The following is a 57,671-nucleotide window of genomic DNA, read 5'->3' as shown; positions in this document are numbered from 1 at the left end:
GCGGCAACCGACGCCATTTCGCTGAGTCGCTGCACTAACATTTCTCTTTGAAACAGTTCCTGACGACAGCGAGTACAGGTACTCAAATGGAAATTAAGCAAAGTGGTTTGATTCGCTGACAATTGACTATCAATATGATCATCAAGCAAAGCGATTGCGTCCACGCATTGCATCATGCGTCCCCCTTGACTTTCCTGCCGTTAATTTTCATTGCCACTGGTTTCCTTGCGAAGATTTTTACCTCTATGAACCACTACACCTTTCAATTTACCCAGTAACTTGTCCCTGCCTCGGTGCAACCGAGACTTCAATGTACCGATAGAAATGCCGGTTATTTTTTCAATTTCTGCAAACGTGTAGCCTTCCATATCGTGCAACACTAAAATGTTCCTTTGTTCCTTACTCAAAAAACTTAATGCCATGGTCACTTTCTTTTGTTCCTGATCCGCCTGAAGAGCATCCTCCGGGCCAATATCGTCACAAGCAATGGAATCTACCCAATACTCCGTTTTTTCCTGTTCCGTATAGCTGATCAATGTCACCGGTGAACGCTGATCTTTGCGCCACTGGTCCACAAAGGTTCGGTACAGTATTCGCGCCAGCCAGGCTCTCGGATTTTCCACATGACCGAATGTCATTTTCTTCATGTTCAAATTCACGAACACATCCTGCACCAGGTCCTCGGCGCCTTCCTTGGAACCGGTTAACCGCAAGGCCAATGAGTACATATCGTTGATGTATGTCTCAACCAGTTGTTCAAACGTTAATGCCATATTATTCTTTTATCTTTTCATTCAAACCCGCTCGGCACCATTCCCCACCGGACGGGAAAATCGTCAGGCTACATTATTGGCACGATCCCACCAACCGCACCATCAGTTGGAACACTGGGAGATCCGCCCACATTACCCAGATAATAAAATGGGTAGGCTTGAAGCGGAAACAGTATTCGCCCAAGAACAGTGGACAGCTCGCTCACTTCTGAAGCTTTCACACCGACATCGGATATACTGTATAAGAAGGTTTCGGCGCCGCTGGTCATAATCACAGACCGGCGTGCGGGCCCCCAATAATAGTATCTGTTGTCGTTGCAATAGATGCTATAGCCGGGTAACAAATTCACGTCAGGACCACAGTAATATTCTCTAACAAGGTCCGCGTGATCCACTTGACCCAATAGGGTAAATCCGTTTTGTGGTGATACGTTAAATGCCATTATTCCATTAAAAACCAATTGCGAATCCGAATAAGACACCGGTATTGCCAATAAATCCCGAGGTTTGTAGAAGTTGAAAGCCAAGTGGTTATATTGGGCTTCGCTCCATACCCAATTGGTATTTGATCCGGGAGTATATCTATGCAACAAGGCAGGATTGTCCATATCGGAAACATCAAACAATTGCAATTGCATTCCCGTGAGTCGAGTACCTTCTTGACCTCGCCCCGCGGTAATTAAATGATTTTCGTCGTAGGGATGGATGTAAGTACTCACACCGGGAATATGCAGCTCACCTCTTTTTTGCGGATTAGCCGGATCACTTAAGTCCAGGCTAAACAAGGGATCAATATTTCGGAAAGTCACTATGTAGCCTTTGTCGCCGATAAATCGGGAACTATGAATGGTCTCGCCCGGAGCCAATCCTCGCAACTCACCGTGTATGGTCATCGTTCCAGCCGTACCGGTGTTGGCTTGCGACAATACAAACACGTCATTTTGTTGCACTCGTTGCCATACACCGTCTTGTTGTATCCAATCATCCTCAGTTGTTGCAACTCTCAAATAGCCGTTGTGCTCACTGAAACTAAATTGGTTCAGGGTCACACCCGGCACCGTACCCATTGCGCTGAATTGGGGTTTTTGATCGGGCGATATACGAAACTTGTAGATAGCCGTTTGTGACTTAGTGTCATTGCCTTCCATCGGCCACCACCAGTTACGACTGCTGGCAGCCAGATACAAATGGTCGCTGCTGGCATAAGCTTGCCAGGAACTGTTTACGATGGCTGTGGCCCCTAAATTGCTGCCATCGGTATTGACACTGGCTACTATTTGTAAACCCAGGTTAGACTCCACACCAGGGTGTTGAATATCAGGACAGGACAAGAATGGGATTTCTTCGGTGATACCTGCCGCACTCACTCGGGTCGCTTTGGGAACTAACTCCGCGTCGCTCATATCTGCCACCAGAGTATCAATATGGGCAGCCAAATCCATTTTGGCTTGAACTACCTTTTCATTCGCTTCTATTTCCGCCACCGTTAAATTGGGATCACTGCATTGCAATTGTCTGACGTTATCCCAAAAGGCTTGCCGTAGCGTCCAGAAACCGGGGTCGTTATAAAGAGCTTGTGGACTGATGTATTCTCGCAAGACCAAATGTAGCCTTTCGTCAATGCGTCTCCCGGTTTGCAGATAGGCAGCAACATTAATGTGTTCGATCAATGTTGGGTTTTCCGGTGTACTGACATCGAAAAACAGAATTGCAGTCTCATCCGGTACCATGGGTTGACGAATGGCAATGCCATCCGACGGAGATGGGGTTCCGATATAAAATGGCTGATCATTCATCCCTAAAACGATCGCTCGTTGGTTGGCCTTATCCAGGAATAAATGGGTACCATGTAAACCCAGGTCTACTTCTTTTAAAGTGCTCAACTCAGTCGGCGGAAATCCTTTAGCCACCACCAAGTGTCTCCCGGTTAACATATACATAAAACCGTTAGCGTCTGCTTTTACTATATCACTTTCGTTAACGCCAACCTCCTGGTTATTGGTATCGGAAACACCGTCAGGTGCCCGATCCGCTAAGGTTCCTCCTGCAGTTCCTCCAGTAACGGGAGAAGCTTCAGGAGCCCCAATCATCGGGTTCGCGATCATGTCGTAACAGTAAGATAAATGTCGATAGATAGTGGTATTGCGTTTTAAAATGGAACGAGAAACATAGGATTTGAGCGAATCACAATTTTCAGGTTGCTGAAGAGCCAATATGGACATTGGCAATTTCGTCGGGTTTTTTGTACTTGTTTTAGAATCGTCACAGGACAACAGCAGCAATGCTGTGCCGGCCACAATACAAGCCGTGATACTGTTACGAATGGTTTTAGCTCTGGTTTGCCTGGTTTTTGCTCTAGGTATCATTGTGCCCCCCAATATTCCCATGTCCGGTCCCCTTGAATCAGTATATCAATAAGAACGAAAAATCCGTGAAAAAGGTTGCATCTTTTTTCAATTAGAGCCAAATTATATTTTCTATATATAACATAGACTTACATTTATTTCTCACAGCTGGATATAACTGTAATAGATCATTCAAACCCTCATCATACGGACTAACGATAAACCCTCAATACTTCCATAGCTGTGCCGATAGTGGTTAGTAATTCTTAATTTTGAGTGCCAAACCGGTCGATCATGAACAAACCTTTACTATTTTTAGTTCTATCGGGCTTGCTCAATACCAGTGCATTTGCTCAAACTTCACTGCAAAAACCACAGATTCTTTTAACGGACTCTACCCTAGCGAAAAACCAATGCATTGTGGAACAGGACTTTGCAGCCATTGGACCCGAAGATAAAGCTTTGTATGGATACAAAATTGTCATGGGTGACAAAACCCGGGGAGAGTGCGAACGGGCTTACGTGAACGCCGCTTTGTACCGTAAAGTTAATAATTCATACCAAAAACTGTGGGAACACGGCTATGTCGGACCGGCCCACTATGTATTCCTCAATCTCGTTGCCATACGTGATGACACGGTTCTGATCTATGATTACGCGGATGGTGGTAATGCCGGCCACTCCTACCAAGAAGCTTACGTCGTTTCAGATGCCGGTATGGTAGTGCGCATTGATGAAAGCGAAGTCAAGGTTTGGGTCAATTCACGTTTGCAAGACGGTCAACGGGTCATGTCCAACGGTGGCGGTATTTCCTACGACTCCGATGGCATCATTTTTAAAGCCAAGGTTTTCAACCAAGACGATAATATACGCCAACCAAGCGGTGGCGATTTGTTGGCGAGAATGCGCCTAGTAAAGTCCAGTTCCGGCTATCGTCTGGAGCTGCTCAATTCCTACAACACGGGCAAATCACAGGACTTGTATGAGCAAGGACTTAAGCAATATAAACGCAAACAATACCGAAAAGCCGTAAACTCGTTTAAGAAAGCCACCAAAGAAAATCCCAAGAACTGGAAAGCCTGGACCAATTTGGGAATGGCACTTCTCACACAAGGACAGTTTGTTAAAGCGGTGGACGCCTGCCGCAATGTTCTCAATAGTGATCGATCGGGCTCGGTGAACAAAGGTAACGCTGCGTACAATATGGGGCTGGCCTATGAAAAACTGGGCAATCTCACTGAGGCGTTATTCTATTATGAAATGTCGCATAATTTTGTCAAAAGCAAACACCGCAGTGCGTCCATTGAAAAAGTAAAAGCCAAACTCGCCAGCAGCCGCTGAACAACGGTTTCCATTCCCCCTTTGAGAGCACGCCTCCAAATGGAGGCTAAAAAGCCGTTCTGTCATATTTTGTCACAATCTATCGCCCTATTGTCACTAACGATTTCGTGTGTCTCTATATTTCCTGTGTTTAATTACTGTTAAGCAACCGCTCTTTCTATTCACAGTAAAACAGGAGACACCATCATGAAACTTAAACCTTCAAGCATTTTGAAAGCAAGCGCTTTTACCGTTCTACCCTTAGTGCTGGCCATTGGGTGTGCCGGAAATGGTTCCAAGACCTCACTTTCCATGAAATCGGAAAACATCACTGCTGTTGAAACTACCCAACATGAAGACCTGGTGAGCACCGAAACCTCCACCGTTAATGATTTCTCAGACACGGTTGCCATCCCCCAGGTCGAGGAAACCATTATCAACGATGCCATTGTCAGCGATACCATTGTCAGCGATACCATTGTTAGCGCCGAGGAAACCATCGCAGACATTAGCTCAGAAACAGCAGAGGAATCCGGCTTAATGGAAGTCAAGCTGTCACAGCCGGAACGGATCTTAACGGAGACACCGGAAAAATCTCGATTTCATTTTGACGCCAATCAAACCGAAATATCCGCTGATGATCTGGAAATATTACAGCAACACGCCACTTATCTGATGAACAACCCCGGCTTACACTTGGTTCTGGAGGCTCACTCCGATGCCCAAGGATCTGCCGCTTATAATTACAAGCTCAGCGAAAAACGCGCTGAGAAAGTTGTCAACATTCTGTTGCAATACGGTGTCAGCAGCGATTTGATTACCGTAAACAATTATGGCGAATCCTTTCCATTGCACGAGGAAAATAATTGGAAAGAAAACCGTCGGGTGGAATTTAAATACGAAGAAGCAACAGTACCGTCCGATTTAGTTGTCAGCTCCTATTAGTCTCTACCTAGTGTTCCGCCCACTCGCGGCGACCTGAGTTCCGCCCGCTGTTACAGCGGGCGGAAACGCTTTTTCTCTGCTAGTGCTTTTCCCCAACCTGTTTTCCTAATACCCGCAGTAGATGGAGCGAACAATGCCACCTGAATGTTGGGTGAATCAGCCTCTTTTCTCCCATCCATATATTGTTTATTTATCTTTTTTTAGGCAATCTTCTTTGAACGGATCGTCCGGCGGATAATCGGTGTGGCGTAAATGAAAAACAACATTCATGGACATGAATACTATGGAATGGACCGGGTAAATGTTTGTTACCCTGACGTTGTCGTGGATCAAGGCGTGGCCTACGCAGCCGATGACAAGGGTCGCTTGCTTTCTTTTGAATACGGAATCTACGGGCTGGACCTAAATACCCGGTTGATCCATGGTCGAGCTTTACAACGACTTGGGGAACAGTTCTTGATCGGTTCCATCGGCGGAAGAATCATGCTCAGTGAATAGATCTATTACACGCAATTGAAAATCTATTAGACCCCCGACCAATGCCTGGGGGTTTCTGTTTTCAACAAGACTATGGCAACATCACGTTTGACTCAGCCACCCGTGTTAATCCCAGTATTTCAAACCGGCGGTGTTGCTCCGCCCCATTCTGATCCACAATAGTCAGTCGGTATTTACCCGGTGTTAGATCTACGGCCATCTGGTGAAACACTTGGGTTTCTCCCAGGTATTCTTCGTTGAGATGCCAATACAAGGTGGCTTCGGAGTCTTTGTGCTTGGCTTCCAGCAGAGTTTTTTCCCGGCGTTCACCCAAATCCACGGGAATGTAGATTTGGGCTCCGACTTGCGGGGATAGAATTTCAAAAGTATTGAATCCCGCACTTACCTGGCGACAGTCGGCCCGAAAATCCGGCAACGGTTTGTAATCCAGATGATGATGTTTATAGTAAAAGGCCTGCACCGGGGGTAATACAAACCAGTTACGATGTTGCATGTTGGCGGTGCTTTCACAACGACTGTGAACCTGCCATTGACCCTGAGTATCCAAGTGCACTCGCTTAAAGCGACGGCTCACTTGTTGAAACGGTGCCTCCACCGGTGCCCATTGGGCTTCTGTCTGGCAATGCCCATTGGACAATAAGCCGTCTTTTTTACACACGCTCACTTGCTTAAGCAAAGCCTCGGGTTTGCTAAACCAGGGCGTTTGCGGCAGGCTGTTAAACACATCAAATAATAAAGGTGCTGCAGCGCTTAACCCGGTCAACCCGGCCTTGCCTTCCCCGTCCGCATTACCCACCCAAACCCCAACGGTGTAGCGTTGGTTACTGCCGATGGCCCAGGCGTCGCGTAAACCGTAGCTGGTTCCGGTTTTCCAGGCAATTTTTTGCGAACTGGAAAAACTGCGCCAATTGTTTTCCTCACCGGGTCGGTTCACATCGTTAAGAGCCTGCAGGGTCAGCCAGGCGGCACCGGCTTGAATTTCCCAAGGATATTGACCCTGTGTGTTTTGACTCTGTAATACTTTTGCTTGCAAATAGTTGCGATCGTAGTGGCGTTGGTCTTGTCGGGCTATATAAGCCATATTGGCGTACATCTGGGTCAGTTCCCATAAAGACCCCTCGGCACCACCCAGTATAAGGGTAAGCCCATAACCGTCCGGCGAGCGAAACAAAGTACTCATGCCCATGCGTTGTAAAAAATCATAAAACTTACCGATACCGTGACGTTGCAACATTAACACGGCGGGAATATTTAGGGAGCGCGCCAGCGCTTCTTTGGCAGGCACCGCACCGCGATAACTGCGATCATAGTTCTCCGGGCGATAGCCATTAAAACGAGCCGGCACATCGGGAACTAAGGATGTGGATACGATTTCACCGCTTTGCAGCATGCCGGCAAACAACAGCGGTTTTAGAATACTACCGGTGCTGCGAGGACGATGGATTAAGTCCACCGCATGACCTTTGTGTTTTCCGCTGGCGGGACTGTTACCGGCATAAGCCACCACTTCAAAGGAGCGGTTATCCAAAACCAGTACGGCCGCGTTGTGAATGCCCTGCGGCGCCAACCATAAAGCATGATTGGCAACCAAGTCGTTCAAGCGGTTTTGACGCGCATAATTGACGGTTGTTCGAAACTGCGATGTGTTGGGATAACGGGTTTTTAAGGTGGCCAATAGATGCGGTGCCAAACGTGGCAAAGGCCGGGGTTTTTGTACCAGGGGTTCCGCCTGTGCCAACTGCAATTGCATTGCGTCCAAAACGCCATTTTCCTGCAGTCGCTGTAATAAACGGTTGCGTTTTTGGGTTAGTTCATTGCGATTACGACCGGGATGCATGCTGGCGGGGTTGTTCGGTAAAACCGCTAACATGGCACTTTCTGCCCAACTCAGTTGTTGCGCACTGCGACCGAAATAACGCCAGGCCGCCGCTTCCAATCCCACAATATTACCCCCGAAGGGCGCGTTCGCCGCATACAGGGCCAATATCTCATCTTTATCGTATGACCACTCCAACCGCGAGGCCAGCAGCATTTCCTTGATTTTTTCCAGCAGAGTTCGACGCGGGTTCTTACGCGCCAACCGAATCACTTGCATGGTTAAGGTACTGGCACCACTGACTACCCTGCCCTTGTTGATGTTTTGACGCATAGCCCTACCCAAGGCCAACAGATCCACTCCCCAGTGGGAGTCAAAACGTTTGTCTTCAAAAGTTAACAACGCAGTCTTAAACTTTTGCGGCACCCGTTCCGTAGCCGGAAAACGCCATTGCTGATCTGCAGCGATGGAAGCCCCCAGCAGTTTACCTTCGCGGCTCAAGAGCACGGGAGAAACCGGGTCGTTAAACAGACCCGGCGGTAAACTCATACGCAAGCTGAACCCGTAAGCAAGCACGCACGACAACAGCGCGATTGCTGCCAAGGCAGGCAGTGTCAATACCGCTGTCGCTATGCGTACTTTAGGTAGTTTCAGCACCATGGCTTACTCTTATACTCTTTTGGCTCTTGCGCTTTTGCTTAGCGAACCACTTCCACCCACTGCCCCTTGCTGCGGGCTTGTTTCTTGGCGTCGTACATGTCTTCCACCAATATGCCCGGTAGATAGTATTTACCCGCATAAGCCGCATTAAACACAATGGTGAATACCTTTTCTTCATTGTTTTCCAGGTTGAAAAAGGTATAGACGCGATCATCACGAATATCGCGATAATCCATCGCGCTATTGAGCAGCACCGCGTCGTCTTCGCCGGCGGACATGCGTTCGTTTTTAATCTCCCAACCGGCCGGCAGAATATGTGACAAGGCCAGATTATCCAGCTTATGGCCGGCGGTATTGGTGACCCGCACTTCTATGCGCGCATCTGTTCCCTGTTTCAGTTGCTCTACGCTCAGAGCATCGCCGTTAGCATCGGTGTATTTTACCTGCAAAGCCAAACTGCGCTCATAGGCCTGTTCCGATCCGGCTTTGGGAATCCCGCTCATGTTCAGCGTCACAAACAAGGGGCGTTGATTGGGATTGCTTAAGCTCAGTTCCGTACCGGCGGTGGCGACATTATCCAAAGCGTGTTTAAGCACGGGCTTATTCCATTGCAGGCTTTGTTCTTGATCGCCCCAACGCTGGGTCAAACTCAAAACCTTGGAATCGGCATTGGCACCAGAACTGGCATCAGCATTAGCACCAACGTAGCGACCAATGGATGACAAAGCATAAGCGACAGATTGGGTGCTATACCAATGATCCGAGGCCAGGGATTTGGATATTTCCCGAATCAGTTGTAACGCCGCTTCATCCCGCTGCATCAACACCAAGGTATTCAAGGCCACGGCTTTGTCTCGCATGGCGGAACCAAAACTGTGATTGGGGTAGGAATAGTCGCTGAACTCCAAACCCAAGCGGTTAATGAGTTCCTCTGCCGCTTGCGGTTGTCCGGACAGCATATACGCCGCACCCAGATACCAGCGAGAAGTATCATTTAAACCGCTGTGTTCCCGCAACCGATTCATAGCGCCCAATTCAGCGCGATTGGCCAATGCCAGGGTATACAAACGATACGCTTGATCCAAAGCCGATTGATCATCACCGCTGGTCCAGCCCGCGGCACGTTGGGCCTGATTCGCGTACCATTTTTCCAACATGTCTCCGGGCATAAAGTAGCCGCGTTTTTCCGCTTCTACCAGAAAATGTCCGGCATAGCTGTTGGACCAGGAACTGTAACGCCCGCCTCCCGGCCAGTAATAAAAACTGCCGTCTGCGTGTTGAAACCGTTGAATCTTGTCGATCGCCACATGAATATGGTTGTCCACTCTATGTTTTTCCTGCTCATCCAGGCGCACAATGTCTTTTAAATACAATTGCGGAAACACGGAGGACGTGGTTTGCTCCAGGCACCCGAAAGGGTAGCGCAGCAAATACTTTAAGCGACTGTCCAGATTCATGGACGGCAGTGAGGACACGTCCATGGATATTTCATTGGTGTTTTCCAAACCAAAAGGCACCACTTTATGAGTCCAACTTTCACCGGGTTTTAATTCCTTATGTACATGCTGGGTGGTGGGTGGGTTGGGCGCTCTGACGCTGAGATGGATCTGCGCTTCCGCTTTGTGTTTGCCACTTTGAGCCAACACGCTGATTTTTCCCTTACCGATCTTGGCACCGGCGTGTAACCGCAGAAACCCGATTTGATCACCGGTTTTGTTGAAGGACAAAGAAATCTTGTCCTCACCGTTCACGGAAAAATAGTCGTCGGTTTTGATCTGCACTTGCACTTGTTTTACCTCAGGATCACTGACAAACACAGAAACCGGTAAGGTAAAGTCCTCTTCAGCACCAATCACCCGTGGCGCCGTGGGCAATACCATGACCGGTTGGCGTACATATACGGATTTATCCACCAAACCGTAGCTGCTGTCATGGGCCGCGACCACCATCAATCGCACCGCACCAATGTATCCCGGCAATTTGATGGCATGATTGGCACTTTCTTTGGCCTTAAGCTGAAAGGGACCAAAAAACTGCACCACCGGTGGGAAACGACGTTTTTCTTTGGCCTCTTTATCAGCACCGTCCTCACCGCCGCCCAGGGCCAGCAATCGTTCCAAATCACCGCCATAGGCGTTTAAGACCTGGTCATACAAATCCCAAGTGGTAATTCCCAAGGCTTCTTTTTTATAAAAATGTTGGTGTAAATCGGGCGTTTTAAACGCGGTTAAACCCAACAAGCCCTCATCCACCATGGCCAGAGTGTAAGTCATGGGTCGACCTTTGGCTTCTGAGACAGACACATCCACCTGGGCATGGGGCGCCCATTCATCGGCGGCTTGTAGTTGTGGCTCTAAGCGAGTCTGCGGATCATTCACTTGGATCGGCACAACACCATAAAGGCGTATGGGCCGGTCGTTGTTTTTGTCCTGGTGCGGCTGAATCAAAGTAACACTCACATAGACATTGGGCGCCATCGCGGCGGTCACCGGTACTTCAAAACGATTTTTGTCTTTAGACAATTGCAACCAACGCTGTTGCAAAATATGGCTTCCCGTTTCCAGACTCAATAAGGCTCGCCCTTGCGTCGCCGGCGGCAAGTTAATTACGGCGGTTTCCCCTACCTGGTATTGTTGCTTCTCTACCGACAGATTGAGCACACTGGCACCGGGACCGGATTGTTCCTGGGCGCGCCCGGCCCATCCCGGCCAGTCGATATAGACGATTTTACCGGTGCAGTGTTTGCCGCCGGCCTTGGAACGATCAGCGGAACGATTGCTGGTACCAGCGCTGTCGTCCTTGTTACAGGCTCGCACCAGGTAACGGCCCCAGTCCGGGTATTTGATGTTCAGAGTCCACTGACCTTTACCGTCTTTATCGGTGCTGATACTGCCCTGTTGCAGACGTTGATGTTGACTGGCGCTGGCATATTGGGCCAGAGAATCTGCACCTTTTTCCCACCACCAGCGCCAATGGATTTTGTACAAAGAGACTTCCACATCTTTTACCGCCACAGGGTTGCCTTTGGCATCCAGGGTGGCGATTTCCACCGCATGATCCACATCCGTTAACAGCATGCCGCGGCTGGGATCTCCTTTGGGCAGTTTGACACCCACGTACTGATTAAAGGGATGATACGTAAAACGACTGGAACTGGTACTAAAAGCCCCGCTCTCTTCAAATACGCGGGTGTTAAAATAGGCATTCAACATTCCCGGCGCATCACTGCGGGTTTTGAGTTCTTTGTTAAAATTTAAATAGCCTTCTTGATCCAACACCCCTTCCAAAAAGCTCAATGTGCCTTCATTGAACTCGCGTACCGGATCGTCAAAATTGAAGTCTTGAAATCGTCCGAATCGAGTGGTGGTGGGCGCAAACCGAACCTCTATGTCCGCTTTGAGTCCGGCGGCCGTGGCACCGTGCAGCCATTGCGCAAATAGCTTCCCTTCGATGGCCCCGTCATTGCCCACCAAGGTTTCGGAAGGCATTTGCAGCTCCATTTTCAAACGATTAGGAACCACCGTTTCAATTTTCAGTTTCTTGGTAAATATGCGACCGCCCAATTTGGCTTGGGCTGTCCAATTGCCCGTAGGTGCCTGCGTGTCGGTTGTAAAACTAAAGCGATAAAACTTGCCGACTGGCGAAGCATTATTCAATTGCTTTACCAATTGGCCCTTGGGGTTAATAAGACTCAGGGATACCGGATGCTTTTCCGGCAAGAGTTTTTGTTTGTCTTCCAGCACGAAAGTGAGATGGACCTCGTCCCCCGGACGCCACACACCGCGCTCCCCATAGATAAAACCCTTAACGCCTTGTTGCAGTTTGTGACCACCCACATCAAAATGACTCACGGGTAAAGCCGACCCGCTGCTTAATTTGAGATAACCCACTTGATCGCCTTTTAGGGCTTTGGCGTAAAAAGGCGTAGCGCTGTTTGTTTTATTATCTTTAACGATAGCAAAACCATTGTCATCGCTGCGTTGCGAACGGATCTTGTTATTTTGGAAGTTATACAGTTCGATATTAACGCCGGACAGGGGTTTTGCTGTACGTAAATCCGTAGTCGTCAGGTGCATAACGCCGGATTTATCCCGCTTGGCGATGATACCAATATTGGATGCCATAAAATTGCGAGTCGCACTCACATTGTTGGCTAATTGGTAATAGGCATCTTTACAGGGATTGTGTCGGTCGCGCCAATCGTTTTGGGTATTCTGGCCAAAATAGGTTTCGGCAAATTCCCAATTGCTGGACTCTGCAACATTTAAGTCCTCGTAGTTGGTAAAATCCGCTTCTTTACGCACTACCTGATTGCTGTCTTCCTCGGGACAACTGTAAAGCGAATTACCGCGATTGATGGATAAGGTCAAACGGAATAAACCACCCGGATGTTTTTTCAATAAATCCGTAGCATCCAGAGAATAACGGTTCCAACTTTCCGGTTTGGCATCGGTGAGCTTAATGGTCTTGCGCCAGATAAAGCGACCGACCCGCTCCAACTCGCTATTGCCATCCAACTGATTGGACTGCAAGAACTGGCCGATGTTTTGCTCATAGATACGAAACGCCGTAACCTGAACCGAATGCACGTTCATGGCTTCAAACGGAATGGCCAAAAACTTGTTTTCCGGCAAAATCACACCACGACCGGAAAACTTTACCTGCGGTTTTTGGCTGGTAAAGTTAAGACTGGTACGAAACACACTGCCCAGCTTGTCACCGTGTTCGTTTTGGATAGCGTCCCCCACTTCCAGTGCCACAGCCCCCATAAGGGTATTCCCTGGATATAGCGTGAGAACATTAGCCTGTACTTGGGTGGTAAACGGCCCCTCCAAGCGAATGTGGTCTTTAACATTTTGCCTGGGATTCAAACTGTCCGAAAACCGCACCTCAATTTTTTGACTGCTGCCGTACACCACCTTGGCAAAGGTCACTTTAAACACCCCCAAAGCCGGAACACTGATATTGCGCGAACCCGAGGTGGCAACGCCAATGGGGCCTCCTTCCCATTGCAGTTTTATTTCAGCGGGTTCCTTGGCACGCTCAACGGCTTCTAAGGTAAATTCGTGATGTTTCTGGTCTTCGTTGTGAACCCAGGTAATCGCTAAGGCTTGCTGATTAAAACGGGCCTGCAGCATTTTCTCCACAGCCGAATCCGAGACAATATCCGCCGTACTCAAACGCCCGCTGACCACCAAATGATTCTTTTTACCCGATTGAGCTTTTAAACCATCAATGTGGATTTCATAGTTTTGGCTGATGGTGGAAACGGCAAAAGTGTATTCTTTTAATTGCTTGGGAATACTATCCAAACCGTCGGTATTGACCGTTACGGTAAATCGTTTCCCCGACGGCAGAGCCGCATTGGGTTTTATCTCTATTTCGCGCGGATTGATAAAGCGCGCTTTGAACACTATGCCCGGCTCAATTCGAATTCGTTCTTTGACCGGGGTGTTGAGTTTATCTGCGGCGACCACATCATGAACAAAACGAATGCGAATGGGGTCTTTTACGGAAATTTGACTGCTGCTGCGAGCACTGACGTATTCGCTCCACACCGGGTCTTGGGTCACCGACTGGGTACTTGTGTCAGGCCCCAAGTAGCTCACCAAGGCAAACAAAGCAGCCAAAAGCCCAACAATGGGAATCAACATCAAATAGTTGGTTTTACCGGGTTTGGCAGCCGGACTGCCGGGTTGTTCTTTACCGGATTCGTTGCCGGGATCGTCAAAACTCATACTCTTTTCCTTTTTAGCAGGATTACGCAGGGGGCGTCGCTGTTTTAGTTTAACGCTTAATTTCTCTTTTTATTTCTCTTTCAATTTCTCTTAGGAAAGTCTATGCAACGATTGTGGCAACTTTGTGGTAAAAACTGATGAAATTGGACGAAATCTGTCAATATTCTGGCGCTGCGTGGTTAAGAATAGTACAAATACAGTGTGGCACTGTCGTCGCCCAACCACCCCAATGCAAGCCGGTCTAGAACAAAAACACCGGATTCTCAAAAGCTACTCGGACATAGCTTGTCCCGGCTACCGCGCGGTGCCTCCTGCCAGATCCCCTGCCCACACATCGACATAGAAGCGGATTAGTCTACTTTCTAAGTTGCGGTTATCTCAACATCCGGGTCGATCTATTTTGGTTTTTAACGGCACAGTAACCACCACCCGCCTCCTCTCTTTTTGCTTTACTCATTTAAGAAAGTAAAATAGTATTCAACAATCTTCATATAAAAATAATTAGAAACATTTCATTTCAGCCGACGCAGTCAAGTGCTCTGTATTGTCAATACGGGCACAAATAGCAATCAAGTTTCGGCGTGTCTTTCGTATCTAAATAACACGTCTTTTGTTTTAATTTTTAGGTTTGGCCTGTGACGGGTGGGTTGTCTTGCTCGTATGTGCCCAGGCTGTGTGAAAAGTGTTTTTACACAGCCTGTGCCTAAAGCCGACACTCAGGAATTGGTGTTGAGGTTGGAAACTTCGAACCATTGCAGACAGTCAGGTTGTAGTAATCCATTAGCAAACAAGGAACAAATTAGATGAAAATATTTCTTATTATTCTATCAGTTATCCTTGTTTGTGGTGTCTTCACGTACACTTTGTTCAACAGAGATTCTGATCGTGTAGTTTTAACTTTTGCTACGGCAATGCTGATAGGCACACTGGGCTTTATCACTAAAGAGTCAATTTCAAACAAACAAGAATCTTGGTCGAAATCTATACCCGTGGCAGTATTTTACGGGTTACCGAGCTATAGGCCATTAAATCTTAGACTTCCCTATTCATTTGACCTTAACGTCTGCACACAAAATATCGACCCTAACGACCTTCCGAAGAAAAGCAAAGAAATCATCGACATCAATTTTGGGAGTAATAAGTATTTTGATGCGATTCAGTATATAGTAATTAAATCAATCTTCGAAAGATTTCATAAAAGCTGGAATGTAATTGCAAAAAAAACTCGTGCTCCAAATGGAGTCACACTACGCTGGCAGAGAATAGAGGAGAAAAAAGGTAAAGTTATTAAAATAAAGGAAATTTACGATTCAATTCCGGATAATTATTTTGTAAAAAAGGGACTATATGAAGACATACCTAAGCCGTTCGGCGGCGAAGCAACTTTCCCACCTGATGTTGCCATATCTGTTGAATCAGAAGAAGGTAGCAATACTTTATCGATTCTCTTTGACACAAATTATGTAACTTTGCATATCAGAGTGTCGGAGTCGCAATCCAGTATCGGTATAGGTGAATATTCGAAGTTGTTTGGTATCACCCCAGCTACTGATAGGACAAATAAATCTGAAGGGGACAAATTTGGCAACTCACTTTTTTATATTGATGCGGAATACAAACAAAACCTTTGGCTGAATGGTCATCCAGAAATGGCGAAGCATCGTAACTGGGCTAATGCAATTGTTGAGCTTCTTGATGATAAATTTAACTACGAATCTATTAGAGAAGAGCACCTAAGGCAATTTCAGCTTTTTGGGGCTGACGCAATTCGGGAACTCTAGATATCTACGTTTTTGTGAGTGTCCGGTTATGGTCGAACGCATAAGTATATCTAGACTTACTAGCTATTTTTTGTAGACCGGAATTTCGGGCGGAGGAAGAATATATTGAAAAACGCGCGGTATCTAAAACTAACGTCATATGCCATGTTTTTGGTTGCCTTATTCGTTATTACCATACCTGCTGATGCGGGAGGTAACGGTAGTATTTCAAGCCTTAGACCGCATCCAAAATTTTTGAGTTTTCTAAAAAAACCACCCCTACGTGAGATAGAGGAAATAGAAGGGACTTGGATTCTGAAAAATATTGATGCGATAAAATTACGAGCTGATTTGGGCAACAACCCATTGGAAGGGTTTCCCCGGTGGAATCGACAATTACGATCCATAAAATATTCGATTAATAGCGTACAAATAAGATGCATGCGGTCGTCTAATAAATGTTATGAAGCGATTGCGTCTGTGAATACAGATGAAATTAAATATTCAAAAGCACCACCATTGTTGGATGCACGAGTTAACATTTGGGAAATACAGGATTATAGCGATAGCCAAATAATCGCAACATATGATGATGGGTGTTACGACTATACTGTCACAATTAGTATACACGAAGAGACAGCGCAGAAAGTTGGGATAGCACCGAAAAATAGTGCATGTCATCGTGGATTTACCAATAATACAGTTGTATATGAATTGGGTGGTGGAGAATCACCGATTAATTACATGTTTGATTCTTCCTCCACCTCTACACCAGGGCTTTGAGGTAAGCAACAAAGCACTCTCAATTGGAGTCCGCTACTGGCCGAATGTGTAGGTAGAATTATATGAACGAAATGGAAGGTGATTTACTAGAATTAGCTGCTGAGGGTGAATTTGATGTAATAGTCCACGTCTGCAATTGCCAATGCCAAATGGGTAAAGGGATCGCTTTGACAATTAAGAACAACTATCCTGAAGCCTATGCAGCTGACTGTAAAAACCGAAAAGGGATCTAGGGAAAAATTGGGTGACTATTCACATGCCACAGTAAAAGGGACCGGAGCAGAATTTACCATCGTGAATGCGTATACTCAGTTTCATTGGCGTGGTGTTGGAGTAAAAGCGGACTATGATGCGATTAGAAAAGTTATGAAAAAAGTAAAAGAAAATTTTTCAGGTAAAATAATTGGTTATCCGCTCATTGGGGCAGGCCTCGCAGGTGGCGACTGGGAAGTTATAAAGGATATCATTAATAAAGAATTAGATGGCGAAAACCATACATTGGTGAGGTTCAAACCGTAATCATACCTTATCCGACTCAATTGGTACCACTCCAGATAAGGCAGCTATAGTTTTAGTGAAATGTCCGCTATTGGCCGTTGTCGTCGGCATGACGATTGCAAAATATTCATGCTATCCTTTAGATCGGAAACAGGTATAGAATATATAGGAATAATACATGTTATTCAAAATAACGGTGGCAAGCCGCAAGCATTTCACTAAACGACTGTTACCGACTGTGCTATTTATTACTGCTAGTCTTATTTCAAACACCGCGTTTGCTGAGAAACTAAATGGCTTGTCGGATCCAAACAATCATGAACAAGTTCAGCGTGGCCTAAAGGCTTATATGCGTTTTTGTTCATTGTGTCACGGTAAAAATTTGGAAGGTCAACCAAATTGGCGTGTTCGAAAACCCAATGGAAAACTTCCCGCACCTCCACACGATGAAACAGGCCACACCTGGCATCATTCCGATATTGTTTTATTTGAAATTACTAAGTTCGGTTTGATACCGCCAAATGCTCCAGAAGGTTATAAAAGTGATATGCCTGCCTGGAAGGACACTTTAAGCGATAGTGATATTTGGGCAGTATTAAGCTTTATTAAAAGCCGTTGGCCCGAGGAAACACGAAAATATCAACAGCAGTTCAATATTGCTAAGTGATTGAATTGATTGATTAGCCGTGAGTAGTTGTTTTACTAAATATCAAACTCGTATATTGTGCGAGTCAAGACTAGTAATGTTGTTTTGAAAAAAAACGGCGGTCCGCTTTCGGTGTAAGTGTCAATTCTCGCTCTTTTGCCTGAGAGTCTGGTTATGGTCGATGACAGCTGTTTTCTCAGCTTTCATAAAACGCGTTGCCAACTATATTCCTCATTATTGGTTAAGCAGTGTAATCTCTGTTAGTTTGCCCTGCAATTAAACCCTTTGCCGGGTAATTTCTCTTTAGGATTTCAGACTTTTCAGTCCATAGAATGGGTAATAATGCGAGATATTTCCGATAACCGATTTTTTGAGTGTAGCGTAATTGGATGATCTGATCCAAGCAACTTTTCTCTCGTTTCAAAAGATTTTGTAAAAAGATTTTTCGCTTTTGTGCGATTCCCTGCGCCATATAAAGCCACTGCATAGTTTTCCTGTAGTTCAGATACAACCAGGGTAATTTCACCATAGGTTCTAATGCTAGCTTTCAATGCATAATCAAATCGTTGAATGGATCTTGTGTAGTCCCCCTGTTTGGCTAACAAAATTGCTATATTTCCATTTAACATAGCCACGTCAGGATGTTTTTCTCCAAAGGCTTCTATATTAATTTGCAATGCTTTTTCATAGTACGAAAATGCTTTCTCCAACTCGCCCATAGAATCCCAGCTGACTCCCAGATTAGTGTAAACTGCAACTAAATTAGGATGTTTTTCACCAAGATTTTTGATCGTGATGGTTTCTACTCGGTTTAAATAATCAATGCTTTTTTCATATAACCCTTGATATTGAAAAATTACGCTCATATTTAACATATCGTTAGCGACAAGAGGATGATTTTCACCGTACAATTGTGTATCGAGCGATAGCGCTTTTTTATAATAGGACTCACCACTCGAATAGTCCCCTTTTTTTGTATACGCCGTACCAATACTACCGTATACCATACTAAGACCAGCGTATTTTTTTCCAAAACTTTTTACCAATAGGGTTCGTGCTTTTTCTCCATATTCTATAGCGCGATCAAAGTCTTCCATAGTTATAAGAATATTCGCCAAATTGTTCCAATCTATTGCCACATTAGGGTGTTCTTCTCCGTAGTTCTTCAAATCACTCTTCAGAGCCTTAGTCAAATAATCCAGGGCTAAATCATAATTCCCCTTCATGTTCCATGCATTACCAATTGTTGTCCACATGAGCGCAAGTGATGGATGGTCCATACCGTAAATGGATTCAGTGTTTTGTACCGCCATTTCTATGTACTTTATCGAATTATCGTAGTCACCTAATTCATACATACTGTTTCCCAAATTAACTCTTGTTTTGGCAACCAGTGGTAGATTGTTGTTACCATCGGCCAGTAAGATAGATTCTGCTTGCTTGAGTAATTCTATGGCCTTACCGTGATTGTTTTTTATAGTCCAATAAAGTGCTAAATTGCCCAAAACAGCAGCAGTATGCTTTGGTTTACTTGTTGTGGATTCCTTGTATTTCTCTTCGCTTGCTTCAATAAAAGAGAGGGCTTTATCTGGCTCTTTGCGATCTAACCATATACTGCTTATGTTCAAGAAAGAGTTTGCCATATTTAGCTGCAGAGTATTTGAGTTAATAGGGTTATTGCCGACTATTTCTGAATATACTTCAATAGCTGCTTGAAAATGATCCAGCGATTTTTCGTAATCACCGAGCTCTTTCCACACCACTCCAAGGTTGTTTCGCAGATTAGCTATTTGCGAGTGGTCAGCGTCATTCTGCAAATATTTAACTAGTGCTGCCTCAAAATATGAAGCAGCCAGTTTGTAGTTACCGGACTCAAAAGCTTTGTTAGCCCTCTTTGCCAAATTATCGGCTTCTTCTGTTGTCGCATGTTTATCGTTGTCACTAGTAATTATTAACGCTACTGTAATGAAAATAAGAAGCACGGAAATTGTTTTTGAAATGGCGTGTTTTTTAAATAATGTGCGCAGCATGTTAGCACCTTTATAGTGAATAACGACGTAGGGTGAGTTGGTATTTGAATAGCATAGCATCTATTTAGATACTTACTTACTATGCGAAACTACCGCATAATAATTAACTATTTAAACATATGAAATTGGCTTTTGGCCGACAACAGACCCTACGCATCGTTGTTTTCAGCCTCGTACCCGTTACCCCTGGATAACGAGTCCCAAAAGGACCTCCAGTGATATGATAGAGTGGACTAAATATCAGAGGTCACGCAACCTGTACATAGGTTTGTGAAATACTCAACATCCTCGGTTTTTCTGTCTCATTATTTCTGTTTGTCTCCGATCAGAGACACACCCTGTCGAAAACAACAGTTCTAAAACCGTATAATTACTATACTATTTCATAGTGACGCAATGATTGTGGTTATTTACATTCTATAAGGAGATAATCAATGACTCTTTTTTCCCGAGCAGTATATTTTTGTTCCTTTTTCCTTTACGCATTTGCTTCTCACGCTACTTCTGCTGGTGTCAGTGTGGGATCTGAATGTGAAGCGTTAAATGAAGATCAGGTCAATGTACAAAAGTGGAGCGGTCAGATCGTTTCATACAACACTAATACTGAAGTATATTGTCCGGTCCAAAGGGAAGTATTTGCCGCTGAAACACTGAATCTAACAATGACGGTGGTGGATAACACAAGCGCTGATACTTCCTGTACCGCGTACAGCCAGTACCAAAGCGGAAGCCTATATGCCTTTACAAGCGCAAGTACGAGTGGTACGGGAACTAAGTATATTGGCTTTTCAGGTCTCAGCATCCCATTGAATGGAAGCGTTTATATTAAATGCAATGTTCCTTATTCACACCGTATTGTTCAATATCGCTACAATTAAGCAATAAAGGGAGTATCACCCAATGTCGCGTTCTTTCGTTTCTTACCTTTCGATAGCCGCTTTTGTTGTCTCACTGGTGACATTAGGTGTGCTTTTCTCCCAAGAGAATTCACAAAGCGTCGTGCCTTCACAGCACGCCGCGCCCTCTAACACCGGCTATTCGTTGGAAAATGGAGGTAACAATGAACACTACTTAGCGATAGCAGAGAAACAAGATCAGTTGACCGATCAAATGATGGAACTGCAAGCCAGAACAAATCATTCGTTAGAGCAAATACGTTCACTGATTGACTCGCTACCGAAAACTCAAGACCTTGTATCCTATTCAGCTAAGTCAGAAAGCACGGTTAAAACAGCGCTGGCACCTACCCAAACACAAGAAGAAGAACAATTACAAATCCAGCAACGTTTCGATAATTTAATAGATGAATTTGAAAACCAGGATCGTGACCCAAATTGGAGCGATTCGGCGAGCAGTGCTATTCTATCGATTGTGAGCAGCGATACATTTCCCGGCACCACGGTCGGTTCTACGGAGTGTCGCAGCACACTATGCTTTTTGAATTTCAACCATGAATCGAAAGAAACTATGGATAAATTCATCCAAGATTTTCCTTCCAGACTAGGTTGGCAACAATCTTCCGGCCAAATTCAAGTAAAGAGCGATAATGGCCTGTTTAGCACCCAAATAGTGATAACTCGACCGGGACATGAATTGCCTCAGAATCACAATGGATGATTTTGTAGCGCATAAGAGAGCGTTGGGGTCGGACCAAAGGGTGTGAACTTCTTGGTTGCCGCTGTGTTTCCACTGTTATAAATCTGCCCCTGATTTTTTGCGCTAACATTAACCTACAAATGTAACGAGAGACCGACACCCTCGACTGTATATATTTTAGCCAGCCTTCCCAGGCCTCCAGTTTTTCCACTGACACCATCTGTCTATAAGCTCAATTTCCGTTTTCGAATTTGAAAGTATAGCCTGTGAGCTGTTATAAAGTAAGAAACTCAAATAATCGTTTCCAGTAGCAACCATGGAAAATAAACAACTAGTTTTTAGTCGTTAAGCTAAGGAGGGAAAATGGGAGATCCGGCAACAGATCGTGCTTCTAGAGAGATATATTCGACAGACGAAGTGCTTGCATATATCTAATCGAAAAACATTGTTCCTGGAACGATATTGTGGTCGACTGATGTAGCATTGAACGAAGATTCAATTCGTTCCGGAGGGAAAAACGCCCCAGGAGCAGATTATTTACGATGGTTTGATATAGGGGTAGATACACAAGAAGGTAGGATCGAGGAGCAAGACCTGGATAGTTTTACCGTAAAACCCGGCCAAGGTTTATCAATGTTTATCAAAAAAATGTTTCCTAAATCTTTTGTTTGGATTGGTCCAGGACCGATGACCGGCTCTGCGAAAAAAGCATACAAAAACACCTACTCCAATGTTAGAAACAATTTTGGTGGAAAATAGAACACGGTCAATCCATCCCGGCAGGATTGGAACTTGTCTATGACGGAAGCCACCGGGACATTGCACCTTAACCGTAAAAAGCGAAAAAACCGTCAGGGCATTCCTGGAACTTGTTGCATTGATTAATTTTGAAAAAGCAAGTTCAGACGTATTTGGAAAATAACAAAATCAGAGAGAAAATATGAATATAGACCTTAGCCCAAAGCAGCTTAACTACGTGCTAATTTCATTAAGAAGACATCTCAAAGAGTTAACAGACCGTGACGATGAAGAAATGGGTGACGATTACCACGACATAATGGCCATAGAGGATATCATTGAGCAATTAGAAAATATTCAAAAACAAAATATCAGTGCGGTATGATGTTTACTTGTTCAGCTTTAAGAGCAAGGGGGGCAGTAGTAAGTCCGTCGATGATTTGAATATTACTTTATTCTATAAGAGTCCGCTATTGGTGGACAATGGCCCTATACAGCTTGCACGTAGCTTAAGCAAATGGCTCAAACCACTCGCTTCACAACACTGGCGAACCCATCTGATGTCCCCGTTTGATAGTTCAATCCCGCTCCGCAATCACCACAGCCCGTACCGGTGCCGGATACCCTTCCACGGTCTTGGTATGATCTTGTGGCTGCAAATAATCCTGCAACGATTGAAACGTCATCCATGCAGTACTGCGTTGTTCCTCTGTGCTGGTGACATTGACATCCGCTAAACGTACATTGTTGTAGCCGCAGCGGCGCAGCCAGACTTGTAATAACTGTGTACTGGGAATAAACCATACATTGCGCATTTGGGCGTATCGGTCTTGAGGGACTAAGACCTCCTGCTCACCCGCTTGGATGACCAGGGTTTCCAATACCAATTGGCCGCCGGGGCGCAGCAAAGCCTTGAGTTCCAGTAAATGATCCAATGGCGAACGACGGTGGTACAGCACGCCCATGGAAAACACCGTATCGAATAAAGGCTCTTTAGGGACCTCATCAATTCCCAGAGGTAATACGGTCACACTGGAGCTGTTGATATAGTGTTGTAAGGCCTGATACTGCATCACAAACACCAGGGTGGGATCTATGCCAATGACGGTTTTGGCGCCGGCACCGGCCATGCGCCAGCAGTGATAGCCGTTACCGCAACCCACATCCAATACCCGTCGCCCTTTTAAATCGGCAATATGATGTCGTACCCTATCCCACTTCCAGTCGGAGCGCCACTCGGTGTCTATGTGAACACCAAATAAATCAAAGGGACCTTTGCGCCAGGGATGTAAGTGCATCAATTGCTGTTGCAAACTTTCCTTGCGAGGATCCGTGCTGTCCAGTGCGGGGCCCAAACGGACGCTGTTGTTTAGCTCTAATTCGTCCAGGGATAACGACGGTAGTTGCTGGATGGCATCCGCCCATTTCGGTACGTCACCGTGAGATTGCAGTTTTTGTTCTGCCAGAGGTAATACGGACTCTGCCCAGGATTGCAGCTCCGGTTCGCCCAGAGCCGTGAAAAATTTTTCGTAATCCATCATACGCTGGATTTTATACCGGCGCTGGATTTAATGCCGACAATCGTGGCGAAATTAAAACACTGACAACACACATAGGCTTGATGAAAACCGGCGTCTTTTAAGCGCTGTTGGTGCACGTCGAGACTTTCCGGTACCAATACGTTTTCCAGTGCCTGTCGTTTTTGACTGATTTCCAAATCGCTATACGCATTGGCTTTCTTGAAGGCGATGTGCATTTGCTCTTGGAACTGTTGTTCCTCGGTTTGCGTAAAAACGACTTTTTCGGTAATCACCACGATGCCACCGGGACGCAGTCCTGTATGGATTTTTTTCAAAATCTGCAATCGTCGCTGTGGAGGAATAAATTGTAAGGTTAGATTCAGAACCACTACCGATGCATTGTCGATGGGTACCGATTCAATATCGGCACATAGTAGCTGAACCTGTGTATTTTCTCTATTTTCCTGCGCCTGGTCTTGATCATACCGAGCAATATGCTCCCGACATTTTTGAATCATGGCCTGGGAATTGTCCACGCCGACAATGATCACGCCCGTTTGGGAAATACGGCTGCGCATGGCCAGCGTAACGGCTCCTAAAGAACACCCCAGATCGTAACAATAGCTGTCCGCTTGAGCGTATTGTTCTGCCAACAAACCGGTCATGGTTAAAATAGTATGGTAGGCAGGCACGGAACGGCGCACCATATCGGAAAACACATGAGCTACACGCTCGTCAAACTCAAAATCCACAATCATATCACGGGGAGCAGCGTAGACCCTGTCCTCGCCCGGTTGCTTTTGCTTACTCATGACACTATTTGATTCATGACAATACCAAGGGGCTTGGAACTCAGGGTTCCAAGCGTCTCTGAAAAAGAAAGCAATGATATAGACAGGCGTGTGCTTGAATCAAGGTCCTTAAGATAAACCCAGGCAAACCCGGGCAGTACTTTGCCGGCAATGTAAAGGCAAGTCTTTGTTTTACTGATATAAATCCAGGCTTTAGAATTCCATTCTTAATCCCAGGGCGCTGCCAATGTCCCGATAGTTATTACGCAGTTGGGTGGTATCCACGCGAAGGTAAACCATTGTTCCGCCGGGAAATAGCAAATTGGCGCCGTATCCTATTTGAGCATAATTCATGTCTTCCGCGTCACTGGAGAAAACAAAACTACCGGCTTCCGGTGCCGCCACCAAATAACCTGAAAAACGCTCGCCATCGCCTTTGTACAAATAGTGGTAGGAGAAATCCAGTTGATGATTAACGGCACCCCAGGGGAATCCCTGAGCGTAGGAAAATCGGGAGGTTAAAACGGATTTCGCCTGCTCATTGATGTGTTCATCAAACCCAAATACCAGAGGGTTACTCAAATTAGCGCTGCTCTCCGCATACGCAGCTATAGTGGTTTTTACGTAATTAAACGTCTTTTCTATGGACATGGTCAGCGGCCCCAAATTGGCTTCTACACCTACCGCTAAAGTTAAAGCCGTCATCCAGGAATCGGTTTTGCCTACTGCCACATCGACAATGGAACCAAAATTCGCGTTACGGTTGGATTCCAAATTTATAAAAGCGTTATTGATTACAACATCAAAATAACTGCCTGGCGTCATATAGAAACTGCCGTAAAGAGAATTACTGAACCCGGAAGACAACAACTCCCCGGAATTAAATGATAAATCCAATTCCGATTTACCGTAGCCAAATGCAATACCCGCCACCCCGGCAGAACCAAAAGTCAGATCCAAACCGCCGTTAAAGTTTTGGCTGAGAAAATCAAAGCCTTCTTCCCGAAGAGTGGGGTTCTGCGATCCGCCGCGGTTGGAATTATCAATGTACCAACTCATACGTGATCGACTCAGGAAACTGTCACCGCTTGCGGCCCCTCCACTCTGGCTTGTGACCAAATTGGCGATTTTTGGACTGCCTTCACCGTAAACGTCGGGTATGCCGTCGTCGTAATGTTTAAAAGTCAATGCGCCACTACTGGAGTATTTCATAGCCTTGCGCAAAGTCGCTAAACGTCGACTGACGCTTTCCAATTGATCCAGCACCAGCTCACTGCCCTGTTGCAGCTGAGCCGCCAGTTGATCCGGGGCCAGTTTACCCAACACCTCGCGACGATCTTCCACGGGGAGATTTTGAATAACCGTCCATTCCGCACAAGCATTGCTTGGTCGAGGGTCCTGGTTGCAAATATCATCAAGCATGTGACCAATAGCGTCGTATACTGTGTAGCCTGCGTTTTCGAGAGAACCCACCAGGATATTCACAACACCTACCTCAGGTAAATTGTTGCTATCTAATACGGTGTATTCAAAAAAATCCGAACCCACAAATCCCGGGTTGGGGGTGTACTCGAGCGTAGTTGCCGAGGTTTTGGCGACTATTCCTCCGGCAGGAAAAGTTATTAATGTTATATCCGGCGCAATATAACTCTCTAATGTAGTTGTCAAGTTAATGGGTAGCGGCACGCCTGTGGTTGCCGTTACATGAATGGTAACAACAGCACGTGCCTGAAAACTTACCAGAAACAGCACCAATGCGAGAGCAATATATGAGCGACAATTATGCCGCATGAAAAATAGCTTCACCTTCCCCCCCCCTAAAACCAAAATAGCTTGATTTTGCTATCAAATTAACTGAGCAATGATACCACTATTTTCACCTCGAAAATCGAGGTGGCTTTGTTTATATGAATATTGTCGATGTGAACACAGGTTATATGAATACGTTATTAACACATTACAACTAATACGCTTAGCGTATAATCAAGGTCGCCTAGCACCAGCTTAACAAATTCCGGGGGTAGCAGCAGGTGAATAAATCACGAAATACCGGCTAACAAATACCGAGCAACTCTCAGCCATCTTGTTTCTGAACACTGCTCTACTATTGACGAGTCCGAATTTCTATCAAGGGTTGATGAGGTGAGGATAAAGCGGATTCCATAGCGGCTGACCAACGCTGAGGCTGTTTGGCAACAGCCAGAACGGTTTCGAGATTTTTATTCTCTATAGGGTAGCCAAACAAATATCGGGTATGCATATCGAAATTACCCTTATGCTCGGCCCACCAATGAGAGACTTTGTTTACATCGGGCCAGGCCAGATCTTCATCCGCATCCATAGCCACATTTTCGTCCTTGGGATCTTCATTGGGTTCGGCAGCTACAAAATCGGGCACGTCACCCGCCAGTTGATTATCCACAATATCTGCACCGGTGATGGCCGTAAACGCAGAACCGGCTACGCGACTTAATTCCTCTATAGTCATCATATTGATCAACCAGGGTATCAGAACGGGGGTGCCTACGGAACCGGCAAATATCACCGCCAAACGTCGATACTGTTCTTCCGCAGCCAAGACTTTTAACCATTCCTGCGCTTTTTCCAGGCTCATACTGCGCCCCATCAATTCACAAGCTCTCTCTGCGTGCAAGGGTTCCATTTGATCAAACTTACTTAAAACAGCAATCGGTTTGGAACGATCCCCCAATAAGGTTGAAGACCAGGCTGCCCAATATCGTTGATAGGGATCCTCGTGTTGCAAATTGGCAAGACACGCATCAAGCAGATCCACTCGCCCCAATTCGCCCACTGCTTTGATTGCCCGACCGGCAACAATGGGGTCACCGTTTTCTATGAGTTTATTTAATTTTTCACCCAAATCAATTCGCTGTATGGAAGCGGCCGACACTCCCATACGTTTAATTATGGACTCTTCGGACTGAATCATGGATTCGATATAAGGCATGGATGCCTCTTTGCCCATCCAGGCCAATGCCGATGACATACCCTTGGATAAAACCACTGATTGAGTAGCGACTTGCAGTACCCGATCGATAGCTTTGTCGTCTTGAATCGAATAGGCTACGGCGGCCGCGGTAAATACCTCTCCGGCCTCTTCCCAAGCCAACTCTTCTTCGCAAATCTCCCAGGCAATAGTACCTGCCGCGCGCAATCCGTCCAGGTGGGCTTCGATACGTTCATCTAACTCAGCCAGATCGTGAATATTGTAATTGGGTGAACGTAAAGCCAGTTCCCGCAACAGCCAAAGAAACGAGGAACCTTCAGCAAATTGTTCGGCGTGCTTTCTTAATATTTCCTGTGACATTACAACATTCCGATTCCGTCTTTTAAGTGTTTACAGGCTTTATAGTAATCGTATTTATTATTGTTATAGTGAATAACGTTACACAGAACACAGCAATAGCTATATCTGTTTAATTTATTTTCACTGAACCGCCTTTAATGCTGTTAACACCCGTGGACCGACTTACAATGTATTCGCCACGAATAATTATTTTACCGGCTTTGGTGAGAGTAATACTGGATTTACCGCATTTAAGTACAATTTCTTTATCCGCATTCAAAGCTACCACATCACCATCCAAGGATGCACTAAGTGCTTGATCCTGACTATCCAGCTCCAGTTCTTTTACCCGTTGGGAGTTTTTAATAATCCCCATTATAATCGGCCGTGACGGATCAGCTTGATCAAAAGACAAGGCCACGTGTTTACCCAAGTCACTTTTTCTGATGTCCACCGTAGTCAAAGCCAATAACGGTGACCGATAGGGGCTGTTGGGATAAGTCACAAACACTTCCGCAGTACCGTTGCTATCTTCCAAGGCAATGATTTCACCAATTACTGTACCGTTAAAACTTTGGTTGTCCTCTTGATGAATGGGCACTCGATAACTGGAACGTACAGGCTTGTTCAACACTTCCATCAGCGGTTCTGATTCTAAAGTCTTGGTGCTGGTCTTGTGCATACCGGTTTTATTGACTTGTGATTTCATGGGATTCACCTTTTCTTACGTTTTTCCTGGCGCCGGTCAGGGCTGAATTTCCGGCATTATGACAATAATGGGTATTTGTATTACCGGAAACGGCGCCGTATTTTTATTGTTGTGCACCATCTGGTCAAACGCCCGTTCTACATTCTTACCTTCTACAAAAGTATCAAAGGACCAAGTCACAAACTCCGCTTTTTGTTTGATCGTACCTGAGGCCACGCCTTTATGAGACCCGGGTTCATCACCGGTACTTTTACTAAAATTGGAATCCTTCAAACAAATGGGATTACCATCGCATTTGACAGTCTTACTGCCCTTGGCTGTATCCTTTGAGACGGCAATATTGGGGTACGGTATGGGTACTACCGGCGGTCCGCATTGGGTCAAGCAGACGTCCGGGAAACACGGCGTAATCCCGCTACTACCTTTATGCACCACGGATCGAGAATTTACCCCAACGGTTACACCCACACTGTTTCTCCTCAGGCTGCCAAATTCTTATCGGTTTTCAGTTTCGCCAAACTAATTTTCACTGTTTCCATATGGTTTAGCAGTTTCGATACGTCTAACTCGGCCCGCCATAGCACCTGTACGTTGTTGGTATCTGTATTGACTGTCAAGCTGTCCATCATACACTCCAGCTTCATGCGTCGACGACCCAACAAATCCAAGGTCACCATGGGTTTATACCCCGGCAGTTCCAGGTTTAAGGCCCCCAAAGCGGATGCATTAATGACTTCTATCGTTTCATTACCACGCAAGTAACCGGAAACACGCAAGTCCGGGTGAGCAGCGTTAAAAAACCAGTGATTAAAGTCCAACGGTAGCAAAGGACTGCGGGTCTTTTCCCATTCCGCATCATAGTTGCCTGCCAACTGCCGTCGTGGCTCCCAATCCGGTCCGATAAAACCGAAATTTGCCGGCGGCGGCCGATCATCTACGCTGCCGATCAAATAGTCCGGGTGTTCCAGATTTGGCAGCGCCACAGGATCCTTATAGGCGGTTCTTTTTGCGATTAACCCGGTGCCAATGGGATTGTAATCACTTACCTCATGATCTTTTTCATCTTCGGCAGAGTCATCGAAACCACCGAAAGCCCGCTCATAAACCAAGGGCATGCTGGTAAACCCTTGAGTTTCACCCATGACCCAATGAGCTTGGCCGTCGTGTTCCTGATAGTGCCAATGGCGATCTCCAAACACATGTACGCGTTTGCTGACCGGCCCAACCCGGAAAAATACTTCCAGTTCGCACACTTCCTGCCCGCCCGGAGCATGGGCATGTCCCAATAACGCTACATCCGTACCCAGCTTTATGAAACTGCATTCGGGTGCGCAAGTCATGCTGGATTTGCCCGGCTCGTCCAGGTATTCACCTGCCATATTCAGCGGCACCTGCTCGGGTGCCAATTTGATTGTGCGCGCATCTGTTATATCAAATGTGGCTTTGGCATATACGACCATCACTTCACGCCCCCGGTCGTCGCACAAAAGTGTCATTTCCGTACTAAAGGGTGTGCTGTTTTCTATACCTTTAAATGTCACTTTTAGTTACCGCAGTAAAACCAGATCCTTAGACTAATTTTCAGATATTTTGGAGCCTTTGAGCTTAATATTGCCACTGGCTTTGATAAGAATATCTGAACCTTTAATTTGTATCTTGCCGTCTTTTTTCATAATGATGCTGGCGCTACCGGTTTTAAATACAATCGAGTCACCGGAATCTATCACGGTATTTTTGCCTACCTTGATGGAGTAGTCTGTGCCGACATCATCAGTTTTGTTTTTTCCAATTGTGATCTTTTCGTTATTGCCGACTTTTTCGGTTCGGTCTTTGCCCACGTCTGTGGTTTCATTGTTTTCAACAATGTTGTCTTGATCCTTCTCCGCATGGATATAGAGCTGCTCCTTGCCCTTGAGATCCTCAAAACGAATTTCATTAAAGTTGGCATCGGTGCCGCTCTTGGAACTTCTGCTCTTTACGCCGCTTTGCGTTTTGTTGGCAGGCAAATCATACGGAGGCATATTGTCGGCGTTGTACACGCGACCGGTAATAATCGGTCGATCCGGGTCGCCTTCGAGAAAATCCACAATGACTTCCTGCCCCATACGTGGAATATGCATAGCGCCCCAACGCTTGCCCGCCCACACTTGAGCCACCCGAACCCAGCAAGAGCTGTTTTCATCGGATTTTCCATAGCGGTCCCAGTGAAATTGAACTTTGACACGGCCGTATTTATCCGTCCAAATTTCTTCACCGGCTTTCCCAACCACGACTGCCGTTTGGGGTCCCTGTACCACCGGCTTAGGGGTAATTCGAGGTGATCGAAATTGGGTGTGACTGTCCATCGCTTTGAAGGTGCATTGGAAAGTGTCTTCTTCGGATACCGAACCACCGCTTTCAAATCCGGCAGCCCGCATTTCATATTGCGTGGAGATAATCAAATATTCCCGATTCTGATCTGCTCGGGTAAATTGCGTTAACTTAAACAAACTTCCGGTAGCGACACCTCTGGCATTCGCCGTTGCCGTAGATTTCTCAAATTTGGCTTGTAATTCCTGTACTCGTATCTGCGCATAATTATCACCATCGGAGTGTTCTATATACTCACCGGGATAATCATAGATTTCGTAATCTGCCACATCATGAGAACGAATGATGCTGGATTTGGCGGCCAAATCCACTTTTGGTTTTTCAAAATCATATGCGTTTAAAGCCACTATACCCGGATGCACTTCGCGGGTCAGCATCCAACCATCTATATGATCCCGTTCCCGATTCGCACGCTCTTGCGGTGGGAAATAAGGAATTTCTTCGTAGCCCGAAAAAGTCTGATGTGAGCTGATGGAATCGGAAAGTACCAACGTGTGTTTGCCTTCCGTATGTTTGAAGTAGTAATAGATGCCTTCCTGCTCCATCAATCGGCTGATGAAATTGTAGTCTGACTCTCGATACTGAACACAGTAATCCCATTTGCGATAATTACCACTCAGGGTGTCTTCAAAATCCGAATACCCCAAATCACGGAACACCTGTTTGATAATATCCGGAACTTTCATTTCTTGGAAAATGCGACAATCGGAGGTTCGAGTTAAAAACCAAAGCCAGGGACGAATCACTGCTCGGTAGGCGGAATAGTTGCCTCGGTTACCGGTTTGACTGAACTCGCAGACGTAACCGTCTATATGGCGTGTGCTGTTATCCAGGAGTGTAACCTTGATCGTGACGCGTTGCGCCAGTATCTTGTCCAGGTCGATGTTGTCATCCTTACTGAGTAACTCCAATTCGTATTGGAATAAACGCCCCAGCGTTTCAGTTCCATTCAAACTATACAGCTGTAAGACATCATCACCTAACGGCGTGGAAATTCCCAATGATCCTCTTAATGGCATTCTAGCTTTCCTTCACCCTAAAACCAGTTACAGGGCTGTTCAATCTTCGATTATTGAATTTCGCCTGGGACCGCCGGATTTATTCTTGTGCCAAGTGACGGACCTGGGCGTGACCCTTTCAAGTCTTGACCCAATTAAGTTCAGGCCTGAACCAACTGATCAAATATTGACCAATTCGACGAACTGCGTTATTGGAATAGATTCTACTATCGATGGGAAATACAGCAACGAGAAATAGAGTGTATGTGAATATTCACATAACTTAACTGTCCTTAGCCGTCCTTAACCGTCGGCTTCATGCTGCCATTTGAGTACAGCTTCGGCATCCTCCGAATAGACATAAAACCCGTCCCAACTGCCGTTGCAGTTAATCACGACGGGCTTTACTTTTTCAAATTGTGCATTACCTATAGAAACCGCAGCCACTTCCTTTATGTCGTTATCTCTGATGTATTCTTTCCACTTGTCACCATCACCCCTTTCGATACGGCAGCCCCGATCAGTTGCTCTTTGCAACTGCACTCGAAAATCGTAATAGTTGACTTCAGTCATTTTAGCGCGACGCATGTGGCCTTATGCTCCTATTTTTGTTAATATTCAATGACATACAGAAGCTCTCTCTCCTTTCACAAGCGACTCCGAATCCAACCTTAAAGTCTCGTTGATGAGCCCATTGTATGCCATTGTTAATTAACAATAAATATAGATCAGATTATCCTATTTTGTAGATGACTAATCAAATTGATAACTGAACTCACTGGCATCTACACCCACATGCACCCGCTCCACCGTTTTGCCATCCATCATTCGCCCCAGAAACGCTTTACTGATTTCCGGTAGCATCGTGTTGGTGAGAATGGCATCGATCATACGCCCGCCGCTTTCAAGCTCGGTACAGCGTTTGCCGATTAACTCCACCACATTCTCGTCGTAAGTAAACGGTACTTTGTGGTTCTCAGCAATACGAGATTCGATTCTGGACAGTTGCAGGCGAGTAATGTTGGCTACCATGGCGTCGCTCAATGGAAAATACGGTATGGTAACCAAACGCCCGAGTAAAGCAGCAGGAAATACTTTCAACAATGGTTCACGCAGAGCTTTGGCGATTCCTTCCGGTTCCGGAAGTAACTCCGGGTCTTTGCACATATTCATTATCAATTCACTGCCAACATTGGAAGTTAGCAATATCAGCGTGTTTTTGAAATCGATTAAACGCCCTTCCCCATCTTCCATCACGCCTTTATCAAATACCTGAAAGAAGATTTCGTGAACGTCAGAATGTGCTTTTTCCACTTCATCCAATAACACCACACTATAGGGTTTACGTCTTACCGCTTCGGTTAAGACTCCGCCTTCTCCGTACCCCACATAACCGGGAGGTGCACCTTTGAGAGTGGATACCGTATGTGCTTCCTGGAATTCGCTCATATTAATGGTGATAACATTTTGTTCGCCGCCATACAGAGCTTCAGCCAAAGCCAGGGCGGTTTCTGTTTTACCCACTCCGGACGGTCCGCAAAGCATAAACACACCTATGGGCTTATTGGGGTTGTCCAAGTTAGCACGCGAAGTCTGTACTCGTTTGGCAATCATGTCCAAGGCGTGCTTTTGGCCGATCACGCGCTCGTTAATTGAATCCGCCAAACCCAATACCGTGGCGACTTCGTCTTTTACCATCTTGCCCACGGGAATTCCGGTCCAGTCCCCCACGACCGAAGCCACCGCTTGCTCATCCACACTGGGTAGAATCAAGGGGCTCTCCCCTTGCAGTTCCAGCAACTGCTGGGTTAAGGACTGCAGTTGTTCCTTTAAACCGGCGCGGTCCGCCTCACTCAGTTCGGACTTGGTGTGTTTATCCGCTGCCGCTTCCAAATCGCTGTCCGTACCATCCACTTTGTTGTTATCACCCCGAAGTTGAGCCCGGATGTTTAATATATTGTCCACCAGCTCTTTTTCAGTTTGCCAGCGATGTTCCAGTCCTTCCAACCGTTGTTTTTCCTGCTGTAACTTGTCTTCTGCTTCGGCTTTGCGGGCGCTGGTATCAACGCCAATGGCATTCTCTCGGGCGATGATTTCCAACTCTGTTTCCAATGCGCAAATACGCTTGCGGCAATCATCAACCTCTGCGGGCACGGCATATTGGCTGATGGCTACCCGAGCACTGGCCGTATCCAGCAAACTCACCGACTTGTCAGGCAACTGTCGCGCCGGAATATAACGGTGTGAAAGCACTACGGCTGCTTCTATGCCTTCATCCAGAATTTGGACTTTGTGGTGCCGTTCCAGCGTGGAGGTTAAACCGCGCATCATTAAGATGGCTTTTTCTTCGCTGGGCTCATCCACTTGAACTACTTGAAAACGCCGTGTCAGTGCCGGATCCTTTTCAATATGCTTTTTGTATTCGGCCCACGTGGTCGCTGCAACGGTTCGCAAGGTGCCCCGCGCTAAGGCCGGTTTGAGTAGATTGGCCGCATCACCGGTTCCGGCAGCACCACCGGCACCAATCAAGGTATGGGCTTCATCGATAAAAAGTATTATGGGTTTCTCTGAAGACTGAACTTCCTCAATCACCTGTTTGAGTCGGTTTTCAAATTCTCCTTTCATACTGGCGCCTGCTTGCAACAAACCAATATCCAGAGTGCGCAGAGTGACGTCCTGCAAAGGCGGCGGCACGTCACCGGCCACGATTTTTTGTGCAAAACCTTCCACTACTGCCGTTTTACCGACACCGGCTTCGCCGGTTAAGATGGGGTTGTTTTGACGCCTGCGCATCAATATATCCACCACTTGGCGGATTTCTTCGTCCCGCCCCACAATGGGATCCATCTCTCCGGTACGAGCTTGTGCTGTAAGGTCAACGGTATACTGCTGTAAGGCTTCCTGCTTGCCCATTTGAGCCGGGGCGATAGCACCACTGGCTTCACCCGGAGCCGCCCCACCACCCACTTGAAAACCGTCTGTAGCCCTGAGACTTTCTTCCGGTGAACCACTCACGACTTCCTCAAATCGATCAATCAAGGTATCCACATTGATTTTTTCGAACTCCGAGGAAATGGAGTACAGGGCGCGACGCAAAGAGGGAGTTTTCAAAATGCCAACCATTAAATAAGCGGAACGCACCTGGGATTCGCCAAACATTAATGTGGCATAAACCCAACCCCTTTCCACCGCCTCCTCCACATGGGAAGACAAATCGGAAATCGAGGTAGAACCGCGGGGCAGTTTATCCAGTGATTCAGTGAAATCCTTGGCAATTCTGGCCGGATCAATATTGAACTGCTTAATAATCCGATGTAAATCGGAGTTCTGCAATTGCAATATTTGATGGAACCAGTGAACCAATTCCACATAGGGATTACCGCGCATTTTGCAAAATACGGTGGCACTCTCAATGGCCTTATACCCCAAGCTGTTTAACTTACCAAACAACGCGACACGATTTATTTCTGCCATATCTCTACCCTTCTAAACAATTCATTTGCGGATTTTTCCGGGGTGAATAATCAAACGGTCCACATCCCTTTCTATGGTCCTGCTCCATACACGAGTCGTCCACCCCAAATCCCCATTTATACCCAAACGAAACATGGGCATGCTTTCCTTTTTCATAATCAACTGCATGTCCCAATCAAACTCATCACCCACATAGGCTCTTACCAAAGTCTGCAACCGCTTAATACTTTCCCCTCCGGGTAGCATGCGCAAATATTCCTCTTTGGACAATGGGCCCAACACAATGCGAAACTTTTGCTGACTTTCCCAGGCTTTGTTACCCACGGCCGCATTTACACCCAAAGTGCAGGTCTCCCGGGTAATCCCCAACAACATGCGGCATTCCTTCGGCAGTTCCATCCACTGCCCCACAAACTGTTCAATCCGAGCGTTTACTTGAAAAAAACTGCTGATCATAGCCTGCAAATTACTGGCATTGCGAGTTTGACTCGCCAACAAGCCGGCGTAAAACAACTTAACTCGGTCCGGTAATTCTTCACGATTACGCAGGCTGGTCAAACCAAAACCCATAATGGAACCCACATAGGCGGAAAATCGATCCGCTTGCGGTCGATCATAGCTCACGGTGGGCTGGGTATTGGCCCAGGCGCGGTAATACAGCGAAATCATGCGATGATGAAACATATCGGCAAATCCAGCAAAGGTGGTATCACTGGAATTCAATGCCCGATCGTAGGCGTATTCGGTTAAATGCAACGGTAAAGGCCCTTGCGGTCCGAACAAGCCGAAGAAATTGATACTCAACTTAGGCGGGCGCCCTTTTTCCCCCAAACTAAATTGGGACAGGGTGGAGGGAGCAAAAGCTAAGGAGGGTGGTTGCTGAAAGCGCACCGGATCGTCTTTCGGCCTTAATGACTGACCGATGAGTGGTTTGTCGCTATAGGCACATTCGAGTCGCCGCACAGCTTGAAAAAAACCATACTTGTAGGGCGCTTCTTTGATGGCATTTAGCAATGCCAAGGTGGATTCCTTTAGCGACTGTAGAACAGCTAAAGGATGTGACGCAGACCGGCTCTTACTGGCCATCGCATTATCTCCCCCCGTTCTGCAGTACGAATCACCGTTTCGGTAAACGAATTAATGGATACATATTTGGCAAAAAATTCTTCCATTACCGCACCTAATGAAAACACCCCCAAACCTTCAAAAGCGCTTTCATCAAACGTAATCGTCACTTCCATACCCCGACCAAAGGTGATAGGACCGGGTACGGGCACCCGGCGAGTGACCGGTTTTGCAGTAACTGAAATCACACCATCAATTTGCTTTTTAATATGAGATTCAGCCAGATCGCCGTACAAGGCCAACAACTCCCGCATGGACGCGGCACCTTGCTTATCATCGGTATCGGCTATGGACAAATAATTCAGAGACAAATGACTGATGAGACGCCACGCTGTGGCTTTCTCTGCATGTGACGCTTTGGGTTTACTGGGTCCGGCAATACAACGCACGCTCTCAACCGGCGCGCTGGACTCCATCGTAAAATCTGTTTTGCCCGTTCCTAAAGCCATATGTAAGGGCAGGTCTCGATTGGTACACATGGTCTGTACAGCCAATTGACGCAGATTTTTCCTGTAAGGAGCATTATTTCCATCGACTAAAGAAATAAACGTTTCACTGCCGATATAGCTGGAACGTGGGCCTTTTCTTACTTGCTTGCTGGATAGCATACGCGGCACCCGCTTGAGGGTGTAATAAGCTTGATCATCACGATGAATGGTTAAATCCGTTGCGGCATAGAACGGCAGGAATTCCTGTTCGTCGTCCGCACTGGTACCGATCCCAATCGCTTCGGTGACTGAGTAGATTTCGAAGTCTAAAGGTCGGGTTCGATCGGGTACGATATGAAATTCCGGATCGCGGTTGTTTAAGTGGATTCGATCCGCTCGCTTGGGAAACAAATTAATAGCCGGCGTGCAATGTAGGGAGAAATTTCCCGCATTGACTAACTCTTCCAGAGAACGGTCAATACGATCGAACAAAATGACCAACTCCAGATCTTTTTCCTCGCAGCGTTTAACCGCTTTACCCAAACCGCCCAATTCAATAAACATAAACCGCTGGGGAAAGGTAAAGTATTCGTGTAACAGGCGATACCCCTGAAAAGATCGATTACTTTGGGGTAAAACCGCTTCATTGTCTTCAAAGCCGGTACGAGTAATATACCGTTTATCAATAATCTCACACCAGGAACCCGGGTTCTTTGCCGGCCTGGCGACTATGGCAACCGAATTGGCAAGAATCTGCTCATATAGGTGCATAGGCAACTCGTCACTACCGCGCAAATATAAAGGCAGTTTTTCCAACGCCAGTTTGTTTATTGTCAGACCCGCCGTTGCCCGCAAGCGTAGTTTTACCCCGGCTTTTGCATCTTTAAGACGTTTCTGATCCAAAGATACAAATGAACTGGCGTTAGTCAAATATTCGGCGTTGGTGATTTCCAAAGGCCAGAGCGCAATATCACTGGACGTACGATATTCGCAAACCGTCTGCTCACCTTTGCCCAACAAACTCCGTAAAACACTGTTACGGGGAATCTCAAATCCTTCCGCCAATCCACTTTCGTTTAAATCGGGATTAAACTGTACTACCGCCATGGAAGGAGTAGGTGACAAGTATTGCGGATAAATCATTTCCAGCATGTGCTGGGTAAACTGTGGAAATTCCGAATCTACTTTTAACTGGACCCTCGCTGCCAGAAAAGCAAACCCTTCAAGTAAACGTTCCACATAGGGATCAGCACATTCGAAGGTTTCCAGACCCAAGCGCCCGGCTATTTTGGGGTATTCTTTCGCAAATTCACCCCCCATTTCCCGAATATGCTGCAATTCCCTATTATAATATTGTAATAATCGCGGATCCATTTAGCGCACCCCAACCGAATCACTAACGTCTATGTTACCGGTTTCCAAGTCCAATTCCGTTTTCAGATAGACGCGCAACGGCGTGGGTTGAGCCCACAACTCGCCCTCAATTTCGAATGAAACGGCTTTATTATTCATTTTTTCGTCATCAACAACCAAATTGATTCGAATAGTGTTTTTGAGAATTCTGGGTTCAAAATCGATAATGGCCTGTTTAATATTGGCCACCAGGGCCTCGCTATCCAAGTTGGAAACGGAAGTACCCGACATGTCGGGCATACCGTAGTTAAGTACTGAGTGAGTCAACTCCGGATAGTCTTCTTGCTCCTGCCCCAAGGACAAATTGTCTGTATTCAATAGCCAACCGATATCGCGAATCACGCTCTTTCGCAGTTGTTGCAAGGACAGCACCCGTTCCGTACGGGATTCTGCCTTACGTTCCGGATCTCGGTCAGTCAACCTATCCAGCAACGATGGCTGCAAGCGTTCTTTTTGTGACAGTTCCGCCATAGCGATTCCTTACCTTTGTAAGCTATTCGATTTCCGGCAAGTCAAATTCAATGGTTCTGGTATCCAACAAGGATACATCTTGAGTGTCCGTGGTAAATAATCGTTGTCCGATTCCATAATAAACCCCCTCTGCCATTTCATCCCACTGTGTTTTACGGCATAACCGTATGTCGTTATCGTCGCTGCCCTCCGATCCTGCATAACGACTGGGAATCAATCCAACGGTCTCACCACCGTTATCCCATGTAAAATAGGCCGGCATCCATACCATATCACGCAGATCTTCCGGTGCGTCGATATTAATTTTTTTAATGCGTTGAAACGGAATCCAATAATAATTGCCATTGACGATAGCCTCCAGAAAAGGACCAATGCGCGAATCTGCGTCGGCTAACCACTCGAAACTTTCGTCGTTGATCTTGCCGCTAACCACGGGTGCTACATCATAAGCCTGTTCTCTTAAAGCTTGACTCTCTGCGTGCTTTCCATTGGCGGAAAGTTTCAAGGCCTCCAGCACCAAAGCAATCCATTGTTGCGGCTCCCCAAAAACCAATGGCGTACGTTTACCGGAAAATATATCCGTGCGCAGCGCTTCGCACTGCAATGCCTCTCGATACATATGCACCATCGCCAAAGTGCTCGCATCCATCTCGCCGGACACATTCAGTTGGGTTAACGCTCTGTCCCACTGCCCCAGCACGCACAAAAGTTGAAACAGAAAAATACGATACTGAACATTGGACGGGTCTTTTCTAACCTGATCCTGTAGTTGTTTCAGCGCTTCGGTGAGGTCGCCGCTACGCAGACTTTCTTCGGCAATAGTCATTATTCTTCCTAATTCTTAGTCTCAGTTTATATGGTTCCCGGAACCTATGATAATACTATTATTTGAGCAACAGCGCCCTTTTTTTCTTGCATAATACTCTTTTATTTATTAAATATTTCACTTTCCCCAAACGACAAAAGGCGCTCAGAAAACTGAGCGCCATTTGTCGAACCATCAATGATGGAAATCGATTAGATATCGGTATTCGCCGTGTTCGATTCGATGTTCCATGTGTAGGCTTTGCAAGGTTCGCCACTACCGTCTTCTTTCTGTGTAGAGTATTCAACGTTAACTTGTGCAAAGTTTAAGGTAACGTTTTCTGTCAGTCGATCTTCACCACCGCTGCCGCCAGTGCTCACAGAAGTAACAAGAATGTCTTTCATTTTGATAACAACGTATTCCAGAGGCTTTTTACCAGCTTTACGTACAACCAGTTTGCCTTCTTTGAAGTGAGTACCGTCGGAACAGAATTGCATCAAGTTACAAGAAGAAGCATCAATGTATTTGGTGATAGAGATGTCCTGGATATTTACCTTACCGGCACCACCGCCGCCACCGACGTGGAATGAACCGGACTGATTCATACCCCAGCTCCATGCTAAAATATCAATATCATCTTTGTACTTCTCGTCCTTGGATTCACCTTTGATAGTGCCTTCCAATTTTAAAAACATATCAACAGCCATCGTAGCCTTCCTTTTGTTCGTAGTTAATAAATTTATTGAGTATTATTCACTGCTTTACGTAGAGATATCTTATTACAATTACACACGATTACAACGAAAAAAACCCAAAGTGTGAATATTACCCATTTCCTTCCACTTAACCTTTTGCTGACGGTAATTTAGACACCAGACGCAAGGAAACGGTTAAGCCCTCCAACTGATAATGGGGACGTAAAAAGAATTTGGATGTGTAATATCCGGGATTTCCTTCCACTTCTTCAACTACGACTTCCGCACCCGCCAGTGGCTTTCTGGCTTTCATGTTTTCACTGGAATTTACCGGATCACCATCAACATAGGCGTTAATCCAATCCTGTAACCAGCGTTGCATGTCATCTTTTTCCTTAAAGGAACCGATTTTATCCCGCACAATACATTTTAAATAATGGGCAAATCGGCAACTGGCGAATAAATACGGCAACCGGGCCGCCAGAGCAGCATTGGCAGAAGCATCCGGATCATCGTACTCGGCCGGTGCCTGCAAGGACTGCGCACCAATGAATGCGGCGATATCAGAGTTCTTTTTGTGGATCAACGGCATAAATCCGTTTCTGGCCAATTCCGCTTCGCGACGGTCGCTAATAGCCACTTCGGTAGGACATTTCATGTCAACACCACCGTCATCTGTAGGAAAAGTATGCGTAGGCAAACCTAAAACGGCACCGCCGGACTCCACACCACGGATTCGGGAACACCAACCATATTCTTTGAAAGATTGGTTGACGTTTACTGCCATTGCGTAGGCTGAATTAGCCCAGGTGTATTTACCGGAATCGGCACCTTCGGTGTCCTCTTCAAAGTCGAACTCATCCACCGGCTCGGTTTTAGCACCGTAAGGTAAGCGCGATAAAAAGCGCGGCATCGCCAAACCGATATACTTGGAATCATCTGCCTCACGCAAAGAGCGCCAGCCTGCATATTCCGGAGTGGAAAAAATCTTGGTCAAGTCCCGAGGATTACTGATTTCCTGCCAGGAATCCATTTGCAATGTTGTAGGCGAGGCACCTGCGATGAACGGCGCGTGAGACGCTGCTGCCACCTGAGCAATGGAACCCAACAATTCGACGTCCTGTGGACCATGATCGAAATAGTAGTCGCCAACAATACAACCGTAGGGTTCGCCGCCAAACTGACCGTATTCTTCTTCATAGTATTTCTTGAAGATAGGGCTTTGATCCCAGGCCGCACCTTTAAATTTCTTCAAAGTCTTACCCAATTCTTTCTTGGATATGTTGAATACTTTAATTTTCAACATTTCATCGGATTCGGTGTTATTGACCAGATAGTGCAATCCTCTCCAGGATCCTTCCAATTTCTGGAATTCCTCATTGTGAAGAATCAGATTCACTTGTTCCGTTAACTTGTGATCAATCTCAGCAATGATAGAGTTTATGGTTGCAATCACGTCATTGGAAATAACCGTGGTTTCCTCCAAGGCTTGCTGCGCCAATGTTTTAACTGCGCTCTCTACCGCTTCTTTGGCACGATCGGACTTGGGTTTAAACTCTTTACCCAACAGTTCGGAGAAGTCGTCGACACTTAAATTCTCCGCCGCTGCGCTTTCCGCTGCTTCTGTTTCTGCTTCAGCCATTCTCTTGCTCCTAATATTCTATTAATTTCGTTAAAACTTATTCTGCATCATCATTGGGAGAGGCAGACAGCGCTTTGAGAAGTTCCGGGTCAGCCAGCGCTTTGGCAATAAGATCCTCGGCTCCCGCTTTACCGTCCATATAGGTCACCAAGTTGGATAACTGTGTACGGGTATCCAGCAGCTTGCTCAATGCATCTACTTTTCTGGCGACGGCACCAGGGGAAAAGTCGTCCATGCTTTCGAAGGTAATATCAACGCTCATATTACCTTCACCGGTTAAGGTGTTGGGAACACTGAAAGCCACACGAGGCTTCATCGCTTTGAGTCGCTCATCAAAATTATCGACGTCAATATCCATGGCTTTACGATCTTCTACCGAGGGAAGTGGTTCTGCAGGATTACCGGAAAGATCCGACATAACACCCATTACAAACGGAAGCTGGACTTTCTTCTGTGCACCATAGAGTTCCACATCGTATTCGATTTGAACTCGAGGAGCCCTGTTACGGGCAATAAATTTTTGACTGCTTGGTTTGGCCACGAGAAGCCTCCTTTAAAATGAAAAATTAAAAACTGAAACCATTGTCTGATTCTAAAGTTGTTAAACGTCCGGAGCTTAAGTATCAACACCGGTTACACGTCCGGCTTGGGTTAACCCATCCGGTGCTATATCCCTTAAAATTTCTATAAAATCTTTACGCACCAACCGTTTTGCTCTTTGTAATAATAGCGGCAAAGGACTCGAAGGTTCGTATTTTGCGTAATAATCACATATTTTATCCAGCATCCGGATGACGTCTTCACTGGTTTTGATTTCGCCACTCATTGCTGCACCACCTTTTTTGCCATTGCTGCTTTCTTCTCCCGGCTCACCATCGTCTACAGCATCATCCACTCCGCGATTCGCCAGACGTTGCCCCAGTTCCTGATGTACGTGATTGAGCAGTTTGACCAATGCTCCCAAATCGGGTGCGTAGGCTGCTCCTACTTTATTCGTCACCAACTCCTCAATTGCCTTAACAATGTCCACGCAGTTTTTGACCTGCTCGGCTTTGGCAATTAACTCGTCTAAATTGACTTCCATAAAAGCCGCTTCGATCAGCCCCGGATCCGGTGGATCAGAAGCGCCTGTGTGGGGCATGGCTCCACTGGCAACGTCCACATCTTTTATGCTGTAACTTCCGATGCCTTGCACACTAACCAAGGGAACCTTCTGTAGCGGCGCCAAGGTGCTGGCGTGATCTGCTAATGTGGAAATAATGTTAATACGCATAGTGGGATCGTTATTATCTTCCGGATCGAGCTTCGGATGCACATCATCCCAATATTGATCCAATAAGCCGTGCATAATCTCTAAGGAATTCAACAAACCGCCATACCCACTGGTTCGAAAGGAAGCCGACAACAAAAACATCGCTACCCGCAAATCTTTTGTTCTGCTGAATAATGTCTGGGACTGTTTACCCACGGAGGACCAATCGGGTTCCTGGGCTTCGACGATTGCATCGCCTATTTGCTTTTCCGCTTTATACTGCGCCGAACGTTCCAGTTCCTGGAAATCCGCGTCATATTCCAGATCATCACCGCAGGGGGAGTCTACTGAAATTTCAGCCAAACATTTTGTCACATCTATGCCCATATACGTTTCCCTTGAAAAACGAACTAAAATCACTCTTGCTGTTATTGCGGTTGTTATAGCTGCTGCGTACTTACTGGGTACTTACTGCGTACTAACTAACTGCGCACTAATTCTAACTGTGAGTTAATAGGGTTGGTACAACCTTTCGTCCGACCAGGCCCCTTTTTCCCTTTACTTGCCCCTTTCCCAGCTGGTTCCGTAGGGTTATTTTGTTTCAGGGTCGCGAGGTCAAACTCATTCCCTGGGGACCGTCCGCAAGCAGCAATCAGCAGCCAAACTGATCAAACATTGATCAGTACCTGTTTAAGTCTTTTATTAGATCCCTCGAAAAACCTATTGTCAACTGTGAATTTTCACGGAACCCCGTCCTATGGCATCTGTAGGCATGCTGATGAATATTTAACCACATTAATGGTGATATGACACTCACATCGTTATGCCAAATGATAATAAAGAAGCCACCTTTTCTTTAGTCTAAGCCATTCCAGTGACGCCACAGGTGTGCATTTTCACAGTTTCGCGGTGCTATCTAGCTTCATTAAGTCGATCCATGTAATACTTATACGTTGTACCGCCAAAGTCACCGGCAGGATTTTGGCATGGGTGGTGAAATGAGTGCCAAAGTACACGCAAACTTTTGAATTAGTTGTAGTAAAATACCCTGTCACCACTGATATATTCCAGTCTGGGGTCGACTCAAAAGAGTACTCAAATTAATACCCGCAACCCATGGGCAACAGGAAAACAATAAAATAGTCAACTTAACGGTTAACTATATAAAGAATCACCAAGAAGAGCATTTGGCTAAAAGTAAGACGGAGGAGCAGAAGAAAGTGAGAGCGACCATCCCATTGATTATTCTGATAACAGCTGTACTGAGTCTAACCGGCTGCGCCAGCCTGTTTGGTCCGGCCCCAACAGAATTGGCGTTATCTATAGAAGCATCTCCGCACCTAAACCCCAATTCAGAAGGACGCCCTTCCCCGGTGGTCTTGAGGATTTATGAGTTAAATGAAGTCAGCGCTTTCGATAATTCCGATTTCTTTTCCTTATACGACACCGAAGCTGAAACTTTGGGTAAATTCATCGTCTTTAAACAAGAATTGGAAATTAAACCCGGACAAACATTAAAACTGGAACGCAACGCCAAAGATGAAGCCCGTTACCTTGCTGTATTGGCGGCCTACCGGGATCTGGATAACTCACGTTGGCGTGGATCTCTTAAACTGGAGCCGCACACCAAATCCACCATCATGATCCATTTGGGCAGTCTAAGCGTGTCGGTGACCAACACCAAAAAGCGTCTACGTGATACTCGTAATTACAATACTAACGAATAAGTGTGCATTAAACAGGTATCAACAATATGTCATGGAATAATAAAGTAATCTGGTCAGAGGGCTTGTTCCTGCGACCACAGCACTTTCAACAAAACGACCGCTATTTCGAAACCTACATCCAAGGACGTTGTTCCGGGATTCGAAATTACAGCTGGGGCATCAAGGAAATCGTCATTGATGACGGCGCACTGGCACTGGGGAAAGTCGCTATCAGCCGCCTCAGAGGTATTCTTCCTGATGGCACTCCGTTTAATATTCCACACGATGACGAACCACCCATTAGCCTGGATATCACCGAGGATGTGCGTAATAAAGTGGTGTATCTGACTCTGCCCTTGAAAAGACGTGACGCCACCGAAGTGGAAGCCCTGGATAATGAGGAGAGTCTGGCACGGTTTTATCCCAAAGTAGACAAATGTCGAGACAATAACGCCGGCATGACCGAACAGATGGAAATTGAAGTGGGCACCATGCGCCTGAATCTGATGTTGGAAGGTGAAGGCTTGGGACAATACGCCACGCTGGGCATAGCCAGAATCGTCGAATGTCGTTCGGACAAAAAAGTCGTAATGGACTTGGACTATATCCCACCGGTACTGGATTGTCGTGCCGCACCCAAGCTATACGACTTCCTCAGCGAACTCGAAGGTCTGTTCCATCAGCGCGGTGACGTGCTGGCCGGGCGGGTATCCAGCTCCGGCCGCGGAGGCAGTGCCGAGATTGCGGATTTTATGCTGTTACAGTGCGTTAATCGCTATGAGCCTTTAATGAACCATTTGGCTACCAGCGAAGGTTTGCATCCGGAAACTTTTTATCAATACGCTGTACAAATGGCCGGAGAACTGGCCACTTTCAGCAGCACCAATCGCAGAACCTTAAAGTTTCCCACCTATAACCATGAAAATCTGGCCGACACTTTCGCGCCAGTAATGAATGAGCTGCGTCGATCCCTGAGCATGGTCATGGAACAAACCGCGGTGCCGCTGAATCTCCAAGCTCACAAATACGGTATTCATGTAGCCACGATAGCCGATCGCAATCTGTTGAAAAATTCCTACTTTGTTTTGGCGGCCCACGCCAATATTCCTACAGAAGAATTATCCAGTCGTTTTCCAGCCCAGGTAAAAGCAGGACCGGCTGAGATGATCAGTGAGCTGGTCAATTTACAACTGCCGGGCATCGCTTTGCATCAAATGGCTGTGGCTCCCCGGCAAATCCCCTATCACTCCGGCTTCAGCTACTTTGAACTGAACCGTTCCAGTGATTTGTGGAAAAAAATGTCAAACACCGGTGGGTTTGCATTCCATATCGGAGGCGAATTTCCCGGACTTGAACTTGAATTTTGGGCAATCAAAGAGTAGACACTATGAGTTCTGACGACCCTTTTAACCGAGATGATGCCGACCGCACGATCATTGTCAAACCCAATCCCGGTGGCCAGCGTTCCAGCCACATGCCACCACCGGGTTATGTCCCACCGGCCCCGGCTTTCTCGCCGCCACCGGCAGAACCACCCATGCAACAAGCTCCGATGCAGGCGCAACCCCAATATGCACCACCACCCCAATTTGCCCAACCACAATATGCACCGGCAGCACCTATATCTTATGCTCTTCCCGAGAACCCCACAGGGCCTAATGTGCTGACCGACGCCGCTGCGCGTCTTCTGGCCTTAGTGGGTCGTTTAAAAAGCTCACCTCATCACAATGATGTCGGCGGACTACACCGTCAGGTCGCCCAGGAAATCCAGAGTTTTGAGAATAATGCCCGCAATCGCAGTGTTTCTCCGGAAGCCGTTCTGGCGGCACGATATGCCTTGTGCGCCGCGATTGATGAGGCAGTGCTCAACACCCCCTGGGGTAGTACCAGTTTGTGGAGCAGTCAGAGTATGTTGAGCAGCTTTCACCAGGAAACCGGTGGCGGGGAAAAGTTTTTCCAAATTCTCGATCGCATAAAAACCGATCCACGCCGCAACATTGATTTACTGGAACTTTATTCCATTTGCTTAGCGCTCGGCTTTGAAGGCCGTTATCGCATTATGGACCATGGACGCTCGCAACTGGAATCGTTAAAGGATGAACTGCACCGCATTATCCGGACCCACCGGGGTGATTATGAGCGGGAACTGTCACCTCGTTGGCGTGGCTTAAATACCCGAATGAATCGCTTGCGACAAGTGCCCTTTTGGGCCGTTGCCACCATTGCCGGTGCTGTTATGTTTGGTATTTATGTGGGCTTTAACTTTATATTGCATCAATCATCTTCTCCTGTGGTGGATCGGCTGGAAAACATCAATCCCACCGCTGTTGTAATTAAGAAGGAAGAATCATGATCCGTTGGGCGTTTATCATTGCAGGCTTACTGGCCCTGTCCCTATTAATCTGGTTTGGCGGCCCTATGGTGGCCATCAACGAATATGTTCCCCTAAAAAGCGTTACCGCCAGACTGTTAACGATTGTCATTATCATTATGACCTGGGCAATCGTGCAATTGCTCAAACAAATTAAAGCCAAACAGGATAACGAAGGACTGATTGCCGGCTTGGAATCATCCACACAGGAAGCCGGCGAAGACTCCGCTTTTGGCAGCGAAGATGTTTCCATGCTGCAAAGAAACTTTAACGAAGCGCTGGGCGTACTTCGTAAAACCAAACACCAAGGCGGCCAAGGCGAAGAAAAGCTAAACGAATTACCCTGGTACATTATTATTGGCCCTCCGGGTTCAGGAAAAACCACGGCTATTGCCAATTCCGGATTGCGGTTTCCCTTGGGAGACCGATTCGGCAATCAGGCCTTACGTGGTGTCGGCGGTACCCGCGATTGTGACTTTTGGTTTACTGACGAAGCTGTACTGGTGGACACCGCCGGACGCTACACCACTCAGGACAGCCACGCAGAAACCGACCGTGCCGGTTGGGATGGTTTCCTCGGACTTTTGAAAAAGCACCGCAAACGCCGCCCCATCAACGGCGTCATGATTGGTATCAGCCTGGCTGAGTTAATGCAACAAAACGAATCCGAACGGTTGCATCACGCCACTACCATCAAGCATAGAATTCAAGAACTAAACCAAAAGCTGGGAATAAAATTCCCGGTCTATGTCCTTTTCACCAAAACGGATTTGGTGGCGGGATTTAACGAATTTTTCGAAGATATGGGACGTGATGACCGAAGCCAGGTATGGGGTATCACCTTTCCGATGGATGCGGCTTCTGCCCGTGAAGGCGTGGTAAAACATTTCTCCGGTGAGTTTGATACTCTAATAGCCCGTATCAACAGCCGCGTACTGCCGCGAATGAATCAAGAACGGGATTTGCAACGACGCAATATGATTCACAGCTTTCCTCACCAAATGGCAAGTCTGAAGCAAACCGCGGATTCTTTTCTGCAGGAAATTTTTCGTCCGAGCCGCTACGAATCACCGTTCCTGTTGCGCGGTGTCTATTTTACCAGCGGTACCCAGGAAGGTACGCCAATCGACCGTATTATGGGTTCATTGGCCAGCATATTCGGTATTGACCGCACGGCAGCGCCGCATTTTAGCGGTCAAGGTCGCAGTTATTTCATTACCAATTTGTTTAAACAGGTCATTTTTCCTGAAGCCGGTGTGGCGGGAACGGACCAGCGCCTGGAGAAACAAAGAGCTTGGTTGTTACGAGCCGCTTATGCAGGTGCCGTCATCATCACAATGGCGGCAACCTTAACCTGGACCGGCAGTTATAGCGCCAATTCTGCTCACATCAACCGGGTATCGGAAAACCTGAATAACTACCTTGCCATGGCTCAGCAATCCAAAACGTCGCGGGATGTGGCCGCCATCCTGCCGGAATTACACTCGTTAAATCAGGCACGCACCGTCTATGCGAACAGCGGTTTGACCTGGTTATCCAGTCTTGGCTTGAACAAACGTTCCTCCGTGGAACCCGCAGCGGATGAAGCTTATCGACGGGTACTGGTCAGCGATTTTCTACCGCGACTCGCCAATCGATTAGAAGAACAACTCGTCACACGGGGAGCCAACAGCGAATATTTACATGGCGCACTGAAAGCCTATTTAATGCTGTACGATACCAAAAATCTGGACCCCGAATTCTTTAAACTTTGGGTTAACCTGGATTGGCAAAACAGCAATCCCGGCGATAAAACCCGCCAACAACAACTTGGCGATCATATGAACGCCTTATTTGAAAACGGCTTTAATCCCATTAAAGTCAACCCTACCCTGATCGCAAAAACTCGAAATGTTTTGCGCCGCATTCCGTTGGCTGAGCGCGTCTACACCCGCCTAAAACAAGAAGCAGCAGCCAACGACACTCTGGCAATTAACATAGCCGGCATAGTGTCGGGACCGGGCCAATCTCCTTTTTCTTTAAAAAATGGAGATGACACGGTGAAGAATATTCCCAGCCTGTTCACTTACAAAGGTTTTCACGATGTTTATATGTCCGAGGGGATGGAAATCGCTACCGAAACCACCGATGAAAACTGGGTATTAGGTTCTCGCGAACAGCACGATGTGGACCCGGCTGAATTGAACAAACAAGTTCAGAAACTGTATCTGGCTGACTATATTCAAACCTGGGATGCCTTGATTAACAACTTACAAATTGCCAAATTTAAAAATATCGATCATGCCATAGACAATCTGGAACTGCTGTCGGGACCGCAATCCCCTATCGTTGGCATATTAAAGACTCTGGACACCAACACGTCTTTGAACCGCTTACCGGATAACCCCGAGGCCAATGCCGCCGCCGGTGCTGCTACTGCTCTTAGCAGTAAAGCCAAACGTGTTGCCAGTGTGATGAAAAAGGTCCAGGGCGTCAATTTATCCAAGCTGGTAAAAGGCCCCGGTTTAAAAGTGCAAAACACATTTGAACCCGTTAACAAGCTGGTTCAGAGTAAAGGCAGCATACCGCCACCCATTAACGATGTACTGGCGCAAGTGGGTGAGGTCCACAACTTTATGTTGGACATCGCCGCGGGTTCGCGCGGCAGCGCGGCTTTGCAAGCGGCTGCAAAACGTATGTCCGGTGGCAGCGGCGATGCCATTGGGCGTTTGCGTTTGAAAGCATCCCGCTTAGAGGAGCCGGTTCGAAGCTGGATGCTGAGCATTGCCGATCACAGTTGGCGAGTGGTACTCAATAGCGCTCACGCTCACATCAACAACATTTGGGAAGCGGATATTGTACCCAACTTTAACCGCGGCTTGAAAAACCGTTATCCTTTGCGTAAGACCAGCACAGAAGAAATTTCGCTTACGGATTTTTCAAAATTTTTCGGGCCCGATGGCGATTTGGATACTTTCTACAAGCGATATTTAAGCCCCTTCGTCAATGTCACTCGCCGAGGTTGGTCACTACGGTCTTTTGAAAATCAGACATTGGGGCTTTCCCGGTCCGCATTGAACTCATTGGAAAATGCATACATCATCAAAAACACATTTTTTGCCGATGGCAGCCCTCTACCTTCTGTTAGCTTTAAACTTAAACCCACTTATCTGGACGGAAATATTGTGCAATTTTCATTGAACATTGACGGTCAACAGTTGGTGTATAAACATGATCCACAACGGTTTAAGAATTTGAAATGGCCCGGACCGGATGGACCCAGCCGAGTACGCATGTCGTTTAAAGCCAGCTCGGGCAGCCATATCAGCCGCACCAAAGACGGCCCTTGGGGTTTCTTCCGTGTGTTGGATCAGTCGGAAGTAACCAAAACCGCGCTCAACGACCAATACAAGGTCACTTTTGAAATCAACGGCCACAAAGCCAAATATGAGCTCAGAGCCGACAGCGTGGTGAACCCATTTCGACTGGGCGCTTTGGAAAGTTTCAGCTGCCCCACAAGGTTATAGATCGTGAGTACGGCCACAAGCGGACCTGGTTTTTATGGAAAAATCCCCAGTAATGGGGATTTTCTCAACCGTCGCACACCTCGAGAATTCCTGGAACCCTGGGATGCCTGGTTGCAAAAAAGCATCGCCAGAAGTAAAGAACAACTATCCGACCAATGGTTGGACACTTATCTGACCAGCCCCATTTGGCGTTTTGTGTTGGGCCCCAGTATTTGCGGCAATCAGGCCTATGCCGGAGTTTTGATGCCTTCGGTAGACAAAGTGGGACGGTACTTTCCACTCACCATTTTAGTCCCCATACCCAACGGCTTTAATATTTTACAATTACCCAAAGACATGAATGACTGGTTCGATGCAGCAGAACAACAAGCCTTAAATGCGCTGGACGAGCCATTCGATCTGGATGCATTCGATAAAGCCGTTGAACAACTGGACGTACCTGTTTCGATAAGCGCAACCGCTTATTCAACGGCCACCACCAATACCGTTTCCGTACACAGTAGTGGCAAATCCACTTTTCAAGCCTTAGCAACAAACCAGGAAATGATTGGACCGTATTTGAACTTGTTAAACCATTTCCTTTTTTGCTTTAATAAACACTACAGTGTTTGGTGGACATCCGGATCACCTAAAGTCAAACCTTGTTTTCTAACAAGCCAGGGACTTCCTCCTGTTGAAGGATATTCCGGTTTCTTAGACGGTCGCTGGCCGTTGTGGGGTTGGCATGAAAGCGAAAATACCAAGGTGGTGACACAATCCAACGCTCAAGGCGGCATAATCCCTGAAGATTGGAATTTGTAACAAATAAAATCAGATCGGGAACGGCATACTAATCACTTAAAAAGATATAGAAATGGCGGATTTTCTCTTGATAAGTAGGTATGGATTGCACAACAATAGGGATTTAGATAAAAACAATAATATGAATAATTGGTAAGGTTTTCCTTCTACCCACACTTGAATATAAGGTGTTGTTATTTATATAATTATGGTAGCTCAGCAGGCACAATCCTACCCGGAAATCCAATTTCTGAGCATATTGATAGCATAAGAGACGTAATAATGGGCGAATCGGAACTACGTAAATTAGTCAGATCGTACACCAATGGCATGATTCCTTTGGAAATGTACCGTGAACAACGACGGCACATTATCGATGTCATTGTGGGAGTTCCTGGGGCCACTTCGCCCAATATTGAAGAATCCATACACACATCGCATAACATACCTCCGGTTGAATCGTTGACCGACGAAGCGATGCCGGTCAACGAGAATGATCCGCTGCAAGCGTTGTCGCAAGCCGGCAGTCAAAAACCGGCGTTGAGCTTCAATTTCAAACCCCTGTTAATCTATGGCGGTTTAAGCATTGCCTTGACAGCCGGATTAGTCATCGGTTTTCTACCCGACTCCGATCCCGAAGCGAATCTGGCTGAAGTTCAGGAAAATCTCATTAGCAGTGTCAATAATCAATTTACCTCCAGAGCCAAAACCCTGGTGGATAGTTTTCTTGAAAATAACGAATGGAACGATTTACAAATCAATCAGTTTATATTGGACTGGGAACTGCTGGACGCAGAGGAGAAATACCAGGCATTACATACGGAATGGGGCAAAGCTTTCGCTCAGCTCATCAAAGACAGGCTGGCCCAGGTTAACAGTAAACCGGACACAGAGTCACCGCTCACCTCGCTGATCGCGACGATAGACCCGTCCTATATGCAAATCGCCAGTATATCCAATGTTCCGGAAACCTCTGGGATATCGCATACAGTCAATGAGCCTCCTCAAACACAATCGGTTGCTAAAGCGGCCAAAACAAACGCAAACCCGTCGCGTTTAGATAGTAAGCAACTCAATCGAGTATTGAATAAATTATCTACCGCATACGAAAAAGGCCGACTTAAAGAAGTCATGGGTTTGTTTTCTGAGGATGCCGCTACCAACCACCACAACTCTTCGGCCGAGATTGAAGCGGATTACAAACAGTTATTTCAAACCACACGTTCAAGAAAAATTCAATTCAGTGATTTCTCCTGGACTCGAAAAGGCAGTACCATTCAGGGTAAAGGCAAATATTTAGCTCAGCTAAACCCGACAAATACCAATGTAGATCAAGTTTTTTCTGCGGACGTGACCGTACATTTGAAGGAAAACAAAGGCTTCAAAATTAAGGGTCTGTATCTGATTAATCAAAAATTTTCCACTAAGCTCAATCAACAAGCGGTTGCACTGAATAGACAAGCTGGTACAAAACCACCAAATAATGAAGAGTTGCAGTTATTAATTGCACGCTTTGTCACTTACTATGATGATGGTGATGTCGAACGTTTGATGGGATTGTTTTCCAGGGAAGCACGCACCAATGAAACCGCCAGTTTGGATGATATACGCAAAGACTATATCGACCTGTTTAGAAGTACTCAAACCCGGCGCATCAATATTAAAAGCCTGACCTGGAAAACCAGTGGCAAGCTTGCTGTGGGCTCCGGTTTGTTTGAAGCCACTTTACAGCCCCAAAACACCAATGACAAACGTACTGTAAAAGGTAGAATTCGAATATCCGCAACCAAAACGGACAAAAACGTGTTCATTACGCGTTTGTTACACAATGCCCAGGAATAGATTACTCAGATGTAATTCAAGGCGCGACCCAAACTAAGGCTAAATAGATGAGCATTACATTCAGCATCACCAACCAACCCGCGGCAATACCGGGCCAATCCATCTCAAAGACATTTGAGCAAGGAGGCACCATAGGCCGTACGCGCACCTGTGACTGGGTACTGGTGGATGCCAGCCGATTCATATCAGGCAAACATGCCACGATTAGTCAACAAAACGGCCACTACCAAATAACCGATACCAGCACCAATGGCGTCTATATTAATGACGCCAAGTTACCATTGGGAAAAGGTAACAGCGCACCCCTGCAACACGGCGATACATTGAAGATCGGTGAGTACATTATTTCCATCAGCATCAATGAGGCTATGGTCGCTGAGCCGGTAGACCACATGGGCAGCGGGAATGCCTTTGTCTCCAACCCTCCCGCTATGCAGAATTTTGTCGGTAACAGCCATGCATCGCCCGTAGATCCCTTGGACCTGTTCAATAACCCGCCACCATCCATCAATAGTGATACCCCTTTCCAGTTGGTAGACGACTATTTACCGGAAGCGGCCCCCAAACCGGTACCTAGACAAACGCAAAGTGACAACTCCTCGCCTTTAGCGAATCATTTTACGCCACCCAATATTATTCCCGATGATTGGCTATCGGATAAATCACAAGCAGCAGTCGCCGAACCGATAATTTCCGAGGACAATTTAAGATTCTCCTCTCCGGCTTCATTACGATCCGGCGCCGCAACCCGTTCCGGCTTTACCAGTTCCGGGCAAATCCCCGAACTTAAACCTGCAGGTAAACCGACTGGCAAACCCGTACTCAAAAAACGACCTGCACCGCCTCCGGCACAAAAACCGGTATCTGGAGAATACGCAGCACCGGCAGCCTTGCAAGCCGTTCTGAACGGCATGAATGTGAACGGTTTGAATATACCCCCCGAGAAAGCCAATTCCTTTTTACATACCGTGGGAGAAGTCGTCAAAGAATGCGTCAATGGGGCTTTTAATGTGCTGCGTGCAAGGACTAACATTAAAAGCGAATTTCGCATGTCCATGACCACGATCCAAGCGGCGGAAAACAATCCCTTAAAATTTTCTGTTAATGTGGATGAAGCCATACGAAACATGTTTGGTAACACCACCGGGAGCTATTTGCCGCCTGTCAAAGCTTTAAAAGAAGGTTTTGAAGATATAGAGGGTCACCAGCTGGCTGTTATGGCCGGCACGCAAGCTGCCATTCTGGCTTTGCTAAAACGCTTTGATCCGCGTTATCTGGAATTGCATTTTGATAATGCCCATGGCCGAGGCATCTTACCCGGCACCAAGAAAGCCAAGTATTGGGATTCCTACGAGGACTACTTTCGTGAAGTTGCCTCCAGCGTGGAGGACAATTTTCAAAATATGTTTGGCGAAGAGTTTGCCCGTGCTTATGAGGCTCAAATTCAACGACTTCTGATGTCACGACGCAACAGTCGCTAATCATTGTACGTCGGGTTGTAAACCCAAGATAATTAGCTACTCACTGATGAATCGGAATGTGACAATACCATTGATAGCGACTGACAACTAAACCATTGGGTTTATTGTTTAAGCCAACGTTTTATCACCAACCATTTTTATCACGAATCATTCCCAGCAGACCCTGTGAAGCCTCTTCCACCATGTCCAACACTCGTTCAAAACCTTGGGTGCCACCATAGTAAGGATCGGGGACTTCTCTAATCCCCAGATTAGGCGCGTAATCCAGAAACAGACTGAGCTTATACTCCATTCCGGGAGGACAAATCTGCTTTAGCAGGGAGTAGTTGTCCTCATCCATCGCCAGCACATAATCAAAGATTTCAAAATCCTGAGGTACCGCCTTGCGGGCACGCAATGGACTTAAGTCTACGCCTCGGGACAATGCACATTGCTGCGCTCTGCGATCCGGCGGCTCGCCAACGTGATAGGCGTGAGTACCGGCTGAATCCAACTGTATTTTTTCCGCCAAACCATTATCGTTCACCATTTTTGCAAACACTCCTTCTGCGGTGGGTGAACGACAAATATTGCCCATACACACAAAAAGGACTTTGACTTTATTTTCCATAACTCAGTTATTTCGCGATTAAAACCCAACATTTTATAATCATATGGTCCAATATGATACCGGCAATTTTGTCATTTCGATATAATCACATAGGCTTGTCAGGCACTTTCAGTGAGCCCATGAGATATACCTTTGATAACTTCACGAAGTTTTTGCTTGAATAATTTACTGTCAGGGTTAACTGATTCGTTGCGCAATTCGGTTTCCAGATTGGCCGCCGCTTCAAAAAGACCCATCGCACCCAGACTACCCGCCACTCCTTTGATGGAATGCACCAAGCGAATAGCATCTTCCTGAGCGTTTTTACCCATAAGCTTTTCAAATTTATCGCTCGCATCAGCGTATTGCTCAACAAACTTAATTAAGAGTTTACGAAAAAGTGCGCCGTTACCCCGGACCTGGGCAAGCCCTACTTTCAGATCAATGCCTTTTATGGATTCGGGTAGTTCATCCTGCACAATAGTATTCTCCGCGACTGTCTCACGCATCGGTTTTTTGTTTGTCCATTGAATGACGGTTTTATAAAGCTCATCCGGATCTATGGGTTTTGTCAGATGACCATTCATACCTGCCGCCAGACTTTTTTCCCGATCACTCTCCATGGCATGTGCAGTCATGGCTATAATAGGTATGCAGTCAAAACGTGCATCATTCCTGATAATGCGCGTTGCTTCCAGGCCGTCAATTTCCGGCATCTGTATATCCATCAACACCAGGTCAAATTGCTGCTGTTCCAAACACTCGAAACACTCTTTGGCTGAACCGGCGGCGGTCACCTCTACTCCAACGCTATCAAGAAGATCTATGGCAATCATCTGATTAATTTCGTTATCGTCAACCAGCAAAATCCTCTTGCCAACGATTTTCTTCATCTCCTTTACGTTTGCTTTTCCAGCATTTTCCGGTTTTGATTTACTCTGTAAGGTATGTTTCAGACAGTTGAGAATCGCATTGAGCAAGGTAGAATTATTGTAGGGTTTTCCTAAATAGCCATCAGCCTGATGTTTGCGTGACTGTTCACGAACCACTTCTATACCAAAAGCTGTACATAGAATAATCTTAGGTTTTATCTTGATTTGGCTGTCTTCCCGAATTCTGATCATGGTTTCGTGACCGTCCAATCCTGGCATACGCCAATCCAGCAAGACCACATCATATATGGTAGCAGCGTCGTTTTTCTGCAGAATCTCCAATGCCTTGGTTCCGCTCTCGATCGCATCCGTTTGAATCCCCATCGCCACCAATGTATCAGTGGCGATGAGTCTGGCAGTGGAATTATCGTCAACGACCAGTACGCGGATATTACTCAAATCCATTAATTTTTCCGCATTTTTCTCAGTTTGTATGTCTTGTTGTATCGGTATCGTAAATTTGAATATACTCCCTTTGCCCAGCTGACTCTCCACCGTAATTTCACCGTGCATTAAATCCACTAAGTATCGACTGATGACAAGTCCCAGGCCGGTACCACCGTATTTTCGGCTAATGGAACCATCGGCCTGCTTAAACGGTTGGAACAAATTAGCCTGCTGTTCTTCATTCATGCCAATGCCGGTATCGCTAATACAGAATTCAATGGAATAGATATCATCTTTTATTCCGGCAACACTGACGGTAAGAACCACTTCACCCTTTTGAGTAAACTTGATGGCATTAGAGATTAGATTGGTCAATATCTGACTCAACCTCAGGGGGTCGCCCAACAAGTAAGTAGGCACCTTGGTATCAATATGAAACAGAACTTCAATGTAGTTTTCCAAAGCCCGATAGCCAATAACCGTGGCCAGGTCGTTTAATACACTGTGCAAGTTAAAGGGGATAGCCTCCAACACTAAACTTCGAGCTTCAATCTTGGAAAAATCCAGAATGTCATTAATAATACCTAATAAGTTTTTTGATGCACTCTGAATTTTTTTAATATAGTCGTAGGTTTTGTTATCCGTCTCACCTTTCAAAGCCAGATAGGACAGATTGATGATTGCATTCATGGGAGTGCGGATTTCATGGCTCATGTTAGCCAGGAAATCTGCCTTGGATCTGGCTGAGTCTTCGGCAAAATTTCTGGCTTCGATTAATGCCTGTTCAGATTTTTTACGTTCAGTAATATCCCGAACAATTCCTGAGAACAAACGTTCACCGTCGATCACCATCTCACTAACAGCCAACTCCAAGGGAAATGTACTGCCGTCCTTGCGCATACCTTCCACATCACGACCTATAGATCGGAAG

At 46.3% G+C, this 57,671-nt stretch carries 43 protein-coding genes and 1 pseudogene (1 of these 44 running past the window's edge); 18 read left to right on the top strand and 26 right to left on the bottom strand.

The window, feature by feature from the left end; genetic code table 11:
- The 3 genes from OEY58_15450 to OEY58_15440 all read right to left on the bottom strand — a co-directional run.
- Positions 1 to 176: the beginning of a hypothetical protein gene (locus tag OEY58_15450; GenBank protein MDH5326852.1), read on the bottom strand. Its footprint begins 448 nt before the window's first position; only the first 176 of its 624 coding nucleotides appear in the window; its start codon is at positions 174 to 176; its stop codon lies off the left edge, out of view.
- Positions 177 to 200: 24 nt separating this feature from the next.
- Positions 201 to 773 carry an RNA polymerase sigma factor gene (locus OEY58_15445; protein ID MDH5326851.1) on the bottom strand — a complete coding sequence of 191 codons (573 nt, stop codon included), beginning with the start codon at positions 771 to 773 and terminating at the stop codon, positions 201 to 203.
- 68 nt (positions 774 to 841) lie between these two features.
- Positions 842 to 3,139, bottom strand: a complete 2,298-nt coding sequence (locus OEY58_15440; GenBank protein ID MDH5326850.1) for a beta-propeller domain-containing protein — start codon at positions 3,137 to 3,139, stop codon at positions 842 to 844.
- A 273-nt stretch (positions 3,140 to 3,412) separates the two neighbouring features.
- Here OEY58_15440 and OEY58_15435 point away from each other — a divergent pair, with 273 nt between their 5' ends.
- The 3 genes from OEY58_15435 to OEY58_15425 all read left to right on the top strand — a co-directional run bounded on the left by OEY58_15435 (position 3,413) and on the right by OEY58_15425 (position 5,881).
- Entirely contained in the window at positions 3,413 to 4,459 is a 1,047-nt protein-coding gene (locus OEY58_15435) for a tetratricopeptide repeat protein (GenBank protein MDH5326849.1), read from the top strand.
- Positions 4,460 to 4,978: 519 nt separating this feature from the next.
- Positions 4,979 to 5,383: an OmpA family protein gene (locus OEY58_15430; GenBank protein MDH5326848.1), complete on the top strand. Its 405-nt coding sequence runs from the start codon at positions 4,979 to 4,981 to the stop codon at positions 5,381 to 5,383.
- Positions 5,384 to 5,635: 252 nt separating this feature from the next.
- Entirely contained in the window at positions 5,636 to 5,881 is a 246-nt protein-coding gene (locus tag OEY58_15425; protein MDH5326847.1) for a hypothetical protein, read from the top strand.
- 70 nt (positions 5,882 to 5,951) lie between these two features.
- Here the strand turns inward: OEY58_15425 and pbpC are convergent, their stop codons facing one another.
- A complete protein-coding gene (gene pbpC / locus OEY58_15420; GenBank protein MDH5326846.1) occupies positions 5,952 to 8,357 on the bottom strand; it encodes a penicillin-binding protein 1C in 2,406 nt (801 codons plus the stop codon).
- A gap of 38 nt (positions 8,358 to 8,395) precedes the next feature.
- On the bottom strand, positions 8,396 to 14,095 hold the full coding sequence (locus OEY58_15415) for an MG2 domain-containing protein (GenBank protein ID MDH5326845.1): 5,700 nt from the start codon (positions 14,093 to 14,095) through the stop codon (positions 8,396 to 8,398).
- An 803-nt stretch (positions 14,096 to 14,898) separates the two neighbouring features.
- Here OEY58_15415 and OEY58_15410 point away from each other — a divergent pair.
- From OEY58_15410 to OEY58_15395, 4 genes and pseudogenes are all read left to right on the top strand, one after another.
- Entirely contained in the window at positions 14,899 to 15,876 is a 978-nt protein-coding gene (locus OEY58_15410) for a hypothetical protein (GenBank protein ID MDH5326844.1), read from the top strand.
- A gap of 105 nt (positions 15,877 to 15,981) precedes the next feature.
- A complete protein-coding gene (locus tag OEY58_15405) occupies positions 15,982 to 16,638 on the top strand; it encodes a hypothetical protein (GenBank protein ID MDH5326843.1) in 657 nt (218 codons plus the stop codon).
- 62 nt (positions 16,639 to 16,700) lie between these two features.
- A pseudogene (locus OEY58_15400) lies at positions 16,701 to 17,157 on the top strand (macro domain-containing protein).
- 157 nt (positions 17,158 to 17,314) lie between these two features.
- Positions 17,315 to 17,803, top strand: a complete 489-nt coding sequence (locus OEY58_15395) for a cytochrome c (protein ID MDH5326842.1) — start codon at positions 17,315 to 17,317, stop codon at positions 17,801 to 17,803.
- Between the two features lie 299 nt (positions 17,804 to 18,102).
- Here the strand turns inward: OEY58_15395 and OEY58_15390 are convergent, their stop codons facing one another.
- Positions 18,103 to 19,812 carry a tetratricopeptide repeat protein gene (locus OEY58_15390; protein ID MDH5326841.1) on the bottom strand — a complete coding sequence of 570 codons (1,710 nt, stop codon included), beginning with the start codon at positions 19,810 to 19,812 and terminating at the stop codon, positions 18,103 to 18,105.
- A 434-nt stretch (positions 19,813 to 20,246) separates the two neighbouring features.
- Between OEY58_15390 and OEY58_15385 the strand changes: the two genes are divergently transcribed.
- The 4 genes from OEY58_15385 (at position 20,247) to OEY58_15370 (ending at position 22,531) form a co-directional block, all read left to right on the top strand.
- Positions 20,247 to 20,690, top strand: coding sequence for a hypothetical protein (locus OEY58_15385; GenBank protein MDH5326840.1), 444 nt, complete (start codon positions 20,247 to 20,249; stop codon positions 20,688 to 20,690).
- Between the two features lie 22 nt (positions 20,691 to 20,712).
- On the top strand, positions 20,713 to 21,429 hold the full coding sequence (locus tag OEY58_15380; GenBank protein ID MDH5326839.1) for a hypothetical protein: 717 nt from the start codon (positions 20,713 to 20,715) through the stop codon (positions 21,427 to 21,429).
- A gap of 462 nt (positions 21,430 to 21,891) precedes the next feature.
- Entirely contained in the window at positions 21,892 to 22,167 is a 276-nt protein-coding gene (locus OEY58_15375; GenBank protein ID MDH5326838.1) for a hypothetical protein, read from the top strand.
- A 181-nt stretch (positions 22,168 to 22,348) separates the two neighbouring features.
- A complete protein-coding gene (locus tag OEY58_15370) occupies positions 22,349 to 22,531 on the top strand; it encodes a hypothetical protein (GenBank protein MDH5326837.1) in 183 nt (60 codons plus the stop codon).
- A gap of 193 nt (positions 22,532 to 22,724) precedes the next feature.
- Here OEY58_15370 and cmoB read toward each other — a convergent pair whose 3' ends face one another.
- From cmoB to tssA, 18 genes are all read right to left on the bottom strand, one after another.
- Positions 22,725 to 23,687 carry a tRNA 5-methoxyuridine(34)/uridine 5-oxyacetic acid(34) synthase CmoB gene (cmoB, locus tag OEY58_15365; GenBank protein MDH5326836.1) on the bottom strand — a complete coding sequence of 321 codons (963 nt, stop codon included), beginning with the start codon at positions 23,685 to 23,687 and terminating at the stop codon, positions 22,725 to 22,727.
- Positions 23,684 to 24,478 (bottom strand): carboxy-S-adenosyl-L-methionine synthase CmoA, encoded by a 795-nt coding sequence (gene cmoA, locus OEY58_15360; protein ID MDH5326835.1) that lies wholly within the window; start codon positions 24,476 to 24,478, stop codon positions 23,684 to 23,686. The genes cmoB and cmoA overlap by 4 nt, the downstream gene beginning before the upstream one ends.
- 192 nt (positions 24,479 to 24,670) lie before the next feature.
- Positions 24,671 to 26,248, bottom strand: a complete 1,578-nt coding sequence (locus OEY58_15355) for an autotransporter domain-containing protein (GenBank protein MDH5326834.1) — start codon at positions 26,246 to 26,248, stop codon at positions 24,671 to 24,673.
- A 313-nt stretch (positions 26,249 to 26,561) separates the two neighbouring features.
- A complete protein-coding gene (locus tag OEY58_15350) occupies positions 26,562 to 27,785 on the bottom strand; it encodes a TIGR02270 family protein (GenBank protein MDH5326833.1) in 1,224 nt (407 codons plus the stop codon).
- 109 nt (positions 27,786 to 27,894) lie between these two features.
- Positions 27,895 to 28,473 (bottom strand): DUF2345 domain-containing protein, encoded by a 579-nt coding sequence (locus OEY58_15345; protein ID MDH5326832.1) that lies wholly within the window; start codon positions 28,471 to 28,473, stop codon positions 27,895 to 27,897.
- A gap of 36 nt (positions 28,474 to 28,509) precedes the next feature.
- Positions 28,510 to 28,941, bottom strand: coding sequence for a DUF4150 domain-containing protein (locus OEY58_15340; GenBank protein ID MDH5326831.1), 432 nt, complete (start codon positions 28,939 to 28,941; stop codon positions 28,510 to 28,512).
- 11 nt (positions 28,942 to 28,952) lie between these two features.
- Positions 28,953 to 30,014 carry a DUF2169 domain-containing protein gene (locus OEY58_15335; protein MDH5326830.1) on the bottom strand — a complete coding sequence of 354 codons (1,062 nt, stop codon included), beginning with the start codon at positions 30,012 to 30,014 and terminating at the stop codon, positions 28,953 to 28,955.
- Positions 30,015 to 30,047: 33 nt separating this feature from the next.
- Positions 30,048 to 31,862 carry a type VI secretion system tip protein VgrG gene (locus OEY58_15330; protein MDH5326829.1) on the bottom strand — a complete coding sequence of 605 codons (1,815 nt, stop codon included), beginning with the start codon at positions 31,860 to 31,862 and terminating at the stop codon, positions 30,048 to 30,050.
- Positions 31,863 to 32,144: 282 nt separating this feature from the next.
- Complete coding sequence (locus tag OEY58_15325) at positions 32,145 to 32,429, bottom strand: hypothetical protein (protein MDH5326828.1); 285 nt, start codon at positions 32,427 to 32,429, stop codon at positions 32,145 to 32,147.
- Between the two features lie 165 nt (positions 32,430 to 32,594).
- Positions 32,595 to 35,315, bottom strand: coding sequence for a type VI secretion system ATPase TssH (gene tssH / locus OEY58_15320; protein MDH5326827.1), 2,721 nt, complete (start codon positions 35,313 to 35,315; stop codon positions 32,595 to 32,597).
- Positions 35,316 to 35,336: 21 nt separating this feature from the next.
- On the bottom strand, positions 35,337 to 36,401 hold the full coding sequence (tssG, locus tag OEY58_15315; GenBank protein MDH5326826.1) for a type VI secretion system baseplate subunit TssG: 1,065 nt from the start codon (positions 36,399 to 36,401) through the stop codon (positions 35,337 to 35,339).
- The gene (gene tssF / locus OEY58_15310) at positions 36,365 to 38,242 is read right to left on the bottom strand and encodes a type VI secretion system baseplate subunit TssF (GenBank protein ID MDH5326825.1); all 1,878 of its coding nucleotides are present in this window, start codon (positions 38,240 to 38,242) and stop codon (positions 36,365 to 36,367) included. Before tssF ends, tssG begins: the two co-directional genes overlap by 37 nt.
- On the bottom strand, positions 38,243 to 38,752 hold the full coding sequence (gene tssE / locus OEY58_15305) for a type VI secretion system baseplate subunit TssE (protein MDH5326824.1): 510 nt from the start codon (positions 38,750 to 38,752) through the stop codon (positions 38,243 to 38,245).
- 22 nt (positions 38,753 to 38,774) lie between these two features.
- On the bottom strand, positions 38,775 to 39,578 hold the full coding sequence (locus tag OEY58_15300; protein MDH5326823.1) for a tetratricopeptide repeat protein: 804 nt from the start codon (positions 39,576 to 39,578) through the stop codon (positions 38,775 to 38,777).
- A 191-nt stretch (positions 39,579 to 39,769) separates the two neighbouring features.
- Positions 39,770 to 40,264, bottom strand: coding sequence for a type VI secretion system tube protein Hcp (locus OEY58_15295; GenBank protein MDH5326822.1), 495 nt, complete (start codon positions 40,262 to 40,264; stop codon positions 39,770 to 39,772).
- 136 nt (positions 40,265 to 40,400) lie between these two features.
- On the bottom strand, positions 40,401 to 41,894 hold the full coding sequence (gene tssC, locus OEY58_15290) for a type VI secretion system contractile sheath large subunit (GenBank protein ID MDH5326821.1): 1,494 nt from the start codon (positions 41,892 to 41,894) through the stop codon (positions 40,401 to 40,403).
- Between the two features lie 37 nt (positions 41,895 to 41,931).
- Entirely contained in the window at positions 41,932 to 42,435 is a 504-nt protein-coding gene (gene tssB / locus OEY58_15285; GenBank protein MDH5326820.1) for a type VI secretion system contractile sheath small subunit, read from the bottom strand.
- A gap of 75 nt (positions 42,436 to 42,510) precedes the next feature.
- Positions 42,511 to 43,533: a type VI secretion system protein TssA gene (gene tssA / locus OEY58_15280; protein ID MDH5326819.1), complete on the bottom strand. Its 1,023-nt coding sequence runs from the start codon at positions 43,531 to 43,533 to the stop codon at positions 42,511 to 42,513.
- Positions 43,534 to 44,333: 800 nt separating this feature from the next.
- Between tssA and tssJ the strand changes: the two genes are divergently transcribed.
- The 7 genes from tssJ to tagH all read left to right on the top strand — a co-directional run bounded on the left by tssJ (position 44,334) and on the right by tagH (position 54,832).
- Positions 44,334 to 44,873 (top strand): type VI secretion system lipoprotein TssJ, encoded by a 540-nt coding sequence (gene tssJ, locus OEY58_15275; protein ID MDH5326818.1) that lies wholly within the window; start codon positions 44,334 to 44,336, stop codon positions 44,871 to 44,873.
- Between the two features lie 26 nt (positions 44,874 to 44,899).
- On the top strand, positions 44,900 to 46,234 hold the full coding sequence (gene tssK / locus OEY58_15270) for a type VI secretion system baseplate subunit TssK (protein ID MDH5326817.1): 1,335 nt from the start codon (positions 44,900 to 44,902) through the stop codon (positions 46,232 to 46,234).
- Positions 46,235 to 46,239: 5 nt separating this feature from the next.
- Complete coding sequence (gene icmH, locus OEY58_15265; protein ID MDH5326816.1) at positions 46,240 to 47,205, top strand: type IVB secretion system protein IcmH/DotU; 966 nt, start codon at positions 46,240 to 46,242, stop codon at positions 47,203 to 47,205.
- The gene (gene tssM / locus OEY58_15260; GenBank protein ID MDH5326815.1) at positions 47,202 to 50,729 is read left to right on the top strand and encodes a type VI secretion system membrane subunit TssM; all 3,528 of its coding nucleotides are present in this window, start codon (positions 47,202 to 47,204) and stop codon (positions 50,727 to 50,729) included. The genes icmH and tssM overlap by 4 nt, the downstream gene beginning before the upstream one ends.
- A 3-nt stretch (positions 50,730 to 50,732) precedes the next feature.
- The gene (tagF, locus tag OEY58_15255; GenBank protein ID MDH5326814.1) at positions 50,733 to 51,530 is read left to right on the top strand and encodes a type VI secretion system-associated protein TagF; all 798 of its coding nucleotides are present in this window, start codon (positions 50,733 to 50,735) and stop codon (positions 51,528 to 51,530) included.
- 261 nt (positions 51,531 to 51,791) lie between these two features.
- Entirely contained in the window at positions 51,792 to 53,351 is a 1,560-nt protein-coding gene (locus tag OEY58_15250; GenBank protein ID MDH5326813.1) for a hypothetical protein, read from the top strand.
- Between the two features lie 47 nt (positions 53,352 to 53,398).
- The gene (gene tagH, locus OEY58_15245) at positions 53,399 to 54,832 is read left to right on the top strand and encodes a type VI secretion system-associated FHA domain protein TagH (GenBank protein ID MDH5326812.1); all 1,434 of its coding nucleotides are present in this window, start codon (positions 53,399 to 53,401) and stop codon (positions 54,830 to 54,832) included.
- Positions 54,833 to 54,956: 124 nt separating this feature from the next.
- Here tagH and OEY58_15240 read toward each other — a convergent pair whose 3' ends face one another.
- A complete protein-coding gene (locus OEY58_15240; GenBank protein MDH5326811.1) occupies positions 54,957 to 55,442 on the bottom strand; it encodes a low molecular weight phosphotyrosine protein phosphatase in 486 nt (161 codons plus the stop codon).
- A 98-nt stretch (positions 55,443 to 55,540) separates the two neighbouring features.
- Positions 55,541 to 57,671: response regulator (locus OEY58_15235; protein MDH5326810.1), on the bottom strand; the 2,131-nt coding region annotated here is incomplete at its 5' end.

This window comes from Gammaproteobacteria bacterium, assembly GCA_029882975.1.
GTDB lineage: Bacteria > Pseudomonadota > Gammaproteobacteria > SZUA-152 > SZUA-152 > JAJDNG01.
Note: the sequence above shows the minus strand (reverse complement) of the source record. Positions and strands in the feature narration are given on the sequence as shown.

Coding starts and splice junctions, on each gene's coding strand:
- OEY58_15445 (MDH5326851.1), bottom strand. CDS start 773: ATGGCATTAACGTTTGAACAACTGGTTGAGACATACATCAACGATATG.
- OEY58_15440 (MDH5326850.1), bottom strand. CDS start 3,139: ATGATACCTAGAGCAAAAACCAGGCAAACCAGAGCTAAAACCATTCGT.
- OEY58_15435 (MDH5326849.1), top strand. CDS start 3,413: ATGAACAAACCTTTACTATTTTTAGTTCTATCGGGCTTGCTCAATACC.
- OEY58_15430 (MDH5326848.1), top strand. CDS start 4,979: ATGGAAGTCAAGCTGTCACAGCCGGAACGGATCTTAACGGAGACACCG.
- OEY58_15425 (MDH5326847.1), top strand. CDS start 5,636: ATGAAAAACAACATTCATGGACATGAATACTATGGAATGGACCGGGTA.
- pbpC (MDH5326846.1), bottom strand. CDS start 8,357: ATGGTGCTGAAACTACCTAAAGTACGCATAGCGACAGCGGTATTGACA.
- OEY58_15415 (MDH5326845.1), bottom strand. CDS start 14,095: ATGAGTTTTGACGATCCCGGCAACGAATCCGGTAAAGAACAACCCGGC.
- OEY58_15410 (MDH5326844.1), top strand. CDS start 14,899: ATGAAAATATTTCTTATTATTCTATCAGTTATCCTTGTTTGTGGTGTC.
- OEY58_15395 (MDH5326842.1), top strand. CDS start 17,315: ATGTTATTCAAAATAACGGTGGCAAGCCGCAAGCATTTCACTAAACGA.
- OEY58_15390 (MDH5326841.1), bottom strand. CDS start 19,812: ATGCTGCGCACATTATTTAAAAAACACGCCATTTCAAAAACAATTTCC.
- OEY58_15385 (MDH5326840.1), top strand. CDS start 20,247: ATGACTCTTTTTTCCCGAGCAGTATATTTTTGTTCCTTTTTCCTTTAC.
- OEY58_15380 (MDH5326839.1), top strand. CDS start 20,713: ATGTCGCGTTCTTTCGTTTCTTACCTTTCGATAGCCGCTTTTGTTGTC.
- OEY58_15370 (MDH5326837.1), top strand. CDS start 22,349: ATGAATATAGACCTTAGCCCAAAGCAGCTTAACTACGTGCTAATTTCA.
- cmoB (MDH5326836.1), bottom strand. CDS start 23,687: ATGATGGATTACGAAAAATTTTTCACGGCTCTGGGCGAACCGGAGCTG.
- cmoA (MDH5326835.1), bottom strand. CDS start 24,478: ATGAGTAAGCAAAAGCAACCGGGCGAGGACAGGGTCTACGCTGCTCCC.
- OEY58_15355 (MDH5326834.1), bottom strand. CDS start 26,248: ATGCGGCATAATTGTCGCTCATATATTGCTCTCGCATTGGTGCTGTTT.
- OEY58_15350 (MDH5326833.1), bottom strand. CDS start 27,785: ATGTCACAGGAAATATTAAGAAAGCACGCCGAACAATTTGCTGAAGGT.
- OEY58_15345 (MDH5326832.1), bottom strand. CDS start 28,473: ATGAAATCACAAGTCAATAAAACCGGTATGCACAAGACCAGCACCAAG.
- OEY58_15330 (MDH5326829.1), bottom strand. CDS start 31,862: ATGCCATTAAGAGGATCATTGGGAATTTCCACGCCGTTAGGTGATGAT.
- OEY58_15325 (MDH5326828.1), bottom strand. CDS start 32,429: ATGCGTCGCGCTAAAATGACTGAAGTCAACTATTACGATTTTCGAGTG.
- tssH (MDH5326827.1), bottom strand. CDS start 35,315: ATGGCAGAAATAAATCGTGTCGCGTTGTTTGGTAAGTTAAACAGCTTG.
- tssG (MDH5326826.1), bottom strand. CDS start 36,401: ATGGCCAGTAAGAGCCGGTCTGCGTCACATCCTTTAGCTGTTCTACAG.
- tssF (MDH5326825.1), bottom strand. CDS start 38,242: ATGGATCCGCGATTATTACAATATTATAATAGGGAATTGCAGCATATT.
- tssE (MDH5326824.1), bottom strand. CDS start 38,752: ATGGCGGAACTGTCACAAAAAGAACGCTTGCAGCCATCGTTGCTGGAT.
- OEY58_15300 (MDH5326823.1), bottom strand. CDS start 39,578: ATGACTATTGCCGAAGAAAGTCTGCGTAGCGGCGACCTCACCGAAGCG.
- OEY58_15295 (MDH5326822.1), bottom strand. CDS start 40,264: ATGGCTGTTGATATGTTTTTAAAATTGGAAGGCACTATCAAAGGTGAA.
- tssC (MDH5326821.1), bottom strand. CDS start 41,894: ATGGCTGAAGCAGAAACAGAAGCAGCGGAAAGCGCAGCGGCGGAGAAT.
- tssA (MDH5326819.1), bottom strand. CDS start 43,533: ATGGGCATAGATGTGACAAAATGTTTGGCTGAAATTTCAGTAGACTCC.
- tssK (MDH5326817.1), top strand. CDS start 44,900: ATGTCATGGAATAATAAAGTAATCTGGTCAGAGGGCTTGTTCCTGCGA.
- icmH (MDH5326816.1), top strand. CDS start 46,240: ATGAGTTCTGACGACCCTTTTAACCGAGATGATGCCGACCGCACGATC.
- tssM (MDH5326815.1), top strand. CDS start 47,202: ATGATCCGTTGGGCGTTTATCATTGCAGGCTTACTGGCCCTGTCCCTA.
- OEY58_15250 (MDH5326813.1), top strand. CDS start 51,792: ATGGGCGAATCGGAACTACGTAAATTAGTCAGATCGTACACCAATGGC.
- tagH (MDH5326812.1), top strand. CDS start 53,399: ATGAGCATTACATTCAGCATCACCAACCAACCCGCGGCAATACCGGGC.
- OEY58_15240 (MDH5326811.1), bottom strand. CDS start 55,442: ATGGAAAATAAAGTCAAAGTCCTTTTTGTGTGTATGGGCAATATTTGT.